The following is a 57,671-nucleotide window of genomic DNA, read 5'->3' on the forward strand; positions in this document are numbered from 1 at the left end:
CCACCTAAGTGACAATTTCGATTAACTCAACACCTGTGAGTGTCCACACAGATTACTTGATAAATTGTTAAAGAGCGTGGTATCAATTTTTCAGACACCGCCGTTAGACGCTAGGTCATTGGCTTAGGGATGCGTATTTTACGCAATTCCCGTTTCGCGTCAAGTCATTTTTAAACTAATTTAAAAACTATTTTCAGCGTCACTTTACAGTGAACTGATTTGGCGTGTAACCCATGCTAGTGCGTGGTTTGCCGTGTCAGTGGATGCGCATTATAGGCAGATTCTGAAACACCGCAAGGGCTTTTTTGAATTAATTTCAATTATTTTAAATCTTTTGATTTAGCCACAAGCTAACCACTTATAATCCACAACGTTATCCACAAAACCAAAGATAATGATTATTTAATGGTCTGATTTATAGGTATAAAAAAAGCAGCTGTTAATAGCTGCTTTTTAAAATACTCTTAAGAAAACCTTATTTAGGTTAACTTACCGTGGCATTGCTTGTACTTTTTACCTGAACCACATGGGCAAGGGTCGTTTCGACCGACTTTTTCCCCATCACGAATAACCGTTCTTGGAATTGCCGCTTCAGCTTCTGTGTTATCCGTTAAAGCTTCTGATGCTGCATGTTGATAGTCACGTTGGATCTTAGCTTCTTCATCACGACGACGCTGTTCCATTTCATCAACATCTGATTGAGCTTGTACTTGTACTTTAGACAGTACGCTAATGACATCAAGCTTCAGTGATTCCAACATTTGCTGGAATAACTCGAATGATTCACGCTTATACTCTTGCTTAGGATTCTTTTGCGCATATCCACGTAAATGAATACCCTGACGTAAATGATCCATTGCTGCGAGATGCTCTTTCCACAAACCATCTAAGGTTTGAAGCATAACCGCTTTTTCAAACTGACGTAGTACTTGTGCACCGACCATTTCTTCTTTAGCTTTGTATGCATCACTCCAACTCGTTACGATTCTTTCACGTAACGTTTCTTCGTGTAAGTCATCTTCTGTATCCAACCACTGTTGAATAGTCAGTTTCAAACCATACTCTTGCTCAAGACGTTGCTCTAAACCTGGTACATCCCATAACTCTTCAACTGATTGTTGTGGGATATATTGGTCAATGACAGTACTAACTACATCTTGTTCGATGTTTGAGATTGTGTCTTCAATACTTTCCGCATCCATCAACTCATTACGTTGTGAGTAAACAACCTGGCGTTGGTCATTAGCTACATCATCATATTCAAGTAATTGCTTACGGATATCGAAGTTACGTGCTTCAACTTTACGTTGTGCATTTTCAATAGCACGAGATACCCAAGGATGTTCGATGGCTTCGCCCTCTTCCATACCCAGTTTTTTCATCATGCCAGTGACTTTATCAGATGCGAAGATGCGCATTAAGCTATCTTCCATTGATAAATAGAAACGTGAAGAACCTGCATCACCTTGTCGACCAGAGCGACCACGTAATTGGTTATCAATACGGCGCGACTCATGGCGCTCTGTACCCAGAATATGTAAACCGCCAGCTGCAATTACTGCGTCATGACGTACTTGCCATTCAGCTTTAATTTTAGCGACTTGATCTTCTGTTGGGTTTTTAAGCGCTTCTACTTCAACTTTCCAGTTACCACCTAACACGATATCGGTACCACGACCGGCCATGTTAGTTGCGATGGTCACTGTGCCTGAGCTACCTGCATCAGCAACAATTTGTGCTTCTTTTTCGTGAAATTTCGCGTTCAATACTGAATGTGGGATCTTAGCTTGCTTTAATAAAGTCGCTAATAATTCAGACTGTTCAATCGATACCGTACCAACAAGTACTGGCTGGCCACGTTCACGACAACCTTTAATATCGGTAATAATCGCGTTGTATTTTTCAGTTGCAGTCAAATACACCAAATCAGCCATGTCATTACGAACCATTGGCTTATTCGTCGGTACTACGACAGTATCAAGTCCATAGATATGCTGGAATTCAAATGCTTCAGTATCTGCTGTACCTGTCATACCTGCTAACTTCTCGTATTGACGGAAGTAGTTCTGGAATGTGATAGACGCTAATGTTTGGTTTTCATTTTGAATATTTACACCTTCTTTAGCTTCTACAGCTTGATGTAAACCTTCAGACCAACGACGACCTGGCATTGTACGGCCAGTATGTTCATCAACAATGATGACTTCGCCATCTTGAACAATATAATCTACATCGCGTTCAAATAATGTATGCGCACGCAGTGCTGCATTCACATGGTGCAATAAAGAGATATTTGCTGCGGAATAAAGTGAGTCGCCTTCATTTAGCACGCCAAGTTCAATAAGCAGTTGTTCTACTTTTTCTTGACCACGTTCAGTGAAGTGAACTTGTTTCGCTTTCTCATCAATACTAAAGTCACCTTCGCCAATCTCATCTTCAGTATCTTCTTTCTCTTGAACGATAAGGTTAGGGATCAGTGTGTTTACTTTAATATATAGTTCTGAACTGTTTTCAGCTGCACCAGAAATAATCAATGGTGTACGTGCTTCATCAATCAAGATTGAATCGACTTCATCGATCAATGCGTAATGAAGAGGACGTTGAACACGTTCTTGAGGAGAAAACGCCATGTTGTCACGAAGGTAATCAAAACCAAACTCGTTGTTAGTACCGTAGGTAATATCAGAGTTATACGCTTCTTTCTTCTCAACTTGACCTAAACCCGCAACGTTAATGCCGACTGTTAAGCCTAGGAATTCAAAAAGAGGACGGTTATTCTCAGCATCACGACCTGCAAGGTAATCATTCACGGTAATAACGTGAACACCTTTGCCAGTTAAACCGTTTAAGTATGCTGGGAGTGTTGCGGTAAGTGTTTTACCTTCACCCGTTCTCATTTCAGCGATACGATTACTATCTAGTACCATACCACCCAATAATTGGACATCGAAATGGCGCATTTCAAAAACACGCTTTGATGCTTCGCGAACTGTAGCAAATGCTTCAGCCATAATCGCTTCTAATGTTTCACCATTTTCAATACGCTGACGAAACTCTTCTGTTTTTACTTTTAGTTCTTCATCAGTCAGCTTTTCATATTCAGCTTCTAACGCATTTATCTTAGTTACAACTTTACCAAGGCCTTTCAAGGTGCGGTCGTTACGACTGCCGAATACTTTTGTCAGTAATTTGCCTAACATCTTAATCACTTATCTCTTGTAGGTTGAGCTCAATTGAGCGACTTAACCGAAAATGTTATTAACTAGCCTTGCGATAGACGAACTTTCGTGGATCGATTTGTTGTCCATTTCGCAATACTTCGTAGTGCACGTGGGGACCGGTGGACCGGCCTGTGCTACCCATACTGGCAATTTTATCGCCTTTGGCAACGACGTCACCTAGGTTTACTGACATAGATTTATTGTGTCCATAACGAGTGCGGTAACCATTTCCATGATCAATTTCCACAAGCCCGCCATAACCAAGCATATTTCCGGACCATGTAACCACTCCTGCAGCAGTTGCAATTACATCGCCGCCTTCCTTACCCGCAAAATCAATGCCTTTGTGCAATGTTCTACGACCATTAAAAGGGTCATTTCGTAAACCGTAGGGCGAAGATAACCAACCTTTAACGATTGGTCGCCCTGATATATAACGTTCTTTATCTATATGGAGATTAGTTGCCACGGTTTCAAGTAGTGACAGCTGAACATTATTATTATCAATTCTGGAGGCCAACTGCGACATGTCATCTAACAGTTGGTTGAGCTCTACACCTGCACCGATTTCACTTAGACCACCGACACCCACTTCGGTAGAAAAATCAAATTGATCTTCAAGTAAATTATTTTCGGCAACTTGCTGGCCTAACGCCTCTAAACGAGTAACGTTAGCTTGCATTCTCGCGACGTGGGCAACTAAGGTGCTTAATTGTGTTTCTGTCGCTTTTTTGAGATTCATGACTTGTTGTTTTTGCTGTTCACGCAACTTTTGATTTTCATCAACTTTAGTTTGTTGCGCAGCAAAACGATCGGCGCTCTGCTGGTAAAGACCAGTTCCTGCCGCCACTAAAAGGATAGGTAGAAGTAACCATCGTTTGCTAGGATGCCAACGTGTTACTCCATTTCGACCTTGAATAAAAACTGTTACACTCATAGCCTAACTCAGCCATCTTATTATCATATGAAAAAGCCCCCTCAAGATCTCAGTAGATTGCTACATCAATCGGGAACATTACCGGAACTCGCTGAGAAAGCAGAATTATTAAATCAACTGAATACTTACGTAAAACAGTGCTTAAATGGTCCTGTTAGTGAACAGCTAAAAGTCGCTAATCTTCGTCAGGGTGTTCTTGTTATTGAAACTACTTCGGCTGCATGGGCTGCTAGAATAAATTTCCAAAAGACCAAACTACTGCAACAACTTCAGGAAGAAACGCTTCCAATGCTTACCGCTATAGAGGTTAAAGTCAACCCAGGGATAGCAATTACGCCAAGTAAAGCACCAAGTAACTATGCAAAAATCAGCCCTGTAGCTGCAGAACACCTGCAGTCATTGGCTGATCACGTAGAAGGTTCACTTGGTGAAAAACTAAAACGGCTGGCTGCATTAGCCAGCCGTAATAGGCAATCTTAATTTTTACGCTAAAGATGTAGCGCCTGGCACCATAAAGCTCAGTGGTACATCAACTTCGTTTTCAAAGCTGACTAACTCCCAAGCTTCTTGTTGTGCAAGTAATGCCCTAACCAATTGGTTATTTAAAGCATGACCTGTTTTATATGCACAGAATTCACCAACAATCGCGTGACCTGCTACATATAAATCACCAAACGCATCAAGAATCTTATGCTTTACAAATTCGTCCTCATATCGCAGACCGTCAGGGTTAAGGACACGATATTCATCAAGCACAACAGCATTTTCCATGCTGCCACCTAGTGCTAAATTATTAGCACGTAAGTATTCGATATCTTGCATGAAGCCGAAAGTTCTAGCTCGGCTAATATCTTTAACAAAAGCAGATGTTGAAAAATCCATCACCATATGTTGTTGGCTGCGAGAAATCTCTGGATGATTAAAGTCAATTTTGAAATCAACTCTAAAACCTTTATAAGGCTTTAACTCAGCCCACTTATCACCGTCTTCAACACGAATGGTTTGATTGATTTTGATATATTTTTTCGCTACCGATTGTTCTTTAATACCTGCGCTTTGCAGTAAGAAAACAAACGGACTTGCACTGCCATCCATAATCGGGATTTCAGGAGCATCAACTTCGATAACAGCGTTATCTATGCCAAGGCCTGCAAGTGCTGCAAATAAATGTTCGATAGTTGAAATGCGAACACCTTCATCATTTACTAATGCCGTACACATAGTTGTTTCACGAACTAGATTCGCTTTTGCAGGAATTTCCACTGCAGGCGTTAAATCTGTACGTCTAAGTACGATACCAGAATTGACAGGTGCGGGCATAATGCACAGAGTTACCTTGTTGCCGGAATGCAATCCGACACCAGTACTCTTCACCATTTTTTGAACAGTTCTTTGAAAAATCATTCAGTTACCCGTTTTAATCACTTTAAAATAAACATTCTTGAGCTATATATACTGAGTTAACCCAGTAAGCTGAGGCGGTATACTAACATAAAATTGTCTTTTCACAAAAAAGTACCCTTTAGAGTCTTTTTATACGCCTCTACTTACATAAGTAACATTCTATCAACATCTTAGCTTTTACAGATTTTCATTTTTACTTTCAGCGACTAATCAGCTTGCTTACGTAAAAATGCTGGGATATCTAAGTAATCACCATCAACACGTGCAGCAGGTTGAGCTGCTGGCTGAGGAGCTGGAACAGCATTTCCTGTCGGTGCTACATAGTTAGTCGTGATAGCTGGTTCTTCAGCTGGCTCAACTTTTGGTTCAATAACTGCAGCAGGTTCAGGGCGTGAAACAGGCTTAGTCACTAATTGGATATCAGGCTTCTTCTCTGCGCCAATACCAGTAGCAACAACCGTTACACGTAGCTCTTCACTCATTTCTGGGTCAATAACTGCGCCAACAACCACGGTAGCATTATCAGATGCGTATGCTTTAACGTGGTTACCCACTGTTTCTAGCTCTTCAATACTGATATCCATACCTGCTGTAATGTTAACTAATACGCCGCGCGCACCAGCTAGATCAATATCTTCAAGTAATGGACTTGCCACTGCAGCTTCTGCCGCTTCTTCTGCGCGATCATCACCCGTTGCAACACCTGTGCCCATCATGGCATTACCCATTTCTGACATAACTGTTTTAACATCGGCGAAATCCACGTTAATTAAACCTGGACGAGTAATTAACTCAGCAATACCCTGCACTGCGCCTAATAACACATTATTAGCAGCAGCAAATGCATCCAACAATGATGTACCACGACCCAATACTTTTAATAGCTTTTCATTTGGGATAGTAATCAATGAGTCAACATGCTTTGCAAGCTCAGCAATACCTTGATCAGCAAAAGTCATACGCTTTTTGCCTTCGAAAGGAAACGGCTTAGTGACGACAGCAACAGTCAAAATACCTTCTTCGCGAGCAATTTCAGCTACAACTGGTGCGGCGCCAGTACCTGTACCGCCACCCATTCCAGCAGCAATAAAGATCATGTCTGACCCTTTGATTGCAGCGCGAATGTTTTCTTTATCTTCTTCAGCAGCTTGGCGACCCACATCAGGGTTTGCTCCAGCACCTAGACCTTTAGTGACATCACGTCCTAATTGAATAGTTGAGCCTGCACCTGATTTGCGTAATGCCTGAGCATCCGTATTCGTTACGATAAACTCAACACCTTCGATGCTGTGTTTAACCATATGTTCGACAGCGTTACCGCCACCACCACCGACGCCGATGACCTTGATCACCGCTTCGTCATTATGTGTGTCCATGATCTCAAACATTGTCTGATCTCCGTTAGTCTGCGTTATTAAAATTCACCCTTAAACCAGCTTTTGACCCGATTCAAAAGACTGGTAACCCCTTGACGTTCAGGGCGTTCGAACTGACGTTCGATTACGCGTCTGGCGCCATAATGAAGCAACCCTATTCCAGTAGAATAAACAGGTTGATCCACGTATTCATTTAACCCTTTTACTGGTAGCGGCGACGCTACCCTAACTGGCATGCCGAAAGTCGCTTCAGCAATATCAACAGCGCCAGTAATTGACGCTGTTCCACCGGTTAATACTATACCTGCGGCTATTTGATCTTCTAAGCCACAGTCAGTTAATTCTTTTAATACCAGTTCAAATAACTCCTGATATCTTGGTTCTACTACTTCCGCCAATGTATGACGTGACATGCTGCGTGAAGGGCGGCCACCGACTGATGGTACTTCGATGCTGTCTTCGCGGCTGACCATTGAACTTCTTGCACTAGCAAATTGCACTTTGATTTGCTCAGCATGTGTCAATGGTGTTCTAAAAATTTTAGCGATATCACTGGTTACCTGATTACCTGCTACTGATATCACAGCACAATGCCTCAGTGCGCCGTTGGTATAAACAGCAATATCTGTTGTGCCGCCACCAATATCAACAATACAAACACCTAAATCTTTTTCATCATTCGTTAACACAGAATCTGCTGACGCAATGCCTGAAAAAACTAAGTCATCAACTGTTAAGCCGCAACGTTCGACGCTTTTGGTGATATTTTTTGCCATGTCGTTGGCGCAGGTCACGATATGTGCTTTCGCTTCCATTCGCATACCCGACATACCGATAGGACTCTTAATACCATCTTGAACGTCAATTGAATATTCTTGCGGTAACACATGAAGGATCCGTCTTTCAGTTGGGATCTTCACTGAGCGCGCTGTATGAATAACGTTATCAACGTCTTCTTGCGTCACTTCTTCATCGTTAATTGACACCATGCCATTTTCGTTCTGACATGCGATGTGCTTACCTGAAATACTTAAATACACAGAAGATACTTGGCAATCAGCCATTAACTCTGCTTGATCAAGTGCGCGCTGCACACTTTTTACGATAGAATCCAAATCATTCACGCCACCTTTATCCATTCCGCGCGAAGGATGATTGCCTAAACCGACCACGCTTATCTCACCGTCAGGTAGCACTTCACCAATGATCACTGCGACCTTGGATGTGCCTATATCTAGGCCTACGATAAGATTTCTTTCCTGATTTTTGGTCATTTAGTGTCGACTCTCTGTTTTAGTATCGTCCCAGCCAACGGCGACTCCGGTGTCATAGCGTAAATCGATCGTTGCTATTGGCTTTTGATTTCGTGTTATTTCAGGGTAAACATTAATAAATCTTTGTATTCTCGACATCTTATCTTCTCGTCCTAATTCGAGAAGAATGCCGTTATCTAATCTTGCATGCCATGCATGTCGTGGACTTAAACTTAAACTTGCCAGCTTAAAACCATTAATACTCAATAAATCAGACAATTGCTGATAACTAGTTAACACTTCAGAAGACATTTCTTCTGGGCCTGAAAGTACCGGCAATGTATTAATACTCGAATGTGATTCAGCTGCAAACACTTCGCCATTCACATTTAGCCAGTCATCTCCATTCCAATGTGCAACAACATGTTGCTCTTGCAAGGTCACTTTTAATTTTGCAGGCCACTCTCGCCTTACAGACGCATGGTAGACCCAAGGTAATGCTTCTAAAGCTTGCTGTACTTCACCAACGTCGGCGCTAAAAAAACTGCGTTCCATTAACGCTTGTAGCGCAGCCTGAATTTCAGCATCCGAGGTATAAATTCGCTCGCCTTTTATCGCGACGGCATCTATCGGTAATGCATCAGCATCATTCAGTAATACATTAAGCTTAAGGCCAGCCCAAACAATGGTGAGTAATACCGTCAGTAAAAACAGTAACCCGGTGTATAAGTACCAATTGACTTCACTCAAATGGCCTTTTAACTGGCGAGCTTTATCACTCCACGCCACAGCTACTGTAACTCCAAACTGTACACTGTCACTTTCATTGGGCAATTCACCATTATATCTAGCATGCTGACTGTATTAAAGTTTATATTTACAAGCAGTTATAGTATAAAAATCAATCAAAACTCACCATTTCCCTGCGACTGACTCAAGCTACTTTTCAAAAACTATTTTTAAAACCTACTTTCTAAAACCAAGATTACTTGATGCCAGCGACTTTGACAGAGCGCCAATATTACCAGCCCCTTGAGTCAGCAATAAATCGCCTTCTTGCAATACATCAGGTAATACATCAGCTAACAACTCTGGTGATGCAACAAAAATAGGGTCCACTTGGCCGCGCAATCTTATGGAGCGGCACAATGAGCGACCATCTGCACCAGGTATCACGCTTTCACCAGCGGCATAAACATCTAACAACAATAAACCGTCTACTTGCGATAAGACTTCAACAAAGTCTTCATACAAATCACGGGTTCTACTATAGCGATGTGGTTGATACGCCATCACTAATCGTTTATCTGGCCAACCCGCTCTTGCAGCTTTAATCGTTGCAAGTACTTCACTTGGATGATGACCATAATCATCAACCAACATCACCTTGCCATTAGCAGTATCAAATTCACCAAGGTGCTGAAAACGTCTACCAATACCTTCAAATTCTGCTAATGCGGCGACAATAGCCTCATCATCAATATCATCCTCACTAGCTACTGCTATCGCAGCTAACGCATTTAGCACGTTATGCTCACCAGGTAGATTTAATACAATATCTAAATCATCACGGTTTTTACGACGAACACTAAACTGGCTCTGGTGTCCGACTTGCTTAAAGTTAAGTGCTTGCACATCAGCAATGTCACTAAAGCCGTAAGTGACCACTTGTCTGCCCACTCTTGGCATAATTTCTTGTATCACTTCATCATCGATACACATTACCGCAACGCCATAAAAAGGCAGGTTATGTAAAAAATCGACGAAGGTGGTCTTCAACTTTTCAAAATCACCACCATAAGTGTCCATGTGGTCAGCTTCGATATTGGTGATCACACTGACCATAGGTTGTAAATGTAAAAAGCTCGCATCACTTTCATCTGCTTCTGCAATCAAATAGCGACTTGTCCCAAGACGAGCATTCGTGCCTGCACTATTAAGTAAACCACCAATAACAAATGTTGGGTCTCGCTCTGCTTGGCCATAAACGCTAGCAATTAAGCTTGTCGTTGTGGTTTTACCATGAGTGCCCGCAATCGCGACCCCATGTCGGTAACGCATAAGCTCTGCTAGCATTTCTGCACGGCGTACAATCGGAATTCGACGCTCTTTTGCAGCTATGATTTCAGGGTTTTCTTGCTCAATTGCTGTCGATACCACCACAACATCTACATCAGCCACGCTTTCAGCCTGATGGCCAATAATAATCTTCGCGCCTAAGCTCGCGAGCCTTTCTGTCACGCTATTAACAGCAATATCTGAACCACTAATTTGATAACCTTCATTTACTAATACTTCGGCTATCCCGCCCATTCCAGCACCACCTATACCGACAAAATGGATTTTCTTAATCCGTCTCATCTCAGGGATCATGCTACGTAATTGGGCGTACTTCTCTGTTTTAGTCATTTCAATCCTTTCGTGCTAATTCAGCACAAATACTCGCTACACGTTGGGTTGCATCTAACACTGCAACACTTCTGGCTTGTTGTGCCATCTCTGAAACAACGTGTCTTTGTTCAGCAAAGAGGGTTAATTTCTCAGCTAAATTATCTGCGTTTAATATGGTCTGCGGTAATAAAAATGCCGCACCGGCTTCTACTAATACTGAAGCATTCTTTGTTTGATGATCGTCAACTGCATGGGGATAAGGCACTAAAATACTGGCTCTTCCCACCGCGGCTAATTCAGAAACCGTTAATGCTCCCGAACGACAAACAACAACATCAGCCCAGCGATAAGCGGCTTCCATGTCATCTATAAATTCTGCCACATTGACACTGGCCGCTTGACCCTTGTCTTGGTAATGGCTTTTTACGGCAGGCTGATTTCCTTTGCCTACCTGATGCCATACAGTAATTGAGTGTTGTTGGCTTAATTGCCCCACAACATCTGGCATAACATCATTAAAAATTTTGGCGCCTAAGCTGCCACCCACCACTAATACTTTAAGTGCTGAGTCATCACACACTTTCGTCGTTTGTCCTAATTCGATTAACTCTTGTCGAATTGGGTTACCGACTACCTCTGCATTCGTTGCAGGTAAAAATGTATTTGGAAATGCACACAACACTTTAGTAGCTATGCGCGATAACAACTTATTGGTCATTCCAGGTATTGCATTTTGCTCATGCAGCACTAACGGTATGCCCGACAACTTTGCCGCTACCCCGCCAGGCCCACTGGCAAATCCACCCATACCAATAATCACATCAGGTTTAAATTCATTAATGAAAGCTTTTGCTTGCATAATTGAACGCAAAATCTTAAAAGGCGCAGCAAGCTTTCTAATAATGCCATTGCCACGAACGCCTTTGATGTCTATAAACTCAATATCAAATCCATGTTGAGGCACTAAGCGTGCTTCCATACGGTCAGCGGTCCCTAACCAACGAACTTGCCAACCTTTTTTAGCCAATGCTTTTGCCACTGCTAACGCCGGGAATACATGTCCACCCGTGCCGCCAGCCATCACCAATAACTTGGGTGCATCTGTTATATTAGGGCTCATTTCTTTATTCTCCCTTGCACCGCCTGCGTCAAACTTAGCCGCCTTTCATAATCTATGCGTATCAATAACATGACTGCAGCCGTCATGACCCACAAACTACTGCCACCATAGCTAATAAAGGGTAATGTCAGACCTTTTGTCGGTAACATACCAATACTCGCGCCTACGTTGACAACGGTTTGGAAGCAAATCCAAATGCCGATGCCGTAAGCTAAGTAACTTTCAAATGGGCGTTGAATACTCAAACACAAGTTGCCCAATCTAATTGCTCTAAAAGACACAAAAAATAATACGGTTAGCACACAAACGATGCCTACAAAACCTAACTCTTCGCCGATCACAGCAAAAATAAAATCAGTGTGAGCCTCAGGCAGGTATGACAGCTTTTGAATACTGTTACCTAAACCTTGGCCAAATATATCACCGCGTCCGTATGCCATTAATGACTGAGTTAATTGATAACCACTACCAAATGGGTCTTCCCATGGGTCTAAAAATGACGTTACACGCCGCATCCGATATGGCTCAAACACCACTAAAAATACAAACATTGCGATACCAAAAAATATCAGTACCAAAAAGTCCATAATTCGCGCACCCGCCAAAAACAATAGGCTTACGGTACATACGAAAAGTACCACCACAGTACCTAAATCCGGTTGGGCAAGAATCAAAAATGCAAACAGTAAAAACACAAAAATTGGCTTATAAAACCCTTTACTGTTCTCTCTCAACTCACCATGTCGGCGCACCAAATATCCCGACATATAAATAATAAAAACAAATTTGGCTATCTCAGCGACTTGGATCCTTACGGGCCCTATCGCCAGCCATCGTGTTGCGCCATTCACCGTGGTGCCTACAACCAGAACTGCCACCAACATCAACAACACTAGAAGTACTAAATAAGCGCTATAGCGCTCCCATAACTTCAATTCTATGTTCAGTACCGCATAAGCGATAACACCACAGCCCATCAAATATGCAACGTGGCGATATATGAAATGAAACGGGTTATCTGTTAGCTTCTGCGCTTCCGGCATAGAGGCTGACATCACCATGACAAAGCCAAATGTAATTAGCCCTAAAACGGCGACAAATAAACTTCTATCATACAGCTGATCACCTGGCGACGTTTCAGACAGAATGTCCGGCCAAGACCTTTTCAGGACTTGTTGGAATAAGCTAAGCTGTTGCTCACCCCTCGCCATCTTCAATCTGCTCCACTAATTGCTTAAAGTGATGACCTCTTTCCATGAAGTTCTTATACATATCGGTGCTAGCACAAGCTGGAGACAATAAAACGATATCCCCTGAAAAAGTGATTTCAACCGCTTTAGCAACCGCTTCTTCTAGGTTTTTAACGATAATACTGTCAGTTTTTAGTGCCGCAATTTTAGATCCGTCTTTACCGAAGGTGATCACTTGGGTCACATTACTCAGTGAAGCTTCAAGTTCTTTAAAATCTGCGCCTTTGCCTTCGCCACCTGCAATCAAAATCAAGTCACCTAAGTGATCACTCAATCCATTTAATGCCGCAACGGTAGCCCCTACATTGGTCGCCTTCGAATCATTGATATAAGTGACACCTTGCTTTAGGCCAACCATTTCACAACGATGCTCTAAACCAGCAAAGTTGGATGCAATCTCAACCATGGTATTCTTATCAATGCCACACGCATCTGTTAATGCCATTGCAGCTAATAAGTTAGCCTGATTATGACTACCGATTAAGCTGACTTCATGCAGGTTCATTATTTCACTTTCGCCGTGCAATATTTTACCATCGGCAATACCCCACTCATCTCCTTCTGGTACCCCTAAACCAAAGGTATTTTGATTTGTTGGCTCGTCAGGAAAAGTCAGTGCATCGTCACGATTGAACATCACAAAACGGCTCTGCTGATATAAACGTAACTTAGCTGCGCGGTACGAATGAATATCGTGATATCTATCCATATGATCTTCACTGATGTTCAAACACGTCGCCGCGATGCAATTTAAGCTGTGAGTTGTTTCTAATTGAAAACTCGACAGTTCTAATACGAAATACTCAGCATCTGTTGCTAATAAATCCAACACTGGAATACCAATATTGCCACCTACCGCAACCTTTTTACCGGCGGCTTTAAGCATGTCGTACACTAATGTCGTTACCGTTGTTTTACCGTTTGAGCCCGTAATAGCAACAACACATGGGCCTCTATCAGCAACGGCTTGAGCAAACAGCTCAACATCGCCAATCACTTCAATGCCCATATCAATTGCAGCGCGAACCTCTGGCGTATCAACCGCAATGCCAGGGCTGACAATAATGTGTTTTGCTTGTACCAAATAACGACATACAAACCCACCTCTCAGTAGCTCAACATCAGGAAATTCCTGCGCTAACGTCTCTCGGCCAGGTGGCGTTCGTCTGCTATCCATCACCAATGGTGTAATACCTTGGGACATCAGATAACGCACAACAGATAAACCTGTTGCACCTAAGCCCAAAACAATATGCGAATAGCTTGATTGCATTACTAACTACCTTAACTTAAGCGTTGCCAGTCCTAGCATCACTAGGAACAACGAAATAATCCAAAAGCGAACAATCACTCTTGGTTCTGGCCAACCTTTCAATTCGTAATGATGGTGAATTGGTGCCATTCTAAAAATACGCTGGCCGCGTAATTTGTATGAACCCACTTGTAAAATCACCGATACGGTTTCCATAACGAAAACGCCGCCCATAATCACTAATAACACTTCTTGGCGCACTAATACTGCAATGGCACCGAGTCCAGCTCCAAGAGCTAACGATCCCACATCGCCCATAAATACTTGCGCAGGGTAAGTGTTAAACCACAAAAAGCCTAAACCCGCACCGACTATTGCAGTACATACAATCACTAGTTCACCTGCATCAGGTAAATGCGGAATATGTAAGTAACTGGCAAACTGTGCATGCCCTGATAAATAGGCAATCAGTGCAAATGCCGCTGCAACCATGACTGTAGGCATGATTGCTAAACCATCAAGACCGTCGGTTAGATTTACCGCATTACTCGCACCCACTATGGTGAAATAAGCCAGTACGATATAAAGCAAACCTAATTGCGGCATGACATCTTTGAAAAACGGCACAACTAACTGTGTCTCACCAGGTAATGTCGCTGAACTGTACAAGTAAAATGCCACAGCCAAAGCGGCAATGGATTGCGATGCATATTTCCAACGCGCAATCAGACCTTTTGAATCTTTCTTAACCACTTTAAGGTAGTCATCAAGAAAACCAATACCGCCAAAGGTACCTAATACAAACAGCATCACAATGACATATCGATTGGATAAATCACCCCACAATAAAACACTGACAAAAATCCCTGCGAGTATCAGCAAACCGCCCATTGTAGGGGTACCGCGTTTACTAAAATGCGATTCTGGTCCATCATTTCTGACGACTTGTCCTATTTGCAATAACTGCAATCGCTCAATCAGTTTTGGACCAAACCATAAACTAAAAATAAGACCTGTCATAAGCCCTAAAATGGCTCTTAAGGTCAGATAAGAAAATACATTAAACCCACTGTAAAACTGGGTTAAATACTCAGCTAAATAAGCCAGCATCTAAACAAACTCCCCGCGCCTATTGGCATTTAATAACTCTTCGACCACAGTTTCCATCGCTGCGCTTCGAGAACCTTTTACTAAAATAGTTACTTGATCCGGCAACTGATTTATCTTTTCCTTTAATGCTTGAGCAAGGGAATCCGAGTCACTAAAGTGCTCAGAACCAAATGCTTTACTTGTCGATTCAGTCAGTTGACCACAACAGAACAGATCGTCAATCCCAGCAAGTTTGGCTTGTTCGCCAACCTCAAAATGCAAAAGGGCGCTATTGTCACCTAATTCGCCCAAATCTCCCAGCACTAAACACTTAAAACCTCGAGTTTGTTTTAACCAGCTAATCGCGGCATCAACAGACGTCGGGTTTGCGTTATAACTATCATCAACCAATAAAATACGACCCATTTTATGCGGCACCATACGACCTTTAACAGGTGTTAACGCACTTAACCCCGTCACAATGTCTGCGACAGGGATATTGAGTGCGATACAAATGGCGCTAGCGGCTAGTGCATTACTTACTTGATGCAAGCCAGCTAATGGAAGTTGTACTGGGTAAGATTGACCTAAAACAACTAATGAAAACTGATAACAGCCGCTATCGTCAGCAACAATATCAACCGCTTTAATATCAGCATTGACGTTTTCAGAAACTGAGAAGCTAAGTTGCTTAAATGCTGCCGCTTTAGTTGCCATAAAATCTGCAAAATCATCGTCAGCATTAATAATGGCTGTACCGTCTGGACTTAGGTGATTAAATATTTCTGATTTAGCTTGGGCTACACCTTCAATTGAACCAAAACCTTCAAGGTGAGCGCGGCCAACATTATTCACTAATGCCACCTGAGGCGTCACTAAAGATGAAGTATAATTAATTTCGCCCTGATGGTTAGCACCCAACTCAAACACACCAAATTCATGCTCTTGCGCTAATCTTAATAAGGTTAACGGCACCCCGATTTCATTATTAAAATTACCAGCAGTAAACAGCACTTTGTGATGCTGAGACAAAATTGTTGCGACGATTTCTTTCACGGTAGTTTTACCGTTAGAACCTGTTAGTGCTATCGAATATGGGTTCACTTGTTGGCGCACATATGCACCGATAGCCCCCATCGCCTTTTGGCTGTTTTTGACAATTAGTTGAGGAATGTCGACATCCAGCTTATGTTCAACCAGTAATGCTTTAGCACCGTTTTCAATCGCTGTTGCAGCAAAACTATGGCCATCAAAGCGTAAACCTTTTAACGCAACAAAAAGGCTATTAGTGTGCATTTTTCGGCTGTCACTGGTGACGTCGTCAATAATAAGGTCAGTACCCACAAGTTGAGCATCAAGCTCATCAGCTAAGGTTGATAATCTAATATCAATCATCAAAGGCCTCCAGTGCTAACAAGAGGTTCATCTGAGGCTTCATTGCCACCTGTTAATTGCATCGCTAAAGCGCGTTCATCGTAATCAATTCTGCTACCAGCAACTTCTTGATATGTTTCATGACCTTTACCCGCTAATAAGACAATGTCGCCAGCTTTAGCTAATTGCGCCACGGATTTAATCGCATTAATTCTATCGACTTCAGTCAATGCTTGCTCTGGATGCGTTAATCCTGCAACCACATCATTGATAATACTCATCGGCTCTTCACTGCGGGCATTATCACTCGTCACCATCACTTTATCAGCAAATTGTTCAGCAGCTTGAGCCATCAAGGGGCGTTTGCCCGTATCGCGATCGCCACCACAACCAAACACGCACCATAAGGTGCCTTGGCAATGGATGCGCAGCGCTTTCAAAGCATGCTCGATGGCATCAGGAGTATGAGCATAGTCAACCACTAAGGTTGGGCCATTAGCTTGATTAAATCGCTCCATGCGTCCAGCTACAGGCGTTAAATGCGGTACTAATGAGAGTAACTCGGCCATCAAACCATCTTGGGTAGCTAAAATGTTGTCAGTACCTTGCAAATACAGTGCGCCCAGCGAAGCAACAAGATTTGATAGATTAAAGTCACCTAAAAGAGGCGAAGACAACTGATCTTTCAACATTGCTGAGCTACTGTCGTGGATATCTGCAGGATAATAAAAATCGCAGGTCACACCCGCATCATTGAAATGCATATTGTCAGTATAAAAACGCGCTAAAGGATGCTTTTTAAGGCTAAAGCCGAATATGTTGGTCGATTGCAGCGCTGTAAACCATTGTTCACCAACGGCATCATCAAGGTTCAGTAACCCATTTTTGATACATGGGAAATTAAACAAGCGTTTTTTAGCAGCGCCATAAGCGTCCATGTCACCATGATAATCAAGGTGATCGCGGCTTAAATTAGTAAATACTGCCGTGTTAAAAGGTACAGCTTCTACACGACCTTGCACTAAACCATGACTAGACACTTCTATCGCGCAGGTGTTGACGGTTTGCTGCTGAAACTCGTGTAGTTGACGCACCAAGGTAATGGCATCTGCTGTAGTATTGCCACTATCAATCAAGCTTCCCCAAACACCATTGCCTAATGTGCCCATAACAGCCGCTTTTTGCTGTTTTAAGGTAACCAATTGCGCAATAAGCTGACTCACTGAAGTCTTACCGTTAGTGCCAGTGACGCCAATAATGGCCATTTCAGCGTTTTGTAACGGATATAGCTGTGCTGCCACTGCAGACAATTGACGGCTCAGTTGAAAAAAGGACACCAATACCGCGCCCGACTCATGGTAATTAACCTGACCATGCTCATCAGGATTGTCAGTATGAATTAATGCACCTAAAGCACCTTGCGCAATTGCTTTATTAATGAACTGGCGACCATCAACTTGATGACCTGGCAATGCCACAAATAAACAACCTTCACTGACGTCTCGGCTATCTAGAGTCATCGTTGAGACCGACTCACGGCCAGCATAATGAAACCAAGGAGCTAATAAATCACTAAGTAGCATTATTCTGCCCTCCTAGCGATTGCAGCCAGTTCAACTTTTTCTTTCTCATTTAATGGCTCAACATTGAGCATTTGTAATGCTCCAGACATAATTTTTGCAAACGCAGGACCAGCAACATCGCCACCATGATAACGATCGCCTTTTGGCTCGTTCACCACAATTGAAATCGCTAAACGCGGGTTATGTACCGGTGCTACACCCGCAAACAATGAAACATAATCATCGCCATAACCACCGGCGATAGACTTACGGCTTGTACCTGTTTTACCTGCTATAGGGTAACCATCGATATGAGCTTGAGTGGCTGTGCCACCTCTTTCGGTGACGCCTAACATCATTTCCATGACATCTTTCGCCGTCTGCTCTGAAATCACTTGTTCACCACGAGGCGCTTGCTTTAGTTTTAAAATCGATACTGGGTACAGAACCCCACCACTGCCTAAGGTTGCATACATTCTTGCTAACTGTAGTGGCGTTGCCGTAAGGCCATAACCATAAGATAAGGTTGCGCGTTCAAAATCAGACCAACGGCGGCGATCATGTATAAGACCAGCACTTTCACCAGCAAGGTTAATACCTGAGTAATTACCTAAGCCCATTGATTGGTAAGTGCCCAATAATTCTTGTACTGGCATTGATAACGAGACTTTACTGATGCCAACGTTACTGGATTTCACGAGGATCTTATCCAGAGTCATATTGCCGTAATTGATCGTATCGCGGACCTGTCGTCCACCTACACGCATCCAACCAGGAGAGGTATTAATTAATTCATCACGTTCAACCGTGCCCGCTTCTAATGCAGCTGCAACCACAAATGGCTTCACAGTCGAACCCGGCTCAAACGTATCGGTTAATGCACGATTACGCATACGATATGACTGTAAATTTTCACGTGAATTAGGGTTGTAAGATGGTGTATTGACCATCGCAAGCACTTCACCAGTAAGCACATCAAGTACCACCACTGAACCAGAGGTGGCTTGGTTAATTTCTGTTGTACGTTTAAGTTCACGATAGGCTAACTGTTGAATACGCTGATCAATGCTGAGCACTAAATCATTTGAACTTTCGCCTTCTTCAACAATATCTAGTCGTTGAACCACTTTACCATCGCGAGATTTACGCACCTTCTGCTTTGACGGTGTGCCTGTTAACCAGCTGTCATACGCATTTTCAATGCCTTCTATTCCCACGTCATCAATGTTAGTCAGGCCGACAAGCTGAGCAGCAGTTTCACCTGCAGGGTAATAACGGCGCGATTCAGACTTTAAATAAATACCGGAAATTTTTAATTGCTTAATGTATTCAGCAACTGCTGGAGTGACCTGGCGCTTCAAGTAGATAAAACGACGCTTGGGATCGCGCTGTACCTTACTCACAATTTTATCGACGGGTTCATGCAACACGTCAGCCAGTGCTTGCCAGCGGCGCATGTCTTTGAACGCATCTTTATCATGGGAGATTTTAGGATCAGCCCAAACGGCACGAACTGGCACGCTTACCGCTAACATTTCGCCATTACGATCAGTAATTAAGCCACGTTGAACCTGGTTACTACTGGTTCTTAAGGTACGCATATCACTTTCGTGACGTAATTTATCAGGTTCAATAATTTGAATATAAGCCGCTCGAGCAATCAACGCCGTAAATAGAAGCAACACAAAGCCAACCACAACGAATAATCGCCATGGAATTAGCTCTGGGTTTAACTTACGTTTGGCTTGTCTGCTCATAGTTATATTCGAGTCACTTACCCAACAATCCTTATTTAATGAAGTCTCTCACTCAATTTACTGCAACCGAATAACCACTTCTTCTTTTGGTAACGGTCGCACCATTTTTAAATCTTTAGTGGCAATCCTCGTCACACGGCTATGTTCTGACTTAGATTGCTCTTCTAACAACAAGTTACGCCATTCAATATCTAACCTATCGCGCTCTTGTAATAGATGGTCCATTTGTGAGGTTAATTTGCGTGTAGCATGGCTGGTATACACCACCCCAACTGCATTACTCAGCACAACTATCGACATTAATAAAATCCACTTATGTCGCCAGATATCGGCAAGCACAATACGTGATAATTTTATCGATGATTGCCCCAAGTTAACCCCATTTTGTTCTTTATATGGCCGAGTTAAACACCGTAAAATAGTGCTTAATGTTCAATTTTAATATTAGTAATCAAGACGCTGCGCAACACGTAACACCGAACTACGTGAACGTGGATTTTGCTCAATTTCAATATCCGAAGGCTTCATGGCCTTACCGATTGCTTTCAGTTTTCTTGATTTATTGATTTCAGCTTCAGTGATAGGCAGGCCATGTGGCACGCTCTCACCTTGGCTATTCTTACGAATGAAACGTTTCACCATTCTGTCTTCTAACGAATGGAAGCTGATCACTGATAAACGTCCTTCTGGCGCTAATACAGAAACAGCACCTTCTAGTGCTTGTTCAATCTGCTCCAGCTCGCTATTGATATAAATACGAATAGCTTGGAACACTCGCGTAGCAGGATGTTTATTACGCTCTTTATTTTTAGTAATTCGCGCAATTAAATCGGCTAAATCTTTAGTTCTTAAAAACGGTGTTTCATCACGATCTGCAGCAATACAACGGGCAATATGGCGAGAGTTTTTCTCTTCACCATAGGTTCTAAAGACCCATGCCATATCTTCAATTTCTGCTTTGGCAATCCACTGCGCTGCCGTTTGACCTTGGCTATTATCCATACGCATATCTAATGGGCCATCACGCAGGAAACTAAAGCCACGCTCAGCATCATCTAATTGAGGTGATGACACACCTAAATCAAGTAACACACCATCAATTTTGCCTTTAAGGCCAAGCTCAGTAACGTAATCCGCTAACTGGCCAAATCCACCATGAACAATTTGAAAACGTGGATCGTCAGCAAACTGTTTCGCAGCTTCAATCGCTTGCGGATCGCGATCAATTGCTATTAAACGACCGTTTTCACCGAGTTGACTCAGCACATGCCTAGAATGACCACCACGTCCAAAAGTGCCATCGATATAGATGCCATCTTCATGGATATTCAAACCATCAACGGTTTCTTTGAGTAGTACAGATAAATGGGCAAATTCTTGGCTCATCAGACTCTTCTTAATTGGTTATTTATAATGAAAAATTCGCTAATCTTTCATGGCTAGCGAGATCTTCAGCTTGGATCAACTCATGGCTTTCATCCATTTGTACCTGCCAAGCTGCTTCATCCCACAATTCAAACTTATTCAATAAGCCCACCAGCATGGTTTTCTTTTGTAACCCTGCATACTGTCTTAAAGCTGGAGGAACGAGCGCACGTCCATTGCCATCTAACTCACATTCATGAGCGTGGCCTAGTAATCTTCGTTTCATGGAACGTTCAACTTTGTCGGTGTCAGATAGTTGCAGTAACTTCGCCTCTATCAACTCCCACTCGTGGATCGGATAGATCAATAAACAATGTGATTGGATATCTACCGTGATAACAACAATGCCTTCGTGCTCGGCGCGCAAGGATTCTCGGTATCGCATTGGAATAGCGATCCGACCTTTTGCATCCATATTTATCGCACTAGCACCCCGAAACACTGCCATCGATTCCTATTAATTGTTATTAAAATTCCCACAAATATCCACAATTCCCCACAACCCTTAAGTTTAGGGATACAACACAAGTATTGTCAAGGGATGAGAACATTAATTAAATCCAGTTCTGAAGCGGGTTAGCAGCAAATTATAATTAGGTTGTTTCAGGTGGAGAAAAGTGGCTTTTAGGCGGGTAAATGAACGAAACCATAGACATAACAGCATTCATATCAGTAATAAATGTGGGGAATATGATCTAAATTGTGACTATTTTCATATAAAAATAACAATAGGGATCGATCTCAGCAGATTTATTTATTAATAAATATCCATCCAATGTGTGATAGGTCACTTTTAACGTATAAATTGTGCCAGTCATTTAAGGTTGATTGCCAAATTGTTATTAACAACTAGACTGTGGCTTTTGTCGGGCTGTTACTAAGCGTACTATACTAAAATAGATTAAATAATAATCAGCAATGGCCGATATAAAGTTAACAGCCAGTCCGTGTCAGTAAAACAACTATCGCAATAAGGAGGTCAACATGAGTTTAGATAGCATATATGCCATTGTCGCTAGGCCACCTAGACAAGTTGACGGTGTGAAAAGAAAGGTAAACAAAGTTGGTAATAGTGACTCTATTGCTGCTGACAGTCATGAAGATCCACAATCACAACTGCCCGCAGATAATCCATCAGTGAAAAAACAGTCCACAAAAGCACAATTAGCTCGAGAGCAATCTATTCAAGAGCACCCTACTCATGCGCAATCTGCTCAAGATGCTGATTCTCCTTATATCAAGCACATTGATATCGAAGTGTAGCCATACTCCCTTAATTGATATCATTAATCTTATGCTGACATGGTTTGTTTCACTGCCTTTTTCCACCCCAAATAAAGTTGCTCTCGGGTAGAGGATGGCATTTGAGCGCTAAATTGTTTATCCGTCACAGCGATATTTTTAAGCTCATCAGTTGATTGCCAAAACCCAACCGCCAAACCCGCTAAAAATGCGGCTCCCATTGCGGTAGTTTCAGTCACTTGGGGACGGATAACATCAACATCACTGATATCAGCCTGAAACTGCATCAAAAAATCATTGGCAACAGCGCCGCCATCGACTCTGATTTGTTTCAGTGCGACACCCGAATCTTGGCTCATCGCTTCAAGTAAATCCTTACTTTGATACGCTATTGCCTCTAATGCCGCACGTATAATATGACTTCGGTTAACGCCTCGGGTTAATCCAACAATGGCCCCTCGGGCATCGGCATCCCAATATGGTGCACCTAGCCCAACAAAAGCGGGCACTAAATACACCCCATTAGTATCCGAGACTTTATTAGCAAAATACTCTGTATCTTGTGCATCTTGAATTAAGCCCATTTCATCCCGCAACCACTGAATAACCGCGCCGCCCATAAAGACAGCACCTTCCAAAGCGTAATTCACCGATAAATCAGCACCAATACCAATCGTAGTTAATAAGCCATGGGTCGACGCAACGGCTTTATCGCCAGTATTCATCAGTAAGAAACAGCCAGTACCATAAGTATTTTTTGCCATACCAGGCTCAAAACACAGCTGTCCAAATAAAGCAGATTGCTGATCGCCTGCCATACCAGCCACGGCAATCTCGCCACCCGCAATACTCGTTGTACCGTAAACCGCACACGATGGTTTCACTTCAGGTAACATTGCACGGGGAATACCAAAGGCATTTAACAGTTTTTCATCCCATTGCTGCTGATGAATATTGAATAGCATGGTACGAGATGCATTTGTTGGCTCAGTGACATGGACTTTTCCTTTGGTGAGTTTCCACACCAACCAAGTATCAATTGTGCCAAACAATAAATCTCCCGCTTCAGCCTGTTCCCGCGCGCCTTCAACATTGTCTAATAGCCACTTAATTTTACTGGCCGAAAAATAAGGATCTAACACTAGGCCTGTTGATGACTTAATATCATCTTCTAAGCCGTCAGCTTTAAATTGCTGACAAATGGCTTGGCTACGACGACATTGCCACACAATGGCATTGTGAATAGGTTTACCCGTGTGCTTGTTCCACACAACTGTCGTTTCGCGCTGATTAGTAATCCCAATAGCTGCAACATCATCACCACTGATCCCCGCCCTTGCGAGTACTTCAATTAATGATGAACTTTGTGAAGACCAGATTTCCATTGGATCATGCTCAACCCAGCCTGCTTGAGGATATATTTGAGTAAACTCACGCTGAGATACTGCCACCATATTGGCTTTATGATCGAAAACAATAGCTCTTGAACTGGTGGTACCTTGATCGAGCGCGATAACATATTTCTTTGAATTCATTTTTTGCCTTTCAATACCTAAGGTGCATTGTAATTAATGCTAGCACCATGTTCACTTCATCATAATAAGTTAAGACGGATATCGACTAATCACAAGTCACTTGTAACAAGGCGATTAATAATGTGATGAATTCAACACTCCATAATAGGTAACTAACCACACAACTCAGCATAGAATGCGGAATCTAGCGCAATAAAAAGCCCCGCAATTGCGAGGCTTTAAATGAATCTAGCGTATTGGGCTAACTCATTACATTTTGTAGCTAAGTTGAATACCCGCTAACCATACGTCAGCTTCAACGTCGCCGCTGTAGTTAACCGACGCTAAACCCAATAAATCTTGTGTTTCATTGATTGGCGCATCACCGATACCTTTAAGGTAAGTCACAGCAAAATCAACGGTTAGGTTTTTAGTCGCTTGGTAGCCTGCACCCGCACTGAACCATAAGCGGTCAGAATCAGGAATCGTTGTCGAACGGTATTCGTCTTGAGCAGCGCCTTTATCTAAAGCCATACCACCACGCACTAACCACTTGTCGTTAAGTTGATAAGTCGTGCCTAAAGCAAAGCGCCAGTTGTCTTTAAAGTTTTCTTCTTTAACTAAATCAGAATCAAGGTCGCCAGTCGGCTTGTTTTCGCCAGGGAAATAAGCCACTAACTCTTCAAAAACGCTCCACTGAGTCCAGTTAACACTGGCGTGCATTGCCCAGTTGTCAGTGAACTGATGATGAGAAGCTAACTCAGCAAAAGCAGGTAGCTCAATCGGTAAGTAACCTTCGATGTAAACGTCTTGGCCGCCATCATAAAGTAAACCTGAAGCCTCGCCATCAAGTTCTAACTCAACACCGCTATGATAAGCAAAACCGACACGGTGAGTTTCGTTAATCTGCCAGCTAGTACCTAATTGCCAGCCAAACGCGATATCATCACCTTCCATGTATTTAAGGCTTGCACCAGCATCAGGCAACATTGGCGCTAAATCTGGCACAGCTTGCTTAACACCATCAATCCAACCTGGCATTGATGCGCCAACATGACCTTCGCCATATACAACACGTAAACCTGCACCAACACTGAATGCTTCGCTGATTTTGTAAGCAATGTTCGGGTTGAATTCAACAGTGGTAATACCGGTTTCTGAACCAAAAATTGCTGCTGCATGGTTAGCATCTAATTCTGTTGCTAATCCATAATTAGAGTTCACAGCTAAACCCCAAGTCCACTGATCATTCAGCTGATTTGAGTAATAAAAATTTGGCACTACAGCGTTACCGGCAATATCGATAGCATCTGCTGGCACCATAACAGGAGCGTCACCTAATAATGGAGAAGAAATACTGACATCACCCATCACATCAACATTTGGCATCACGTAAATCGCACCACCAGAAAGCTGACGACCTTCAAGGTACGTTAGCATTGCAGGGTTTCTTGCTTGAGCCGCAGCATTATCAGCCATAGCCGCTTCACCAGCAAAAGCACGACCTAAACCAGTCGAAGAATATTCAGCTAACTGGAATCCAGCAGCATTCACTTGAGTCGTTGCCCCGAAAAGCATGGCACTAACGGCCACAGTCAATATTGTCTTTTTCATTATTAGTCTCTGTTTATAGCAAATCTTATGTTTGCCTAATCTCTTACATCATTAGAGCAATTGCTCAATTTGAAATCGCGGCAAGTTTACTGATGCAGAATAAATTTACAACCAAAAGCCTTAAAACAGAGTAAATAACTACAATTTGATAGTTAAGAAACATTTTAAGTGACATGTATCACACAATTTTTAATGAAAATGATGCGTTTTCAAAAAATTATTCGCTAAGCTTGGTACGATACAAAAACAAAACAATAGTTAAACTGTTATTTTTCATATGGATATAAAGTTAAAAATGTAAAACACTGGTTCGCTTAAACTGCCAGTGAATTCAGCTAAGCTTTTAACAAAAGACACCAGTACAAATATTAAACGTTTAAATACAGTAAGATAAAGTACAACTATTTTATGATGCCAATAAAAAAGCCTCAACTGATAGCAGTAGAGGCTTTGTCTAATATAATCTTGGTACACGTGTACGCTCAATATTCCATTTTATAATGGAATGACTTTTAAAAGCGTATTTAAGTCATGAAACTAACCACGCCAAGCTGGAATAGCGGCTTCATATTCAGTAATTGCTTGAGCATATTCAAGCGTTAAGCCAATCGCATCTAATCCATTTAATAGTTTATGTCTTGCTGATTCTGCAATAGTGAAACTAAACACACTGCCTGACGGTGAAGTCACAGTGAGTGATTCTAAGTTCACCGTAATTTCCGCACCTTCACTCGCCTCCACTTCAGCCATGAGCTGATTAACTTGCTCATGGGTAAGTTTGACAGGCAACAAACCATTGTTGATTGAATTACCGTAAAAAATATCCGCAAATGTCGGCGCAATAACCACTCGTAAACCGAAATCTGCTAATGCCCATGGCGCATGTTCACGACTCGAGCCACAACCAAAGTTTTCTTGTGCTAAAAGGACTGACGCACCTTTATAGCGAGGTAAATTCAGCGAAAATGTTGGGTTATCTTGCTCACCCGCTTCATCTAAATAACGCCAGTCATGAAATAAATGCACTCCAAAACCGTCGCGAGTCACTTTCGATAAAAACTGCTTAGGAATAATTTGATCGGTATCGATGTTGGCACTATCAATAGCAACCGCTAAGCCTGTGTGTTCTGTAAAAGCTTGCATCTGTTTGTCCTTTTTCTTGACCGTTAGTAAGGCTTACGAATATCAACAAAGTGACCAGCAATAGCAGCTGCGGCTGCCATAGCTGGGCTCACTAAGTGAGTTCGGCTACCACGGCCTTGTCGACCTTCGAAGTTACGATTACTGGTTGATGCGCAGCGATCGCCCGCTTCTAAACGGTCATCATTCATTGCTAAACACATTGAGCAGCCCGGTAAACGCCATTCAAACCCTGCTTCTAGGAACACTTTATCTAAGCCTTCAGCTTCAGCTTGAAGCTTAACTTGACCAGAGCCCGGCACCACAATAGCCACAACGCCATCAGCAACCTTGCGATCTTTTGCATGATAAGCAGCAGCACGTAAATCCTCGATACGGGAGTTAGTACACGATCCGATAAACACCTTATTAATTGGAATATCGACCATTTTAGTCCCTGACGTTAAGCCAATGTACTTTAGTGCTTTTTCCATACTGCCACGTACAGTGGCATTAGATTCTGTGGCTGGGTTTGGCACTTCTGCATCAATAGGCACGACTTGACCAGGGTTAGTACCCCAAGTTAATTGCGGGGCAATATCTGCAGCTTCCAATACAACTTCAGCATCAAACTGAGCACCTGCATCTGTTTTCAGTGCAGTCCAATCTTTTACAGCTTGTTCCCAGTCATCACCTTTAGGCGAAAATTCACGGCCTTCAAGATAATCAAACGTGGTTTGATCAGGTGCAACCATACCCGCTTTAGCGCCCATTTCGATGGCCATGTTACATAAGGTCATGCGGCCTTCCATTGATAAAGCTTCAATGGCTTCACCACAAAACTCGACAACATAGCCTGTGCCGCCATCCATGCCTAAGCGACCAATGATAGCGAGTACGATGTCTTTAGCAGTAATCCCTTCGGTTACATTGCCACGTACTTCCACTTTCATGGTTTTCGCTTTAAGTTGACGCAGGGTTTGCGTGGCTAATACATGTTCAACTTCAGAGGTACCAATACCAAATGCTAATGCCCCAAAAGCACCATGGGTTGCGGTATGAGAATCACCACACACAATGACTGTACCCGGCAAGGTAATCCCAAGTTCTGGGCCCATCACATGGACAATACCTTGGTTTGGATGGTGAATATCGTAAAGCTTGACGCCAAACTCTTTACAGTTTTGCGCTAAGGTTTCCACTTGAATACGCGCCATTGGGCTCATGGCATCTAAACTTGCGCTCAAGGTAGAGATATTATGATCCATAGTGGCAAAGGTTTTTTCTGGCGCACGTAGTTTTCTACCCGCCGTTTTCAACCCACTAAAAGCTTGTGGTGACGTCACCTCATGTACCAAATGACGATCCACATAAATAATCGGCGCTTCTGCTTCTGGCGAAGCTAACACATGAGCATCCCAGACTTTTTCATATAAGGTTTGCGCTGAAACTTGATTGGCCATTAGACACCTTCCTTAACAGCATTTGCGATAAAGTCGCCCATTTCTGAGGTCGATTTCGCATTGTGACGCTCATCGCTACTTAATAACTCACCGGTCAAATACCCTGCCGACAATGCTTTACTCACCGCACGTTCAATTGCACTAGCTGCATCTTCAAGTTTTAAACTGTGACGAAGTAACAATGCCGCCGATAAAATTTGCGCCACAGGGTTTGCAATACCTTGTCCTGCAATATCTGGTGCACTGCCACCAGCAGGCTCATACATACCAAAACCTGAACTGTTTAAGCTGGCTGACGACAATAAGCCCATCGAGCCGGTTAACATGGCAATTTCATCTGAAATGATGTCACCAAATAAGTTTGAACATAACATCACGTCAAATTCATTCGGACGACGTAATAACTGCATCGTCGCGTTATCAATGTAGATATGCTCAAGCTCAACATCAGGAAAATCTTGCGCAACGCCTTCAACCACTTCACGCCATAGCACTGAACACGCAAGCACATTGGCTTTATCTACCGAAGTGACTTTTTTACTGCGACCTTGGGCGGCTTCAAATGCAATACGTGCAATACGTTCGATTTCACGGCGGCTGTAACGCATAGTATCGAAGGCTTCTTCATCAGCGCCTTCACCTTGGCGCCCTTTTGGCTTACCAAAATAAATACCGCCAGTTAATTCACGTACACAAAGCACATCAAACCCGCGAGATGAAATATCGCTGCGCAGCGGAGACATATGCTCAAGGCCTGCATGCAGTTTGGCTGGGCGTAAATTACAGAATAAATCAAAGTGACCACGTAATGGTAAAAGTGCGCCACGTTCAGGCTGATCGTTTGGTGATAAATGCTCCCACTTAGGACCACCGACACTACCAAACAATACTGCGTCAGAAGCTTCACACCCCTTAAGGGTCGAATCAGGCAGCGGACAACCATGGTTATCAATGGCGATACCACCGACATCGTACTCAGCATATTCAATGTCTAGTTCAAATCTGGCTTCAACTTCTTTTAACACCTTACGTGCTTCAGCCATAACTTCTGGACCAATACCATCACCTGCTAATACTGCTACTTGATAACTCATACTCCACCTAACTCCCTATCTTTATGAATCTGTTGTTTATAATTGGCGACCTTATCTGCGCGGTATGTCAAATTCATCACATGCACTAATGCTTGTGCTGAAGACTCAACCACATCTGTCGCTAGACCAACACCGTGGAATGTCTGCTTATTGTACTCAGCAGTTATATCCACTTGACCTAATGCATTTTGGCCTTCGCCTTTTGCACCTAATTTGTAATTAGTAATATTGATGGTGCGGTCAGTAGCGCGAGCTATCGCGTTATACGCCGCATCAACTGGACCGTTACCGGTCGCAGCCTCTGTAATTTCTTTACCATCCACGATGATGCGAACCGTTGCCGTTGCGACACCTTCTGTCGAATCTGAATGCACCATTAGGTGCTCTAATGAATAGTTATCATCGTCTTGAGATTGCGCTTCCATAAACACCAATGCTTCAAGATCGTAATCAAACACTTGGCCTTTTTTATCTGCTAAGTTTAAGAACTGTTCGTACAAGGTATCCATATCGTAATCAGTTGCCTTGTAGCCCATTTCTTCCATACGGTGCTTAATCACGTGACGGCCTGAACGAGAGGTCATGTTTAAGTTATTACGATTTAAACCAATGCTTTCTGGCGTCATAATCTCGTAGGTATTTTTCGCTTTAAGCATGCCATCTTGGTGAATACCTGAAGAATGAGAGAATGCATTGGTGCCCACCACCGCTTTATTAGCTTGGATTGGCATATTACATAACTGACTTACAAGCGATGAGGTGCGGTGGATTTCTTTTGCATTGATATTGCTTTCAAGCCCTAGCAAATTCTTGCGCGTAGCAAGGATCATCGCGATTTCTTCTAATGAACAGTTACCTGCACGCTCACCAATACCGTTAACTGTACATTCAATTTGACGTGCGCCGTGTTCAACGGCAGTAATCGAGTTAGCAACCGATAAACCTAAGTCATCATGACAATGCACTGAGATAACCGCTTGGTCGATATTTGGGACACGGTTGAATAAAGTTTGAATGATGCCACCAAACTCACTTGGTACTGTGTAGCCCACAGTGTCAGGAATATTAATCGTGCGCGCGCCTGCTTTAATTGCTTGCTCAACCATGCGGCACAAGTTATCAATTGGTGTACGTCCAGCATCTTCACAAGAGAACTCAACATCATCAGTAAAACGACGTGCGTACTTCACTGCGCTCACGGCCATTTCTAGCACATCATCAAAAGAGCGCTTTAATTTGCTCTCTACGTGAATCGTTGAAGTTGAAATAAAGGTGTGAATACGGAACTGATCTGCAACAGACATTGCTTGCGCTGCAGCATCGATATCTTTTTCTAATGCACGGGACAAAGCACACACGCGGCTATTTTTGATTGTCTTCGCAATAGTTTGTACCGACTGAAAATCACCAGGTGATGAAACAGGAAAACCGACTTCCATAACATCAACACCTAAACGTTCAAGCGCCAGTGCGATTTGCAGTTTTTCTTTGACCGTTAAACTCGCTGCTAACGCCTGTTCGCCGTCTCTCAATGTAGTATCAAATATTATGACTCTATTGGACATCAGTTTTCTCCATCGAACCTATTGTTCAAGTAAAAGTTTGTTCGCTTAGCTAACGATTTAATCCCATCTTTCTGGTCGTGCTTAATTCCAATTCGTTAGCTGTATTTGTTCGTTCAATTTGTTGCTTTAATTGGTCTGTTTTTAAAATCAATCGGTTCTAGAAACAAAAAACCCCGCGGCTGTTAGCGCGGGGTTTGTGAATGCCAGTAAACTTATTTAGCAAGTAACACAAAGGACTCCGCGCAAATATTGCGTAAGAGAAGAAGGAGACCTAGGAGAATGTTACCACTATAAATATTCATTAAAGTTAACTAATTATTCTTAAATTAAATTTTTCTATACCCACTTTTTAACGTGACCAGCCTGCTGTGTCAACCCCAATTTATTCATCTTTTTACCATTGGTTAAGAGAATACCTTAGGTTTGCTTAGCATAAATGGAGTAAAACCAATCTTTTTGAACACAACAACTAAGCGTAAAGCTTGATATACAGTGATTTAAGCATTTATTTTTACTCAGTTTTACATTGAAAAACAACCAAGTTAGCAACGGATAAAATTTGCATAAAAAAATTGAACAAGCATCCATCATTTTGATTATATAAAATATGAAATAAACTTAATCTGATTGCTATTACTGTAAGTCACAAGAAAGAATTTTTAGAAGTGAGTATCGTTCGAGAATTAAAACATTGGTTCAGGAGTGACAACGCAGCCTTTAGTGTTCATTAAAGGGTTCATTTTATGGAAGGACATTAGCAAAGGCACCATAAAAGGCGAAAGGACTAGTTCTCAATCAGGTATTGACTGATTTCATCTAAAAACGCATTACCGAAACGGCTTAATTTACGTTCACCGACACCATTGACCGCCAACATCTCGCCAGCACTGGTCGGCACCATGGCCGACATTTCGGCTAAGGTTGCGTCATTAAATACCAAGTAAGGTGGCACATCATGTTCTTCAGCTAACTCACGACGCAGTAACTTAAGACGAGCAAACAATTTGCGATCATATTGTTGTGGTGCACGTGATGAACTCGAACGGCGCTTGGTGGTCACTAACTGAATACGTGGCTCAGCTAGCTGCAAAGTCACATCCCCTCTTAATACTGGTCTTGCTGACTCGTTTAACTTAACCGATGAACCTCGAGTGATATCTTGGCTAGCCAGTCCACGATGAATGAGCTGACGAGTAACCGATAACCAATATTCATGACTATGCTCTTTGCCAATGCCCCAAGTCGATAACTTATTATGACCTCGGTCCATCACATTCGCGGCTTTTGAGCCGCGCAGTACATCAATCACCTGATTAACACCAAAGTGTTGATTAAGTCTAAAGATACAAGAAAGGACTTTCTTTGCATCTTCAGTACCGTCATAGCGCTTTGGCGGATCAATACAAACGTCACAGTTACCGCAAGGCTTATCTGCGCTTTCGTCAAAGTAATGCAATAACACTTGGCGACGACAAGTTTGCGCTTCAGCAAAAGCCGCCATGGTATTCATTTTATGAAACTCAACATCTTGCTGTGGCCCTGGCTCTGATTGCTCAATCAGATGTTTTACTCGGCCAATATCTGCCGGGTCAAACAACATATACGCTTCGGCATCTAAGCCATCACGCCCAGCACGGCCGGTTTCTTGATAGTAAGATTCGACACTTTTGGGAATATCGTAATGCACCACAAAGCGAACATTGGACTTGTTAATCCCCATACCAAACGCAACCGTTGCGACCACAATGTCAATTTTGTCTTTTAAAAACTTATCCTGAATATCAATGCGCTCTTCTTGAGTCATGCCCGCATGATATGCCGCAGCACTAAAACCTTGCAGTTTTAGCCTGTCAGCGACTTCGTCGACTCGGCGACGACTACTGCAGTAAATGATGCCATTACTGCCTTTTTGCAATTGTAAAAATTGCTTAAGTTGATTGGCAGCATTGAGTTTTTCAACCACGGTATATCGAATATTCGGTCTATCAAAGCTCGATAAAAGACAAAACGGCTGAATTTGCAGGCGCTGACAAATGCTGTCTCGGGTCGCTTGATCTGCGGTGGCCGTTAGTGCCATCAAAGGAATATAAGGAAATATCTGTTTTAACTGCCCAAGTGCGGCGTACTCAGGTCTAAAGTCATGTCCCCACTGGCTGATACAATGCGCTTCATCAATAGCAAATAATGACACATTGAGTTCATGTAAGCGCTCGATAAAGTCAGGTCTTAATAAACGCTCTGGAGAGACATAGAGTAATTTAATTTCGCCTTGATGCAGCCGACGTAAAATAGCCACGGTTTCATCGCGCGGAAGAGAAGAGTTCAAATAAGCGGCTGCAACGCCCGATTGCGTTAAGCTATCAACTTGATCTTTCATCAAGGAAATCAAAGGAGAAACAACAACAGTTAAACCCGGAAGAATTAATGCTGGCAGCTGGTAGCACATACTCTTGCCGCCACCCGTAGGCATAATCACCAAGGTGTCTTGCCCACTTAATGTCTGCTCAATAATCTCCCGTTGCCCTTCGCGAAAATCACGGTAACCAAAAATTTGTTGTAAGTGATGCCCAAGCACATCCTGCGACTCATGTTGAGAATCAGCGGGGGCAATGTCGATTTGATCTATCGCTTGGCTTGAGCTTGAACTGGAAATAGGGCTATCCATCTATTGGGCTGCAGATAAGAAGCATCATTTTAAAGCACTGCAGTGCAGATGTCTCGACTCAATATGATTAAGCCAGCTTTAACTGCTCAAATATGCATCATTGATTTTATAAAGCTAATTAAGTTAGATTAAATACTCTAGGGTCTATTGATCTTTCAAGGTTGTTTTTGCAGCGAGTTGTTGGCCATTCTATGCATCAAGGTCGCAAGGCAGAGACTTTGTAGTGTAGTTATTCTACATAATAAGTCGATACCGCAGTAAAAATAACCAACAAACGCTGCCCGAAGGGTTCGACTAAAAGCGTTTTACTCTTTGTTGGATAAATTTTGCTTAGATGACTAGGCATCAATTCATCCGCCTCGATTAAAACGCTTTTATTTCGAACAAAATTCAACCAGAAAAGTTCAATAGACCCTAGCTAATTAAAAGCATGTTTTTACAGATAAAATAACAATAAAAAGGCTAACTATGACCACGGAAGTTCAATTAAATGCCCTAAAACAAGTGGCTGAAATTTTTGATAAGCATGTGCCATTTCATAATCTTTTAGGATTAGATATTAAACGCTACGACACTGAAGGTGTTGAGGTTGTCATTCGAATGAAGCCTGAACTCATCGGCAATATACATCAAAATATTCTCCATGGCGGTGTCACAGCCACCTTGCTCGATGTGGTTGGCGGGTTAACCGCATTTGCTGGGTTAGTTTCAAGTCGAGAAGATTGGACAATAGAGCAATTAGAAAAACGCTTAACCACCTTAGGTACCATCGACATGCGTGTAGACTTTTTACGCCCTGGTCGCGGTGAAGTATTCACAGGCACAGGTTGTGTTATTCGCTCAGGAAACCGCGTTTCAGTATGCCGTATGGAACTGCATAACGAAGAAGGCACCCATTTAGCATTTGGCACGGGCACTTATATGGTCGGCTAATGTGATGGTTTAATATAAGGAACTAGGCGCTAATATGATGAACTTGGGTAATATTGCACTAGTTCATCACGTACCTGAGAGACATCATGAAATAAATGATTACGCTAATAACTTGAGTGATCATCCCGAGCAACCTACAATCGCCCTTTCTTTATTTCCGCGCAGTTGGTTTCCATGCAAGATCTTGAACACCGTAAAGGCATTGCCCTTGCCATTTGTGCCTATTTCCTTTGGGGAATTGCGCCGCTTTATTTTAAATTATTAAGCGATGTGTCTGCATTTGAAACTTTGGCTCACCGTGTTGTGTGGTCATTTTTCTTTATCATTATCTTAATGCAGTTTATCGGTGGATTTTCGCGCCTGAAACTCGTTCTGAAACAGCCCAAACAACTGCTGGTGTTAACCGTAACCTCGGTACTGATTGCTGTTAACTGGCTGATTTTTATTTGGGCGATTAATAATGACCACATGCTAGATGCAAGCTTAGGCTATTTTATTAATCCATTATTCAATGTGTTACTTGGCATGGTGTTCTTATCTGAGCGACTTAGAAAACTGCAATGGGTGGCAGTGGCGCTTGCCAGTATTGGAGTGCTGATCCAACTTATCTCGTTTGGTTCAATTCCACTGGTATCGCTGGCTTTAGCCTGTTCTTTTGGTTTTTATGGCTTATTGCGTAAAAAGGTCAACATTGATGCAAAAACCGGTTTGCTGGTTGAAACTGCGATTTTGTTGCCGGTGGCGTTAGGCTATTTAATGCTGACATTAGATACGGCAACAGCAAACATCTTTACCAATGATCTGACGATGAACTTAACCCTTATCGCTGCCGGTATTGTCACTACAGTGCCACTCCTGTGTTTTGCAGGGGCTGCGATGCGTATTCCATTATCCATGCTGGGCTTCTTCCAATATATCGGCCCAAGTATCATGTTTGTGCTGGCGATATTTTTATACAACGAACCCTTTGATATTGAAAAAGGCATTACCTTCGGCTTTATTTGGAGTGCACTGCTGATCTTTACCACTGACATGGCACTGCAACGCAGACGACGTTTAAAGCAGACTTAATCTTAATCTAGCAACGCAGTGATGCTAGCCATTGCTGCTTGCGGATTTTCCACTGACAATAATAGCGAATACCCTTTGTCAGTTGGCACAAGCAGCACACCTTCATTAGTTGTTACCGATACTAAGGCTTTATCGCCGTTTTTAAGCGTAAACCAACCTAAAGAGTATCCAGTCAGACCCAATCCATTAGTTCGTCTACTAGGGGTGAATTGAGGCGCTTGTGATAGGTTTATTAACTGCGCTTGCTGCAAATCCACCTCGCCCGCCTCAAAGTGTTGACCATATAATGGAATATTCACCTCAACAGCACCCGACTGACTTACCGATACCCTTGCCTGGCTCGATTGATACATGGTGACCGAAAACAAAGCGAAAACTGCAATAATAATCCCTAAGCTTGAATAAAACGCCGCACTCGGCAATTTTTTTACTTTGAGCAGTATCGTTAACAGCACTAGGCCAATTAACAAGCCAATAAAATTCGCCATGGCATTACTAGAGAGTCCTGCAAGTTCAATATTCATCATTTTTCCAAAGGCTTATAAGTGCTAATAGCGAGCTGATAGTTTTGTCGAGCATAACAAAAATGCCACCCATGTATGACCATGAAGTGGCATTTATTACGTCAAATTTGTTAGGTTTATAAATCTAACGCTAAAATTTTAGACTTACGCTGAAAGTTATAAAGTTGTTTTTTCACATTCGGCAAAGCATCAACTTCAACGATATTAAAGCCATGTTCTAAGAACCAATGAATACTACGCGTGGTTAATGCAAATAAGCGTGAATAACCGCGCACTCTCGCCTGACCAATAATGTTATTCAATAACACGCTGCCACGATCCGCATCACGATAATCAGGATGCACCACTAAACATGCAAACTCACCAGCATTGTCTTCTTCAAAAGGATACAAAGCCGCACAACCAATCACTAAACTGTCACGCTCAATCAGCATGAACTGTTCAATTTCCATTTCAAGTTGCTCACGTGACCGACGCACCAAAATACCTTGCTCTTCTAATGGGCGGATTAAATCCAATACCCCACCGATATCGCCAATGTTAGCCCGCCTTAAACGTTCAGCACTTTCAGTAACAATCTGGGTGCCAATACCTTCACGAGAGAACAGCTCTTGCAGCAAAGTACCATCTTCTAAAAAACTAACTAAGTGGCAACGTGGCACCCCGTTTCTACAAGCATCAATACTGGCCTTTAAGAACGCCATTGTGCCCACACAAGCTTGCCCTGCTTGGTTCATTTCATCCCAAATAGTTTGCGCACCATTTGGCATCAGCTCAGCAATCACTTCACCTGCTTGATCTAAAATACCGTGGGTGCTACTAAAGCCGATAATCTTGTCTGCTTTCAGTTTTATCGCAACTTTGGTGGCAACCTCTTCCGCTGTTAAGTTAAAGCACTCACCAGTCACTGAGACCGCCATAGGGCCCATCAACACAATACAGTTGTTATTCAACTGACGCTCAAGCCCTTGGGTATCAATACGGCGCACTTTACCCGTTAGGCAAAAATCTACACCATCATCGATACCTAGAGGCTGTGCGATAACAAAGTTGCCACTGACTAAGTTGATTTGCGCATTTTGCATCGGCGTATTACCAAGGCTCATTGATAACCGAGCGGTAATATCAAACTGCACTGCACCCGCGACTTGTTTAATGACCTTTAGCGAGTCTTCATCAGTAATACGAACGCCGTTGTGATAACTCGGTTCAATGTTTGCGTCATGAAGCGCTGCATCAATCTGCGGCCTAGCGCCATACACCAGTACCACTTTAATGCCTAATGAATGCAGCAGCGCAACATCGTTTAAAATACTGCGGAACTGGTTATGTAATAGCGCTTCACCGCCTAACATGACAACAAAGGTTTTACCCCTATGTACGTTGACATACGGCGCAGAATGACGGAAGCCATCAACAAGTTCTGTGGTTCTCAAAGGCACATTAACCCCTAACAAGTAAACTAATCGGTTTCATTAGCGAATTCGCCAACAATATAATTAATCAATAATATTGCATTTAAATTCACTTTAAAAGCATTATATTGGTCTAGTTAAGACTTTTTATTCTTTTATGAGTGAATACTTATTGATTACGGCTAACAATTTACTGCTCAATCATCTCCACTCTATTCAAACAAGTCGCATTTGCTTTGTTTAAACACATCAACAATAGCAACAGAATAAGGCGACCATTCGTCAGTGTTAACACATTTTTGCACACACTATTCAAACGAAGGGCACACCGTATGATTTATGACTCTAGTCAACCTGTGCGCTGCTAGGTCATTTTAATCAGGCTATTGTGGTGAAACAGAAGACATCAGCCACTTAATCGGCAGCCTAGTCCCATAAGATGACAGAATGACTACCAAACTTGGATTAGTAAATTCAACGGCTGTAAAGATATCTTGCTAGTTTTAAAGGTGAGTTTCAGTGACGCTGACTAAAGTTTTGATAAAGCGAGAGCGTACTTATACAAATAAAAGCTAGGGCTGGTTAACTGAAAAAAGGCCAAAAAAAAGCCCCAATAAAGGGGCTTTTTAAAAGATGCGAATCAATTACTTGATTTTAGCTTCTTTGTACATAACGTGCTGACGAATAACTGGATCAAATTTCTTGATTTCCATTTTTTCAGGCATGTTACGCTTATTTTTTTCAGTAGTGTAGAAGTGACCAGTTTTAGCACTAGATACTAATTTGATCTTCTCACGATTACCTTTAGATTTAGCCATTTTCTATTATACCTTCTCGCCGCGGGCACGAAGTTCTTTAACTACAACTTCAATACCTTTTTTGTCGATGATACGGATACCTTTAGTAGATACACGTAGTTGCACGAAGCGTTTTTCTTCTTCTAACCAAAAACGGTGGTTTTGTAGGTTAGGTAAAAAACGACGACGAGTCGAATTTTTAGCGTGCGAACGGTTGTTACCAACCATAGGCTTCTTGCCAGTAACTTGGCATACTCTTGACATGTCAATCTTCTCCAAAAACAATTTTAAAACGCTCGAGCATTTATGTGCCTCGTGTGGCCGTCGCCCGAGGCACAAAGAGGGCGCATTTTATACACGATAACAAAACTAAGATCAAGCATTGTTTATAATATCCACCCGCGTTCAGCGAAGGATACTATCTCTTGATCGCCTACAACCATATGATCTAATAGAGAAACATCGATAGTTGAGAGGGCTTTTTTTAATCTGTCAGTAATTTGCCGATCTGCCTGACTTGGCTCTGCAATGCCAGACGGGTGATTGTGACACACTATGACTGCCGCAGCCTTTTTCTCCAGCACTAAGCTCACCACTTCACGTGGATAAACTGATGCCGAATTAATCGTTCCGCGGAATAATTCTACGAACTGAATCACTCTATGTTGGCTATCCAACAATAATAATGCGAACACTTCATAGGATCGGTCTGCTAATTGTCTCATTAAATAGTCCCGAGTTAAATCAGGATTTATTAAAATTTGCCCTCGATGCATATTTTCTTCAAAAATTCGCTTCGAAATCTCGGATGCAGCCTGTAATTGAGCATATTTTACTGGCCCAATACCCGCCAATTTGCACACTTGTGATTTTGGCGCTGCAAATAATGGCCTTAATCCACCAAACTGGCTGATCATCCCTCGGGCCAAATCAACCGCATTATGTCCCGCTAAACCATTACGCAGTAATACCGCCAATAACTCTGCATCAGATAAATGCCCTGCACCGTGCTTTAATAGTTTATCTCTCGGTCCTTCTCCCTCTGGCCAATCTTTAATTGCCATAAACACTCCCTTGTTTATTGCTTCTATAATCTAGGTTAACGAGTTAACTCTTTTCTTTACGACCTTTTATGGCCACTTGCGACTAAAGAGTATGGTCTAAATTTTTAAATTCGGATCATCCCCCATTAATCGGATTGTGATATCGTAGCGGCAATAAAGTGAATAGCAGGATTAAGCACAACATGCTGACAAATAAAAATGTCCTATTAGGAATTGGTGGCGGTATTGCAGCGTACAAAAGCGCTGATTTAATTCGTCGCCTTAAAGAGCGCGGCGCTGATGTCCGTGTGGTCATGAGCCAAAGCGCAATGGAGTTTATTACTCCACTGACGATTCAAGCCTTGTCAGGCCATCCTGTAGCCTCTGATTTACTTGATCCAGCAGCTGAAGCAGCAATGGGGCACATTGAGCTAGCACGTTGGGCTGACGTCGTAATTGTCGCACCAGCAACCGCAAACCTCATTGCCCGCATTAATGCAGGCATGGCAGATGAGCTGTTAACCACAACCTGCTTAGCCACTGAAGCACCTGTAATTGTATGCCCTGCGATGAATCAACAGATGTATCGCAATCAAGCCACTCAAGAAAACCTTGCTAATGTCGCTCGCAAAGGCATCACAGTTTGGGGCCCTGCAAGTGGCGATCAAGCTTGTGGTGAAGTCGGCCCTGGCCGTATGCAAGAACCACTAGCGATTGCCGAACAATTAGTGCAGTTCTTTGGCCCTAAACCGTTAACCGGACATAAACTCTTGTTAACAGCTGGCCCAACCCGCGAGCCTATTGACCCTGTGCGTTATATTTCAAACCATAGCTCTGGCAAAATGGGCTTCGCATTAGCCACTGCAGCCACCCAAATGGGCGCAGAAGTCACCTTAGTGACAGGGCCAGTTAACTTAGCCACCCCGCTAGGTGTGACAAGAATTAATGTTGAATCAGCACAAGATATGCTTGATGCCGTGATGGATAATGTCGATAACCAAGATATTTTTATCGGTTGCGCTGCAGTCGCAGATTATCGAATCGCAGAAGTGGCCGAGTCAAAAATTAAAAAGTCATCAGAGAATATGCAGCTTGCGCTTGTGCGCAACCCTGATATCTTAGCCAGCGTTTCCGCGCTGACTAAACGACCTTTTACTGTAGGTTTTGCTGCTGAGACCGATAACGTAGAAGAATATGCACGCGGAAAGCTTGAACGTAAAAAGTTGGACTTAATTGCCGCTAACGACGTATCAATAGCAGGTCTTGGATTTAATGCCGACGCCAATGCATTACATGTTTTTTGGCAAGACGGTAGTCAACAACTGCCTGCAACCGATAAACTGACGTTGGCAAAACAATTACTTACTCTGATAGCGACAAAAATAAAAACATCATGAAAACACCTGTAGAACTCAAATTACTCGACTCACGCATCGGCAGTGAGTTTCCATTACCAAGCTATGCCACACCTGGCAGCGCTGGCATGGACCTACGCGCCATGATTGATACCACCATGGTGATAGAGCCTGGTAAGACAGTATTAATCCCTACAGGGATTGCAGTGCATGTGGCAGATCCAAGCTTAGCGGCTGTCATTTTACCGCGCTCAGGGTTAGGCCATAAGCACGGCATCGTGTTAGGTAACTTAGTCGGCTTAATTGATTCAGATTACCAAGGTCCATTAATGGTTTCTTGCTGGAACCGCAGTGATAAGCCATTTACCTTAGAAATTGGAGATCGATTAGCACAGCTCGTTTTTGTCCCCGTAGTACAAGCACAATTTACCTTAGTCGATGAGTTTGATACCTCAGATCGTGGTGAAGGCGGATTTGGTCACTCAGGTACCAAGTAACCTTTACAAGTAGTCACAAGCCTAGGAATAACAAATGGCGGCTAGCCCAAAAATAAATCGTCGTGAGCACATTTTACAATGTCTTGCGCACATGCTGGAAACCAGCCCTGGCCAACGGATAACCACAGCTAAATTAGCCGCGGAAGTTGGTGTTTCTGAAGCGGCGCTTTATCGCCACTTTCCAAGTAAAGCAAGAATGTTTGAAGGTCTAATAGAATTCATCGAAGATGCAATTTTGTCTCGACTTAATATCATCATGGATGAAGAAAAGGACACCATGAAACGCTGTGAGTTAGTCTTGCAGTTACTGTTGGTTTTTTCAGAACGTAACCCGGGTATTTCACGGGTACTGAATGGCGATGCGCTATTAGGTGAAAATGAACGTTTACGTAGCCGTGTCAGCGGGTTATTTGCCAAAATTGAAACACAAATCAAGCAAATATTACGTGAGAAAACACTACGTGAAGGCCATGGTTTTAACTTAGACGAAGCCATTTTAGCCAATCTGCTTTTAGCTATCGCAGAAGGCAGAATAGCTCAGTTCGTGCGCAGTGAGTTTAAGCAAAAGCCGACAGAACACTTCGATGAACAGTGGCAGTTTGTGCAGCAACAATTATTACGTAGCTAAGCTAACAAGTGACTGAAAACCACCAATCAAACGCACTCAACTGAGTGCGTTTTTTATTCTAAATAGCTACCGCTCAACAAATTGGCTCTGTAAAAAATCATCAAACACCAAGTACTTGACTAAAAAGGTCGGCTTTTTTTATTTCAATAATATTAATTTGACTCAAATCACGTTATTATCCCCGTCCCTTATGCTTACTGGGCTATTTGCTCTAACTCAGCACTAAGACGATTTATAACATACACTCAGTAATAAGTTTGACCATTGTGGTTGGAGGATAAGATGGCATTAAGTGACGCAGCAATAAAAGTTAAAGCAGCACTAACTGAGCAAGGGCTTGAAACCCCGATGCTGCCGCAAACTCATACTCCTGAAGTGCGTAAAGAGAAAATTGAGCATCACATGAAAGAAGTGCTAACCCTAATGGCGTTAGACTTATCAGATGACAGCTTAATGGACACACCACGTCGAATCGCAAAGATGTATGTTGATGAGATATTCTCTGGTCTTGATTATCAAAACTTCCCTAAAATCACCGTCATCGATAACAAGATGGGCGTTGATGAAATGGTGCGAGTACAAGATATTAGCCTCACCAGCACCTGTGAACACCATTTAGTAACCATTGATGGTTACGCTACTGTCGCTTATTTGCCACGTACCAAAATTATTGGCCTGTCGAAGATTAACCGCATTGTGCGTTTCTTTGCCCAGCGCCCACAAGTACAAGAAAGGCTGACTCAGCAAGTGCTGGTTGCCCTGCAAACCTTGCTTGAAACCAAAGATGTGGCGGTAAAAATGGATGCTGTACATTACTGCGTTAAATCTCGCGGCGTGATGGACTCAACTAGCTCAACCACCACCACTGCATTAGGCGGGATTTTTAAATCAAACCCTGCTACCCGCGCTGAGTTTTTACACCAATCTAAGTGCTAATTTGCTCGGTATAAATGGGCAGCATTGCCAAACGACAGAATCAAAAAAGCCAGTCATATGACTGGCTTTTGCTTTTAGCTTATAGTGAAGACGGATTAAATACCGTATTGCTCGCGGTAAGCACTCACTGACGCTAGCTCTTTTTCCATACCTGGTTTTTCAGATAAGTAGCTAATCAAGTCAGACAGCTTAACGATAGATACGATGTCACAGCCAAAGTCGCGCTCAACTTCTTGAATCGCTGACAACTCGCCTTTACCTTTTTCTTGTCTATCAAGTGCAATTAACACACCCGCTAAGCTTGCATCCTGTGCAGCAATGATTTCCATAGACTCACGAATCGCTGTACCTGCGGTGATCACATCATCCACTAACATGATTTTACCCGCTAGCTCGCTACCCACTAATGAGCCGCCTTCGCCATGGGTTTTCGCTTCTTTACGGTTAAAGCAGTAAGGCACATCCACATCGTGATGATCACATAAAGCCACAACGGTAGTTGTCGCAATCGGGATACCTTTATAAGCAGGACCAAACACTAAATCGTAGTCGATACCAGAATCAACCAATGCAGCAGCATAAAAACGACCTAAACGCGCTAAATCACGACCCGTGTTAAATAAACCAGCATTGAAAAAGTAAGGGCTAGTACGGCCTGATTTTAAGGTGAACTCACCAAAGCGTAATACCTGACGCTCAAGAGCGAATTCAATAAACTCACGTTGATATGCTTTCACATTATCTCCTTAACACTGTTATCTATTTTTTTATTTAATGATGACTAAGTCTAAATAAAGCTTAAAAAAAGGGGCTCTTATTAACAGAGCCCCTTAATCAAATACGTTTTAGCTTAATGCCGCTTTTTGCGTATCGACAATTTCGCGAATGCCGTGCTTCGCAAGCTCAAGTAAGCTTAATAACTCTTCGTGGCTGAATGGCTCACCTTCGGCAGTGCCTTGGATTTCAATCATCTTGCCAGTTTCAGTCATCACAACGTTCATGTCAGTTTCAGCAGCGCTATCTTCGATGTATTCTAAATCGCAGATTGGCTCACCTTTGTAAATACCCACACTTACAGCAGCAATTAAGAACTTAAGCGGGTTAGTTTTTAAAATGCCTTTACCACGCGCCCAGTTTAATGCATCTACTAATGCAACACAGGCACCAGTAATCGCAGCAGTACGAGTACCGCCATCAGCTTGAATCACATCACAATCGATAACGATAGTGTTTTCACCTAAGGCTTTCATGTCTACAGCAGCACGTAATGAACGGCCGATTAAGCGTTGGATTTCTTGAGTACGACCAGACTGTTTGCCACGAGCCGCCTCACGTTGCATACGACTATGAGTAGAACGAGGAAGCATACCATACTCAGCAGTCACCCAACCTTGACCTTGGCCTTTAAGAAAACGCGGTACGCCTTCTTCAAAGCTTGCAGTACATAACACTTTAGTGTCACCAAACTCGACCAACACCGAACCTTCAGCGTGAGCTGTAAATTGACGAGTAATCGTAACTGGACGAGATTGTGCAGGTGTTCTGTCGCTTGGACGCATATGCATTTCCTATTGTGTGGGATCAGTGACTAAATTGGGTTTTAAGCTGAAATTGGCTGTAAATTATCGTTCAATCGACGTCTCAATCAAAACAAAACCAGCAATCAACGCTCATAATTGAACAGCATTATAGTGACTTGTTAGCCTTGATGCCACGTCAAACAAAACCCTTATTGGATTTTTATTAACAAAACGGCACACTGGTAGGCGGAATGTGACTCATGCTTTAAGGGAAATGATGAAAATAGCCATCTTTGGTGCAGGTTCAACAGGATGTTACTTAGCCGGCGAATTACTCATGGCTAAACTCGATGTCAGCTTAATTTGTCGCGAGCGGATTAAACGCAGCATTGCCGACAATCAAGGCATCACGCTCACAAGCTACCAAGGCTTACATCAAAAAGTCATGCCGAACGCACTGTTTACCGAAGTTGAAGCAGACACACCCAAATTCGATTTGATTTTTGTCACCTTAAAATGTCATCAAGTTCGCGAGATTAGTGAGCAACTACTGCTGTTATCCCACCAGCAAAGCACCATAGTATTAATGCAAAACGGCTTAGGCAGTTTAGATGAAGTTAAGCAAGCACTCGCTAACATCTCATCGCAGCCAAGACTGCTGATACAAGGCATAATCCCGTTTAATGTCCTGCAAAAAGAGCATGCGACATTTCATAAAGGCACCGAAGGTGAATTCACTTTTGCCAATTCGCCCCATACGCAAGCTATTCAACAAGCAATGCTTTCTGTGGGCTTAAGTTGCACCTTGGCAGAGGACATGGCGCCGATCATTTACGGCAAACTGCTGCTTAACCTCAATAATGCGCTCAATGCCATCACTGATGTACCCATTAAGCAGCAACTGAGTCAAAAACAAACTCGTAAACTATTAAGCCTTGCGATGAAAGAATGGCTAAGCGTGTGCAAAAAAGCCCAGCTCCCTTTAGCGCAATTTACCAAAGTAAAACCCCAATGGTTGCCACTGATATTATCGCTGCCTGATGGTTTATTTACTTTACTGGCAAAGCAGATGCTCGATATCGATCCTCAGGCGCGTTCATCTATGTGGGAAGATATTCAAGCCAAACGTAAAACCGAAATAGACTACCTCAACCAAGCAGTTGTTGAATTAGGTAAGCAATATCAAGTCAACACGCCTATTAACGCCGCTATTTGTGCCAGTATCAAAAAGTTAGAACAAGGTATACCTGTCGATATCGCAGAGCTTTTATAACACCCCTATAGCGAGCTTTTTTAATGAGCTTTCTCTGAAAGCATTTATAAAAAGCTATTTGATGAACCCTCAGCATCAAAACTTAGTAGCAGAATAATAAAAAGGCCGATACTCACTAAGAGCATCGGCCTTTTTATCTATTAGCCCAATAAAGCGCTAACTCAAACTAATTAGCATTTACTTGTTCTTTTTAAGCATAGGTAAAATAAGCAAAGCCACACCCACAAGTAAAAACGGAATACTCAGTAACTGACCAGCACTCATGGTCCACTCAGTGGCATAAGCCGCTTGCTTCACTTTGACCATTTCAATGGCCCAACGCGCACTAAATACACTACATAAGAACAAGCCGAAAATAACCCCGTGCTTTTCTTTTAAGTTAGTAAACTTGTAAACAGCATAAAGCGAGATAAAGATAATTAAGTAGCTAATCGCTTCATATAACTGCGCAGGATGGCGCGGTAATAAATCCACTCGCTCAAAAATAATGCCCCAAGGTTTAGTGGTAGGCAGACCTAAAATCTCAGAGTTGGCAAAGTTAGCCATACGCACAAAGAAGCCAAATATCGCCGTCGCAATCGCCAATCTATCCAATAAGAATAAAAACGGCATATCGGTTTTACGCTTGTAGTAATACAGCGCTAATATCGCCCCTAACCCGCCGCCATGACTGGCTAATCCGCCTTCCCAAATCGCTAAAATCTTCATCGGATTGGCAAAGTAATAACTAGGATCGTAAAAGAAACAATGGGCTAAACGCGCACCAACAATAATCCCCACCACACAATACATGAGTAGGTTATCTAACGACTCAACATCCAAGCCTTCTTTTTTGTACATGCGCTTCATTACCTGAAAACCACTGGCAATTGCCAACGCAAATAACGCACCATACCAATGCACTTTTAGACCCATAAAAGAAATCAATACTGGGTCGAGGTTCCACACAAAATGGTCCACTTGCCTACTCCAAAATTTGAAAACATCTAAACCACAAGGTCTAAACGTGAATGTGCCATACTATAAACAATTCATCAGCTTAATTCGATGACAAAGCCTTGATAAGCGAAATTAACCCGCAACATCTCACGACACCCCACTATAGTCATCACTCACCAACACTAAACTAGTACTAAAAAGCAAACGGTTAAAACGGCGCGATTAAACAAAAACAAACAGCTTAAAGATAACGCCCTAAGCTCAGACTCAGTTAACCCCTTTTAGTTTCATGCCGCACAGCACAATTAGCTAAGTACGATTAGCGAAGTACAATCAATAAACCCTAAAAGCGCATAAGCCTGTAAACAACCGCCCTCAACTCACACATAAGTTTTTGTAAGCTTTGACCTTAGCCCTCAGCAGACTATAATCGACACACTATATTGCTGCTAACTAATCAGGGTTCAACCATGATCCAAAGTATGACCGCCTACGCTCGCATTGAGCACAAAGCCGAATGGGGCACCGCCTCTTGGGAACTTCGCTCAGTCAATCAACGCTACTTAGAAACTTACCTGCGTTTACCAGAGCAAATGCGCAGCCTTGAGCCAGTATTACGTGATCGCCTACGTAAACGCTTAAATCGCGGTAAAGTTGAGGTCAACTTACGTTACGAACTCTCTGATTCAGGCAGCAGTGAAATGCGCCTAAACCAAGATTTAGCCAAGCAATTACTCAATGCCGCTGAATGGTTAAAAAAAGAAGCCAATCAAGGCGAGCTTAACTTAGTCGATATCCTGCGCTGGCCTGGTGTGATGGCGGGTGAAGAAAAAGACATGGGCGCAATCAACAAAGAATTATTGGTTGCATTTGACGGTGCTGTTGAGCAATTCATCGAAGCTCGTGGCCGTGAAGGCGAAGCGATTAACGTTATGCTTCAAACCCGTTTAGACCAAATCGTTGAGCAAGTAGCGATTGTACGTGGGCACATGCCTGCAGTAATGCAATGGCAACGTGACAAGCTCACTAACCGTTTAGCCGAAATCACCGGCGAACTTGATCCAGCACGTATGGAACAAGAAATGGTATTGCTTGCACAAAAAATGGATGTTGCAGAAGAAATGGACCGCCTTGATGCACACGTTGCTGAAACGCGTTTAATCCTTAAAAAAGGTGGCGCACAAGGCCGCCGTTTAGACTTCATGATGCAAGAATTTAACCGCGAATCTAACACCCTAGCGTCTAAATCAATCAGCGCAGAAGTTACCGCAGCAGCGGTAGAACTGAAAGTATTGATTGAGCAAATGAGAGAACAAATTCAGAACGTTGAATAAGCTTTCTACGGACGCTTTATAAAACTAAGCCCAGCGAATGCTGGGCTTTTTGTTTGCATTAATGTCATTGAAAACTCTATATAAAAATAAGCGAATCTCGGACCATTAGCATTCAAGATCTGCCCCCTAACAACAAAGTAATGACTGACGGCTCTACCAATAGGTGTACCTTGTTACTCTTTTAAAGCACATAACGGTACACATCCACTAAAAGTGTACAATAATACACCTTTTGCTAATAACAACTTTCAATCAGTCAAATAGTGTAGCTTGTTACACCTTTAGCTTGATAAGTTATATTCAAAGCACTAAAGTAACCGTACGTACACTTTTTAGGATAATGAAATGGCCTCTCAACTCGATCCCAGCAGTTTAGGCGAACTCATCAAAGACTGCCGAAAAGCCTCAGGAATGAATCAGGAAATCGCAGCCTCATTCTGTGGTGTGACTAAAAAAACCTTAATTAGAGTCGAGAAAGGCGATGATGTGTACTTTTCAACAATAATCAAAATTCTCAATGGACTTGGCATCAAACTAACCGTTAATACGCCTAATAACAAAGTTGGTGGCAGCAATGAATGGTTCTAATGTTCACACTCTAGAAATGCATTTTAGAGATAGGGTAATTGGTGCGATAAATTTTGATATAAACACTGAACAATTTTCTATCGAATACACTCAAGCTTGGCAAGAAGATGGGTTTCCAATTTCACCCAAACTACTGCTTGATGGGCAAGCTAGCAGTTCTCAAATTTCCATTTACTTAACTAATCTATTACCTGAAAATAAAGGACTTGATCACCTAATTGAAGCTCTCGGCATTGCCAGGAGTAATACATTTGCTCTGATCAAGGGTATTGGATTCGACACCTCAGGGGCAATATTGTATCTCCCAGTAGGCACTAAAGCACCAGCGACGTCTTTTACCCCAATTAGCAAAGCAGATCTTATCAAGCGCATCGAAGACCCTGAATATTGGCCAATGGAAGTCTGGGATGGAAAACCACGCCTTTCAGTAGCAGGGGTTCAATCAAAGTTAAACCTATTCCACATCGATACAGAATACGGTTTTGGCGAAGGAGATCTCTGTTCAACGCATATTATTAAATTTGAAAAGAACAGCCAGCAGCATCTAGTACTCAACGAATTTATGACCATGACACTGGCTAAACTTATAGGCATGCAGGTAGCCGAAGTTGAGATAATGCCAATAGGGAAGTACAAAGCATTATCTGTCACCCGCTTCGATCGCCTTTATGACGCTAAGCGTCACAGAGTAATGCGTCGCCATCAAATCGATGCGTGTCAGGCTTTAGGCTATTCTGTCGCAAGAAAATATGAACGACATCTGGGTAGTGGGCGTGACGTGCGAGATATTCGTGAAGGAGTGAGCCTTAAAAAACTATTTAGCATCGCTGAGCACTGCGCTAATCCAGCACAAGCCAAGTTTGACATGCTACGGTGGACAATCTTTAACTTGCTCGTATGCAATGCGGACTCACATGGTAAAAACTATTCATTCTATGTTACCCCTATAGGCCTTGAAGCGACGCCATGGTATGACCTTGTTAACGTGCAAATGTACCCAGACTTTGATCAAGAACTAGCAATGGCCATTGGTGATGAATTTGAAGCCAATAAGATCCACGCCTATCAATTAATGACATTTGCAGAAGAATGTGGAATTAAGCAAGCCATACTCGAATTAACCCTCAAGCAACTAGCAAAAGCAATCATCGATAACCTGCATAACCTGGCAAAACAAGCTGGGGAGCTTACGGAAGCAGAATCTGAGTATGCAGCTGCATATAAGCAGTCCATTAAAGCTCGATGTGAGTACTACCTAACTCAAGCTGAAGAAATGAAACATATTGAGCTGTAATAACTTGATCCAGCCCGTATGGAACAAGAAATGGTATTGCTTGCACAAAAAATGGATGTCGCCGAAGAAATGGATCGCCTTGATGCACACGTTGCTGAAACGCGCTTAACCCTTAAAAAAGGTGGCGCACAAGGCCGCCGTCTAGACTTCATGATGCAAGAATTTAACCGTGAATCTAACACCCTAGCGTCTAAATCAATCAGCGCAGAAGTTACTGCAGCAGCGGTAGAACTTAAAGTATTGATTGAGCAGATGAGAGAGCAAATTCAGAACGTTGAATAAGGTTTTTACAGTCACTCCATTAAACTAAACATATGATAACAGACACTTATTATCATTAAATGTCGAATTTAAAAACATGCTTCATCAATGGCTGTATTGCTACTTTATCTAACATCTTAAGCTCATTAGCATGCCTCTTCGGTGTAAGAGTCACAAAGCCCCAGAATTCTAAAAAGCGTTTAATAAAACGCGATTCAACCATTACACCTAGTAGCTGACTCGGAGATGAATACCCGTCTTCAGGGAATCTCAGCAGTAAGTCAGGGAATGCGGTGATCACCTCTTCCATCAGCTGCTCAGTATTGCCATGACTTTGCAAGCGCCACAGCAAAAACAACCAAATAGCCCTTAGATCAACCTCTTGTTCCCAACCATCTAAGTAGCCCCAATTATACTGAGAGGTTGCAGCTTCGAGCATTGGAATGAAGAACGATTGAATACCGTGGGCTAGGTACTTCTTTTGAGCCGCTTTTTTAATATGATAACGCCCACTGCGACGATAAATAACACCTGCAATTTCTGCCAGCACTCGACTGTAATGCAATGCATTAAATTTATCTTCGTTACTGCCTGCATATTCACTGATGCTGATATGTCGTTCAAATTCAGAGACGGCGAACTCTGGTAGTAACTCACTGGCCTGTTTAACGATTTTGGCTGGCAAGTTACCTTTGCTAGTGGCCTTAAACGAACCATCGCTTTGCATGGCTTCATCTAATATCAATGCTAAGTAACGCATCACTGGGCTGGTTATTAGGTCATCTGATGCGTGTATTGCTACCCCTTCCAACTCACTGAAAGGCGCATATAACCAATTGCTCATTTGTGTTGGCGAAAGGCCACAAAAATCAGGATGAGGCCGCTCATTAGCCGCCTTCATTTTTTGCTCAGCAACGATATTGAGTTCTTCTAAAGACAAGTTAGGGTTCATTGCTGCAACTTGCTCAATATCATCCAACATAGATGCGTGTTGTTTAGAGATACTGTTCATGCAGCAACGTTTGTACTTTTTACCGCTGCCACAAGGGCAAGGTTCATTTCGACCGGGTTTCATGCTTTATCTACTCGCCTTATTCATCTCATTGCTACGCCATCTAAAGTGCAAAAGTCATACACACGGCGCAGCCTAACAGGATACTATAGTGTCCATTATGGTTCTATTAAGCAAAGAATAGACACTGTTATATCCATTACATTCATAAAGATGAATCGGTCACCAATAAATGCGATAAGCCTAAGGTTGTTACCACCAATATCAATCACCCACCACTTATCAACATTTTTAAAATTGTCTAATTACAGAAAGACTTTTTGTAACTCATCAGGGCTTTTGGCTTTACTCTCTTTTAACTCCTTATACGTCGCATCTAGAGCATCGGTCATTTGGAGATAATCGTTCCCTAAATTTCAATGTCGCGTAACTGAAGCAGGACGAGCTTCAGTTAAGCTAAATTAGCTCAACAAAGCCGCATTCCAGCAAGTACTTATAAGTATCTGAATAATAACTCGCTTTACGAGTCGTGTCGGTATCACTGCCTTCGGGTACATATATGACCATACCTTGACGTGCTCTAGTCAATAACACTCTATAGGCATTTTCCAAATATCGCTTATCTTCAGTTTTTTTACGTTGTTGCCAACGCGTTCCTTTGAATTTCCAATGCTCAAAAGTAGAACCATTGTATCGAAAGTCTGCATCCCACCCCACTATGCACCAGTCAAGTTCTAATCCTTGAATATCAAACTCAGTTGCAGTGTCTTCTAAAAAATTACAAGACCGAATATCATCTTGAGGATTTAAAAACCACGCTACTGGGTCAAATCGGTTCTTAACAAAAATGCCATCAGGTTTTAAACGAATACCATTAGATGATGCAAGCATACCCTGGCTTTCCAAACCTCTAGATTTACCTTTTAACCATCTCTTAGCCAGTGCCAGATCCCGCGTAACAAAAAGAGGATAGCGCTCAAATAGTGACTTAGATATAGCATCCGCTTTATCAGCTTCACCACCGACGACAAAATGCACAAAACTGGATAATGTTTCAGCACGAAATGAGCGCATAGAGGTAGCTAGGTGCAGGCCGGGGAGTTGCTGAACAGACTCTAAGCTATCCCGTGAAACGCCATTAGATATATATTCGCCTGATAACAACTGCTCTGAGCAATACGCGTTCCAATGGCAAAATCGATTTTTTAAAGCATCAAGCCAACCCGCAAGGCCAGCTTCTCCAGTATTGATTTCTTGTCCTCCGCCGACCAAAGCAATGATGACAGCCCAATCATCATGTCGATCCATAACTTCAATAAGAAATTCTGGTTCAGATTTATTAAACTCATCAATCTTACGTTTTGACTTCATAAACTTAGATGCTTGCTCAGCATTCCAAGCTCTTTGTGCTTCATCAAAAATAACGACTTGCTCAGGCGGTTTACTACCATCAAGAGATTCATCTCTAAACCGGTGTATATTCTGTATAAACTGCGAGGTTTGCCTGCGGGCACTGGCTTTCGTTTCGCTGGTTGTATTAGCTCTGTCTATAGCTAATGCTTCTTGTAGAACAGTAACCAATGGTCCATTACCGCTTAGGAAAACTGCATATTCATTATCACTAGGTTGAGAATGTTTGTTTGCGATATTTAAGCCAACCAAGGTTTTACCCGCACCTGGAACACCTGTCACAAAGCAGATCACTTTTTGCTTATTGAGCCTGGCCTTACGAATAATCTCTAGTAACCTTTCGCTTGTCACTCCAAGATTAGTTTCATCAGCCTCGGTTTTCGCGATATCTTCAACCGCATGTTGGGCATATAATGCCTGTGCAGCTTCTACAATGGTTGGGGTAGGCAAATAACCACTCTCAGCCCATTCTATTGCATTAAAAGCGGCTACTTTGCATTGGCGTGCGATGTCACCCACTAAAGCACCAATACCAACACCATTAGTTAAAATTGGTTTAGCGACAAGATCGTCCGCGAGAGTTAACTGGTTTGAACTATTGTCTGATTGCGTAGAGACAAGGATTGGGATGATTGGCTTGCTATGACTGCCGCGATGAAAATTCTTCAGATCAAGTGCATAGCTATGTGCTTGTCGTATATCAGCCTGCTGATATTGCGTTGCACCAACCTTAAACTCTATTACGAAAACAATTCCTAAGTAACACAATACGACATCTGCACGCCGACCCATTCTAGGAATCATGAATTCAAAGAATATTTGCCCATCACTTTTAGTTAGTGTCTTGAATTCTTGTTGTAACAGCTCAATTTGAGACAGCCACGCCCCTGTTTGTAGGTGCTCCAATTGTTGCGTATGGTTTTTACTTAGCTCGCCAACAATGCTGCTTTTGTCTGCAGATAGAAAAACCTCTAGCTCCGCACTATAAAATGCGCGATGACTAAGCATTGCTAATTTCTATTTCAAAGGTTAGTAATGATGCTGGCGTCACCTTAAGTGCTGCGGCCAACTTGAATATATTGAGTAAACTAAGGTTGCGAACACCGCGCTCAATTCCGCTGATGTAAGTACGATCTAAACCGCTGATAGCAGCCAGTTCTTCCTGGCTAATATCTAAGCTTTGACGGATTTGGCGGACATGTGCACCAAAAGAAGTAAGGACAGCTGTGTTCACGCTTAAAGCTCATTCAATTAGACAGAGTAGTATAATCTATAGCTGTAGCTTTTCCGTCTACGGACTATGAGTCACATGAAGTAGTATTTCGAAGGTTGCCTACGTCTTTGTTGACTGGCGAGTAAATAGAATTAAACTTATCTTCGTTACTACCTGCATACTCATTAATGATGCTATCTAGTTCAAATTAATAAACAACAGATTCTGGTAAAAACTCACTTGGCTGGTTCTTAGGTCATCTGGCGTGCGTATAGTTACTCCTTCCAGTTCCTTGAAAGGCGCATATAACCAATTGATCATTTGTACTAGCGAAAGGCCACAAAAGTAAGAATTAGGCCTCTCATTGGCAGGCGTCATTTTTTATATGCAATGACATTAAGCTATTCTAAAGACAAGTTAGGATTCATTGCGGCAACTTGTTCAATATCATCCAACATAGATGCGTGTTGTTTAGAGATACTGTTCATGCGGCAACGTTTGTACTTATTACCGCAGTTACAAGAGCAAGGTTCATTTCGACCTTGCTTCATGTTTATAAACTCACCTTATTCATCTTAGCTACATCATTTTATACAAGCATCACGGCTATTGGCGTAAACTGATCAATTGCCTCAACCACTTCTAAAATGCTTTGCTGCGCTTCTTTCTAAGTAGCAAAGTGAGTTCGCCTGATTACTGATAACCCGACTATATTTATCTTTATATCCGTCGGAAATTGATCCTACTGAAGACGCTCCTTCATTAACAGCCTTTTAGCTCTTTCACTTAATCCATTTAAAATTGAATCCCTGATATGCTCAGGAAAATCATCTGGTAACTGGACTGTGACTCGATGAATCACACTCTCCACAGACTCTGCGACCTCTTGTAAAATTTCAGCCATGATTATTGGATCAAACCCAACCGCTTTAGCAGTTTGGATGAAGTGTCTTGGAAATATTTTATCCACCGCATATTTTTTACCTTTGGTCGCTTTAAGCCCCATGGCTAATTTGGCATCGCGAATATTTAGCCCTTGCCCACCCATTGCTGGATACATGGATAAAATATCGTAAAAAGGGGTTAGCCTGTAACCGCCGCCAGCGTCTATGAACAGTGAAAAGTTTTTAGCATGGCCGTCTGTTGCAGCGAGCAGCCAAAACAGCACTTGGGACTTCATAAAATCGCGTCTATCTTGTGCGGCATTGGTTGAGCCCAATAAGTAACCCATGATTTGCTCAATACCTGGTCCACCATGGCTTTCGTATTTTTTGGCAGAGGGGATATTCAAGGTTTGGCAAAAATCCTCCTGAGGTAAGCGCATAATCCATTGCTTATCTGATGATAGTTTGCGGTCAAAACGTTCAACGGCCAGTGCTTTCATATTGCCAACGTTTAGTATTGAGCATTGCGGAACCGCTAAGCCAAACTCCCTGACTATCATCATGCTCAGGTATTCATTTTCGACACTGTTTGTCATATCAATTGTGTGGGAATGACTTTGTATTTTGCCAATCGGCAACTTAATAATATGCGTTGTTGGTGTGGCTTTAATGGGGAGGCGCCAAGCATTTATTTGAGTATTCTTTAAGTTCAGCAGCGCTGTTTTTTCTTGTGCACCTGCAATGGATATTCGAAAGTCGTCTTCACCTGTGAGCATGCCTAACGGAATATTTGAAAGATAGCCTTGCAAGACTTTTTCCAACGCAATGTTGGATAACGACTTAGATTCAATGCTCTTAACGTCTAAAGGGGGCAGTGCATGAGGCACAAATTGTAACGCGCCAACACTGTCCTGCCCCACTTTGGCTAATAAATCGAATGCTTGGGTCGATTGCGCATTATGCCGAGCAACAATTCTGTTTCTGACTTCAATATTATCTGGCAGCAGGTTGTCGAAAAAATTATACACTTCATCTCCCTTATAACTTTGTACTCGCAGCGGCATAGACAAAGAGATAGGGCGACAGCCAGGTGTATTTAGCCATTGTGCAGCATACTTAAAGACATGCGAACCGGTAGAGGATTTAGTAAATTCGCCAACCAAATAGCCATTCATGTAAACATCAAGCGTGGCCATTACCATTCCTCTTTCCACTGTGTTTCAGTAGCCTTGACGTCATCATCCATTCGCTGACTTTCCGGTTCAGTTCCCCTCACCTTAATATCGAGTTCGAGGTTTAATGCCGATAAGATTTTAAATAGGGTGTCTACTTTTGTTGAATCAGGATTTTTCTCAAAGCTTGAAACAGTATCCTGACGAATACCCACGCTACTTGCCACTTTAGCTTGGGGCAGTTTCATATTCAGCCGTGTATCTTTGAGAAACGCGCTGAGTTGCTTTGAGTTTGTTACCTTCATACTTTTCTACCTATAAACATGCATACAACTCACTTTACACGCTACAGCAGGTAAATCAAGTTTCACACGCTATAACCGTTAAAGATCTATTTACACGGTACAACCGTTAAGATTAATTTCACACGCTATAACCGTTAAAAACAGTTTCACACGCTGTAGCAGATATAAGCTGTAATTGCTTATTTTACTCTTTCAAATTGATGAGTTAACTTACCTAGCAATGAGGCTAAACGACTCATTACAAATACGAACTAAAAAATACAAAACACCATTAATCGGAAAGGATTTCCTGTGAACACATCTCTTAGCCGCATTGCGGTTTTCAGTGCTTTTTCAGCACTGGCTTTTATGCCAATCACGTCTCAAGCAACTGAACAAGACAAGCAAGCTTTATTACTTGAGTGGATGCAAGGCCACTTTGATAGCGAGCAGCAATCTATTAGTGATAAAGACTTTTTTAATATCCACCTCAATATGGTGCAAATTTGGCCCGAGGATAAATCCACTTGGCTGTATGTTGAACAAGCTGCTGCAACACATTTAGATAAACCGTACAGACAGCGTGTATATGAGGTCACTGCACTATCTGCTACTGAGTTTGCTAGTAAAGTGTATACCTTTGAAAATGATAAAAGCTTCGCTGGCGCTTATAAAGATGATGCACCTCTGAGCGAGCTAACGCCTAAAGACTTAACTGAAAAGTCAGGCTGCACTGTGTTGTTAACTTGGTCTGATAAGTCGCAATCTTTTGCAGGCTCTACTGATGAGAAAAGCTGTTTAAGCAAGCTACGCGGCGCAAGTTACGCCACTTCTGAAGTCACGGTTACCAAAGACAGTATTGTCAGTTGGGATCGCGGTTATGACAGTAACGATAAACAAGTGTGGGGCGCTGAAAAAGCAGGCTATATTTTCTTGAAAGATTAACAGCCTGCATAAAATTAAGTTGAAGCCGCGCACCTTATCAGTTTGCGTGGTTTCAACTTTTAAGCTACAAAACCTTTCCCAACCCAACCCAACCCCAATTGACTCTTTTAAAATAAAAAAACACTGGTCAAAGCTGACTTAGTCTATAGCTATGATAAAGTGAGTTATCTAACTGGTTTTGTCGTTAAGTTGCCGTTTTTTAAGAGGGTGTTGTGGAAGAACTGAATATCGTCATCGACTTTTTAGCAACCTATAAGTTGTTTGTAACCGTATTAATCATCCTATTACTGTCGATGCTTAAACGCTTTGTGGTGTCTAAAATTCGCGGTGATATTGCGTTTGTCAGTGAAGGCCAACGTAAATGGATGTCACGAACGAAAAATGGCACTTTTATCTTAATTGTCATGATCCTGTTTTTATTGTGGCAAACCGAAATCAATAAATTTGCCCTGTCAGTGACTGCTATTGCGATTGCCTTTGTGGTGGCATCTAAAGAAATTATCTTATGTTTTACTGGCTCGATTCAGCGGGCGAGTTCGCGCTCATTTGTGATTGGTGATTGGATTGAAGTGGGCAAACTTTGTGGTGAGGTCATTGAGCACAACTTAATGGCAACGGTGATCCAAGAAATCGATTTACACCATGGCCAGTATCAC

General features: G+C 42.4%; 52 protein-coding genes and 1 pseudogene (1 of these 53 running past the window's edge). 15 read left to right on the top strand and 38 right to left on the bottom strand.

Going from position 1 to position 57,671, the window contains the following annotated elements; all coding sequences use genetic code 11:
* Positions 1–479 precede the first annotated feature (479 nt).
* Positions 480–3,200: a preprotein translocase subunit SecA gene (secA, locus tag Q4600_RS16280; RefSeq protein ID WP_303517244.1), complete on the bottom strand. Its 2,721-nt coding sequence runs from the start codon at positions 3,198–3,200 to the stop codon at positions 480–482.
* Between the two features lie 58 nt (positions 3,201–3,258).
* Positions 3,259–4,158 carry a M23 family metallopeptidase gene (locus Q4600_RS16285; protein ID WP_102526858.1) on the bottom strand — a complete coding sequence of 300 codons (900 nt, stop codon included), beginning with the start codon at positions 4,156–4,158 and terminating at the stop codon, positions 3,259–3,261.
* A 27-nt stretch (positions 4,159–4,185) separates the two neighbouring features.
* On the opposite strand from Q4600_RS16285, the gene Q4600_RS16290 reads away from it, so the two are divergent.
* The gene (locus tag Q4600_RS16290) at positions 4,186–4,638 is read left to right on the top strand and encodes a DUF721 domain-containing protein (protein ID WP_229370494.1); all 453 of its coding nucleotides are present in this window, start codon (positions 4,186–4,188) and stop codon (positions 4,636–4,638) included.
* 3 nt (positions 4,639–4,641) lie between these two features.
* Here the strand turns inward: Q4600_RS16290 and lpxC are convergent, their stop codons facing one another.
* The 15 genes from lpxC to mraZ all read right to left on the bottom strand — a co-directional run bounded on the left by lpxC (position 4,642) and on the right by mraZ (position 21,853).
* Positions 4,642–5,562 (bottom strand): UDP-3-O-acyl-N-acetylglucosamine deacetylase, encoded by a 921-nt coding sequence (lpxC, locus tag Q4600_RS16295; protein ID WP_102526857.1) that lies wholly within the window; start codon positions 5,560–5,562, stop codon positions 4,642–4,644.
* A gap of 206 nt (positions 5,563–5,768) precedes the next feature.
* Complete coding sequence (gene ftsZ / locus Q4600_RS16300) at positions 5,769–6,950, bottom strand: cell division protein FtsZ (RefSeq protein ID WP_229370493.1); 1,182 nt, start codon at positions 6,948–6,950, stop codon at positions 5,769–5,771.
* 26 nt (positions 6,951–6,976) lie between these two features.
* Positions 6,977–8,212: a cell division protein FtsA gene (gene ftsA, locus Q4600_RS16305; protein WP_102526855.1), complete on the bottom strand. Its 1,236-nt coding sequence runs from the start codon at positions 8,210–8,212 to the stop codon at positions 6,977–6,979.
* Complete coding sequence (locus Q4600_RS16310) at positions 8,213–8,941, bottom strand: cell division protein FtsQ/DivIB (RefSeq protein ID WP_229370504.1); 729 nt, start codon at positions 8,939–8,941, stop codon at positions 8,213–8,215. It lies immediately after the preceding gene.
* A 216-nt stretch (positions 8,942–9,157) separates the two neighbouring features.
* Complete coding sequence (gene murC, locus Q4600_RS16315) at positions 9,158–10,600, bottom strand: UDP-N-acetylmuramate--L-alanine ligase (RefSeq protein ID WP_303517241.1); 1,443 nt, start codon at positions 10,598–10,600, stop codon at positions 9,158–9,160.
* Between the two features lies 1 nt (position 10,601).
* Positions 10,602–11,690, bottom strand: coding sequence for an undecaprenyldiphospho-muramoylpentapeptide beta-N-acetylglucosaminyltransferase (murG, locus tag Q4600_RS16320; protein ID WP_229370503.1), 1,089 nt, complete (start codon positions 11,688–11,690; stop codon positions 10,602–10,604).
* A gap of 8 nt (positions 11,691–11,698) precedes the next feature.
* Positions 11,699–12,913, bottom strand: coding sequence for a cell division protein FtsW (gene ftsW, locus Q4600_RS16325; RefSeq protein WP_102526852.1), 1,215 nt, complete (start codon positions 12,911–12,913; stop codon positions 11,699–11,701).
* The gene (gene murD, locus Q4600_RS16330) at positions 12,900–14,225 is read right to left on the bottom strand and encodes a UDP-N-acetylmuramoyl-L-alanine--D-glutamate ligase (protein WP_303517240.1); all 1,326 of its coding nucleotides are present in this window, start codon (positions 14,223–14,225) and stop codon (positions 12,900–12,902) included. Before murD ends, ftsW begins: the two co-directional genes overlap by 14 nt.
* A 6-nt stretch (positions 14,226–14,231) precedes the next feature.
* Positions 14,232–15,314, bottom strand: a complete 1,083-nt coding sequence (gene mraY / locus Q4600_RS16335) for a phospho-N-acetylmuramoyl-pentapeptide-transferase (protein ID WP_102526850.1) — start codon at positions 15,312–15,314, stop codon at positions 14,232–14,234.
* A complete protein-coding gene (murF, locus tag Q4600_RS16340; RefSeq protein WP_303517239.1) occupies positions 15,315–16,688 on the bottom strand; it encodes a UDP-N-acetylmuramoyl-tripeptide--D-alanyl-D-alanine ligase in 1,374 nt (457 codons plus the stop codon). It lies immediately after the preceding gene.
* On the bottom strand, positions 16,688–18,253 hold the full coding sequence (gene murE / locus Q4600_RS16345; RefSeq protein ID WP_248956830.1) for a UDP-N-acetylmuramoyl-L-alanyl-D-glutamate--2,6-diaminopimelate ligase: 1,566 nt from the start codon (positions 18,251–18,253) through the stop codon (positions 16,688–16,690). Before murE ends, murF begins: the two co-directional genes overlap by 1 nt.
* Positions 18,250–19,986, bottom strand: coding sequence for a penicillin-binding protein 2 (locus tag Q4600_RS16350; protein ID WP_102526847.1), 1,737 nt, complete (start codon positions 19,984–19,986; stop codon positions 18,250–18,252). Before Q4600_RS16350 ends, murE begins: the two co-directional genes overlap by 4 nt.
* Positions 19,987–20,043: 57 nt before the next feature.
* Positions 20,044–20,358, bottom strand: coding sequence for a cell division protein FtsL (gene ftsL / locus Q4600_RS16355; protein WP_102526846.1), 315 nt, complete (start codon positions 20,356–20,358; stop codon positions 20,044–20,046).
* A 72-nt stretch (positions 20,359–20,430) separates the two neighbouring features.
* Positions 20,431–21,372, bottom strand: a complete 942-nt coding sequence (rsmH, locus tag Q4600_RS16360; RefSeq protein WP_102526845.1) for a 16S rRNA (cytosine(1402)-N(4))-methyltransferase RsmH — start codon at positions 21,370–21,372, stop codon at positions 20,431–20,433.
* A 22-nt stretch (positions 21,373–21,394) separates the two neighbouring features.
* Positions 21,395–21,853 (bottom strand): division/cell wall cluster transcriptional repressor MraZ, encoded by a 459-nt coding sequence (gene mraZ, locus Q4600_RS16365; protein ID WP_102526873.1) that lies wholly within the window; start codon positions 21,851–21,853, stop codon positions 21,395–21,397.
* A 542-nt stretch (positions 21,854–22,395) separates the two neighbouring features.
* Between mraZ and Q4600_RS16370 the strand changes: the two genes are divergently transcribed.
* Entirely contained in the window at positions 22,396–22,674 is a 279-nt protein-coding gene (locus Q4600_RS16370; RefSeq protein ID WP_303517238.1) for a hypothetical protein, read from the top strand.
* Between the two features lie 29 nt (positions 22,675–22,703).
* Here the strand turns inward: Q4600_RS16370 and glpK are convergent, their stop codons facing one another.
* The 7 genes from glpK to recQ all read right to left on the bottom strand — a co-directional run bounded on the left by glpK (position 22,704) and on the right by recQ (position 33,687).
* The gene (glpK, locus tag Q4600_RS16375) at positions 22,704–24,188 is read right to left on the bottom strand and encodes a glycerol kinase GlpK (RefSeq protein ID WP_229370488.1); all 1,485 of its coding nucleotides are present in this window, start codon (positions 24,186–24,188) and stop codon (positions 22,704–22,706) included.
* A gap of 249 nt (positions 24,189–24,437) precedes the next feature.
* The gene (locus Q4600_RS16380; RefSeq protein WP_303517237.1) at positions 24,438–25,781 is read right to left on the bottom strand and encodes an outer membrane protein transport protein; all 1,344 of its coding nucleotides are present in this window, start codon (positions 25,779–25,781) and stop codon (positions 24,438–24,440) included.
* A 537-nt stretch (positions 25,782–26,318) separates the two neighbouring features.
* Positions 26,319–26,924 (bottom strand): 3-isopropylmalate dehydratase small subunit, encoded by a 606-nt coding sequence (gene leuD / locus Q4600_RS16385; RefSeq protein WP_102526841.1) that lies wholly within the window; start codon positions 26,922–26,924, stop codon positions 26,319–26,321.
* 23 nt (positions 26,925–26,947) lie between these two features.
* Positions 26,948–28,363 carry a 3-isopropylmalate dehydratase large subunit gene (gene leuC, locus Q4600_RS16390; RefSeq protein WP_102526840.1) on the bottom strand — a complete coding sequence of 472 codons (1,416 nt, stop codon included), beginning with the start codon at positions 28,361–28,363 and terminating at the stop codon, positions 26,948–26,950.
* Entirely contained in the window at positions 28,363–29,457 is a 1,095-nt protein-coding gene (leuB, locus tag Q4600_RS16395; RefSeq protein ID WP_303517236.1) for a 3-isopropylmalate dehydrogenase, read from the bottom strand. The genes leuC and leuB overlap by 1 nt, the downstream gene beginning before the upstream one ends.
* Entirely contained in the window at positions 29,454–31,022 is a 1,569-nt protein-coding gene (gene leuA, locus Q4600_RS16400) for a 2-isopropylmalate synthase (RefSeq protein ID WP_303517235.1), read from the bottom strand. Before leuA ends, leuB begins: the two co-directional genes overlap by 4 nt.
* 784 nt (positions 31,023–31,806) lie before the next feature.
* Positions 31,807–33,687, bottom strand: a complete 1,881-nt coding sequence (recQ, locus tag Q4600_RS16405; protein WP_303517234.1) for a DNA helicase RecQ — start codon at positions 33,685–33,687, stop codon at positions 31,807–31,809.
* A gap of 468 nt (positions 33,688–34,155) precedes the next feature.
* On the opposite strand from recQ, the gene Q4600_RS16415 reads away from it, so the two are divergent.
* Together Q4600_RS16415 and rarD are read left to right on the top strand one after the other, a co-directional pair.
* Positions 34,156–34,620 (top strand): thioesterase family protein, encoded by a 465-nt coding sequence (locus tag Q4600_RS16415; RefSeq protein ID WP_102526836.1) that lies wholly within the window; start codon positions 34,156–34,158, stop codon positions 34,618–34,620.
* 174 nt (positions 34,621–34,794) lie between these two features.
* Positions 34,795–35,691: an EamA family transporter RarD gene (gene rarD, locus Q4600_RS16420; protein ID WP_102526835.1), complete on the top strand. Its 897-nt coding sequence runs from the start codon at positions 34,795–34,797 to the stop codon at positions 35,689–35,691.
* 2 nt (positions 35,692–35,693) lie between these two features.
* Here the strand turns inward: rarD and Q4600_RS16425 are convergent, their stop codons facing one another.
* The 5 genes from Q4600_RS16425 to radC form a co-directional block, all read right to left on the bottom strand.
* On the bottom strand, positions 35,694–36,215 hold the full coding sequence (locus Q4600_RS16425; protein ID WP_303517233.1) for a PH domain-containing protein: 522 nt from the start codon (positions 36,213–36,215) through the stop codon (positions 35,694–35,696).
* A 116-nt stretch (positions 36,216–36,331) separates the two neighbouring features.
* Positions 36,332–37,651, bottom strand: a complete 1,320-nt coding sequence (argA, locus tag Q4600_RS16430; protein ID WP_303517243.1) for an amino-acid N-acetyltransferase — start codon at positions 37,649–37,651, stop codon at positions 36,332–36,334.
* Between the two features lie 623 nt (positions 37,652–38,274).
* Entirely contained in the window at positions 38,275–38,448 is a 174-nt protein-coding gene (gene rpmG / locus Q4600_RS16435; protein ID WP_011494790.1) for a 50S ribosomal protein L33, read from the bottom strand.
* 6 nt (positions 38,449–38,454) lie between these two features.
* Positions 38,455–38,691, bottom strand: coding sequence for a 50S ribosomal protein L28 (gene rpmB / locus Q4600_RS16440; protein WP_055025225.1), 237 nt, complete (start codon positions 38,689–38,691; stop codon positions 38,455–38,457).
* Between the two features lie 122 nt (positions 38,692–38,813).
* Positions 38,814–39,491: a DNA repair protein RadC gene (radC, locus tag Q4600_RS16445; RefSeq protein ID WP_248956815.1), complete on the bottom strand. Its 678-nt coding sequence runs from the start codon at positions 39,489–39,491 to the stop codon at positions 38,814–38,816.
* Positions 39,492–39,673: 182 nt separating this feature from the next.
* On the opposite strand from radC, the gene coaBC reads away from it, so the two are divergent.
* The 4 genes from coaBC (at position 39,674) to folE (ending at position 42,886) form a co-directional block, all read left to right on the top strand.
* Positions 39,674–40,867: a bifunctional phosphopantothenoylcysteine decarboxylase/phosphopantothenate--cysteine ligase CoaBC gene (coaBC, locus tag Q4600_RS16450; protein ID WP_229370480.1), complete on the top strand. Its 1,194-nt coding sequence runs from the start codon at positions 39,674–39,676 to the stop codon at positions 40,865–40,867.
* A complete protein-coding gene (gene dut / locus Q4600_RS16455) occupies positions 40,864–41,322 on the top strand; it encodes a dUTP diphosphatase (RefSeq protein WP_229370478.1) in 459 nt (152 codons plus the stop codon). Before coaBC ends, dut begins: the two co-directional genes overlap by 4 nt.
* Before the next feature lie 34 nt (positions 41,323–41,356).
* The gene (slmA, locus tag Q4600_RS16460) at positions 41,357–41,950 is read left to right on the top strand and encodes a nucleoid occlusion factor SlmA (protein WP_102526830.1); all 594 of its coding nucleotides are present in this window, start codon (positions 41,357–41,359) and stop codon (positions 41,948–41,950) included.
* Between the two features lie 282 nt (positions 41,951–42,232).
* Positions 42,233–42,886: a GTP cyclohydrolase I FolE gene (gene folE / locus Q4600_RS16465; RefSeq protein WP_102526827.1), complete on the top strand. Its 654-nt coding sequence runs from the start codon at positions 42,233–42,235 to the stop codon at positions 42,884–42,886.
* Positions 42,887–42,981: 95 nt separating this feature from the next.
* Here the strand turns inward: folE and pyrE are convergent, their stop codons facing one another.
* Both pyrE and rph read right to left on the bottom strand, forming a co-directional pair.
* Positions 42,982–43,623, bottom strand: coding sequence for an orotate phosphoribosyltransferase (gene pyrE / locus Q4600_RS16470; RefSeq protein ID WP_303517232.1), 642 nt, complete (start codon positions 43,621–43,623; stop codon positions 42,982–42,984).
* A gap of 108 nt (positions 43,624–43,731) precedes the next feature.
* Positions 43,732–44,445, bottom strand: coding sequence for a ribonuclease PH (gene rph / locus Q4600_RS16475; protein ID WP_055025233.1), 714 nt, complete (start codon positions 44,443–44,445; stop codon positions 43,732–43,734).
* A 238-nt stretch (positions 44,446–44,683) separates the two neighbouring features.
* On the opposite strand from rph, the gene Q4600_RS16480 reads away from it, so the two are divergent.
* Positions 44,684–45,679 (top strand): 2-dehydropantoate 2-reductase, encoded by a 996-nt coding sequence (locus Q4600_RS16480; RefSeq protein WP_303517231.1) that lies wholly within the window; start codon positions 44,684–44,686, stop codon positions 45,677–45,679.
* Between the two features lie 177 nt (positions 45,680–45,856).
* On the opposite strand, the gene lgt is transcribed toward Q4600_RS16480, so the two are convergent.
* Entirely contained in the window at positions 45,857–46,639 is a 783-nt protein-coding gene (gene lgt / locus Q4600_RS16485) for a prolipoprotein diacylglyceryl transferase (RefSeq protein ID WP_303517230.1), read from the bottom strand.
* Between the two features lie 449 nt (positions 46,640–47,088).
* Between lgt and Q4600_RS16490 the strand changes: the two genes are divergently transcribed.
* The 4 genes and pseudogenes from Q4600_RS16490 to Q4600_RS16505 form a co-directional block, all read left to right on the top strand.
* Positions 47,089–47,952, top strand: a complete 864-nt coding sequence (locus tag Q4600_RS16490) for a YicC/YloC family endoribonuclease (RefSeq protein WP_303517229.1) — start codon at positions 47,089–47,091, stop codon at positions 47,950–47,952.
* Between the two features lie 345 nt (positions 47,953–48,297).
* Positions 48,298–48,540 (top strand): helix-turn-helix domain-containing protein, encoded by a 243-nt coding sequence (locus tag Q4600_RS16495; protein ID WP_102526821.1) that lies wholly within the window; start codon positions 48,298–48,300, stop codon positions 48,538–48,540.
* On the top strand, positions 48,527–49,834 hold the full coding sequence (locus tag Q4600_RS16500; protein WP_303517228.1) for a HipA domain-containing protein: 1,308 nt from the start codon (positions 48,527–48,529) through the stop codon (positions 49,832–49,834). Before Q4600_RS16495 ends, Q4600_RS16500 begins: the two co-directional genes overlap by 14 nt.
* 3 nt (positions 49,835–49,837) lie before the next feature.
* Positions 49,838–50,116 (top strand): annotated as a pseudogene (locus Q4600_RS16505) (DUF1732 domain-containing protein); the annotation flags it as partial.
* 55 nt (positions 50,117–50,171) lie between these two features.
* Here Q4600_RS16505 and Q4600_RS16510 read toward each other — a convergent pair.
* From Q4600_RS16510 to Q4600_RS16540, 6 genes are all read right to left on the bottom strand, one after another.
* Positions 50,172–51,170 carry an SEC-C domain-containing protein gene (locus Q4600_RS16510; protein WP_303517227.1) on the bottom strand — a complete coding sequence of 333 codons (999 nt, stop codon included), beginning with the start codon at positions 51,168–51,170 and terminating at the stop codon, positions 50,172–50,174.
* Positions 51,171–51,563: 393 nt separating this feature from the next.
* A complete protein-coding gene (locus Q4600_RS16520; RefSeq protein ID WP_303517226.1) occupies positions 51,564–53,525 on the bottom strand; it encodes a DUF2075 domain-containing protein in 1,962 nt (653 codons plus the stop codon).
* Entirely contained in the window at positions 53,518–53,751 is a 234-nt protein-coding gene (locus tag Q4600_RS16525) for a helix-turn-helix domain-containing protein (protein ID WP_303517225.1), read from the bottom strand. Before Q4600_RS16525 ends, Q4600_RS16520 begins: the two co-directional genes overlap by 8 nt.
* Positions 53,752–54,131: 380 nt before the next feature.
* Entirely contained in the window at positions 54,132–54,281 is a 150-nt protein-coding gene (locus Q4600_RS16530) for a hypothetical protein (protein WP_303517224.1), read from the bottom strand.
* Between the two features lie 191 nt (positions 54,282–54,472).
* Positions 54,473–55,810 (bottom strand): type II toxin-antitoxin system HipA family toxin, encoded by a 1,338-nt coding sequence (locus Q4600_RS16535; protein ID WP_303517223.1) that lies wholly within the window; start codon positions 55,808–55,810, stop codon positions 54,473–54,475.
* Positions 55,810–56,091 (bottom strand): helix-turn-helix domain-containing protein, encoded by a 282-nt coding sequence (locus Q4600_RS16540; RefSeq protein ID WP_303517222.1) that lies wholly within the window; start codon positions 56,089–56,091, stop codon positions 55,810–55,812. Before Q4600_RS16540 ends, Q4600_RS16535 begins: the two co-directional genes overlap by 1 nt.
* 291 nt (positions 56,092–56,382) lie before the next feature.
* Between Q4600_RS16540 and Q4600_RS16545 the strand changes: the two genes are divergently transcribed.
* Complete coding sequence (locus tag Q4600_RS16545) at positions 56,383–57,015, top strand: chromophore lyase CpcT/CpeT (protein WP_303517221.1); 633 nt, start codon at positions 56,383–56,385, stop codon at positions 57,013–57,015.
* A gap of 212 nt (positions 57,016–57,227) precedes the next feature.
* A protein-coding gene (locus tag Q4600_RS16550; RefSeq protein WP_303517220.1) for a mechanosensitive ion channel family protein crosses the window boundary here: on the top strand, positions 57,228–57,671 show its 5' portion. Its footprint extends 417 nt past the window's final position; the window shows 444 of its 861 coding nt (coding positions 1–444); it begins with the start codon at positions 57,228–57,230; the stop codon falls past the right edge of the window.

The organism is Shewanella sp. 2_MG-2023, assembly GCF_030548905.1.
GTDB classification, from domain to species: domain Bacteria; phylum Pseudomonadota; class Gammaproteobacteria; order Enterobacterales; family Shewanellaceae; genus Shewanella; species Shewanella electrodiphila.

What these genes read in the sequence shown, in the direction of transcription:
- secA (WP_303517244.1), bottom strand. Translation starts at nt 3,200, where the DNA reads ATGTTAGGCAAATTACTGACAAAAGTATTCGGCAGTCGTAACGACCGC.
- Q4600_RS16285 (WP_102526858.1), bottom strand. Translation starts at nt 4,158, where the DNA reads ATGAGTGTAACAGTTTTTATTCAAGGTCGAAATGGAGTAACACGTTGG.
- Q4600_RS16290 (WP_229370494.1), top strand. Translation starts at nt 4,186, where the DNA reads ATGAAAAAGCCCCCTCAAGATCTCAGTAGATTGCTACATCAATCGGGA.
- lpxC (WP_102526857.1), bottom strand. Translation starts at nt 5,562, where the DNA reads ATGATTTTTCAAAGAACTGTTCAAAAAATGGTGAAGAGTACTGGTGTC.
- ftsZ (WP_229370493.1), bottom strand. Translation starts at nt 6,950, where the DNA reads ATGTTTGAGATCATGGACACACATAATGACGAAGCGGTGATCAAGGTC.
- ftsA (WP_102526855.1), bottom strand. Translation starts at nt 8,212, where the DNA reads ATGACCAAAAATCAGGAAAGAAATCTTATCGTAGGCCTAGATATAGGC.
- murC (WP_303517241.1), bottom strand. Translation starts at nt 10,600, where the DNA reads ATGACTAAAACAGAGAAGTACGCCCAATTACGTAGCATGATCCCTGAG.
- ftsW (WP_102526852.1), bottom strand. Translation starts at nt 12,913, where the DNA reads ATGGCGAGGGGTGAGCAACAGCTTAGCTTATTCCAACAAGTCCTGAAA.
- murD (WP_303517240.1), bottom strand. Translation starts at nt 14,225, where the DNA reads ATGCAATCAAGCTATTCGCATATTGTTTTGGGCTTAGGTGCAACAGGT.
- mraY (WP_102526850.1), bottom strand. Translation starts at nt 15,314, where the DNA reads ATGCTGGCTTATTTAGCTGAGTATTTAACCCAGTTTTACAGTGGGTTT.
- murF (WP_303517239.1), bottom strand. Translation starts at nt 16,688, where the DNA reads ATGATTGATATTAGATTATCAACCTTAGCTGATGAGCTTGATGCTCAA.
- Q4600_RS16350 (WP_102526847.1), bottom strand. Translation starts at nt 19,986, where the DNA reads ATGAGCAGACAAGCCAAACGTAAGTTAAACCCAGAGCTAATTCCATGG.
- rsmH (WP_102526845.1), bottom strand. Translation starts at nt 21,372, where the DNA reads ATGAGCCAAGAATTTGCCCATTTATCTGTACTACTCAAAGAAACCGTT.
- Q4600_RS16370 (WP_303517238.1), top strand. Translation starts at nt 22,396, where the DNA reads ATGAGTTTAGATAGCATATATGCCATTGTCGCTAGGCCACCTAGACAA.
- glpK (WP_229370488.1), bottom strand. Translation starts at nt 24,188, where the DNA reads ATGAATTCAAAGAAATATGTTATCGCGCTCGATCAAGGTACCACCAGT.
- Q4600_RS16380 (WP_303517237.1), bottom strand. Translation starts at nt 25,781, where the DNA reads ATGAAAAAGACAATATTGACTGTGGCCGTTAGTGCCATGCTTTTCGGG.
- leuD (WP_102526841.1), bottom strand. Translation starts at nt 26,924, where the DNA reads ATGCAAGCTTTTACAGAACACACAGGCTTAGCGGTTGCTATTGATAGT.
- leuC (WP_102526840.1), bottom strand. Translation starts at nt 28,363, where the DNA reads ATGGCCAATCAAGTTTCAGCGCAAACCTTATATGAAAAAGTCTGGGAT.
- leuB (WP_303517236.1), bottom strand. Translation starts at nt 29,457, where the DNA reads ATGAGTTATCAAGTAGCAGTATTAGCAGGTGATGGTATTGGTCCAGAA.
- leuA (WP_303517235.1), bottom strand. Translation starts at nt 31,022, where the DNA reads ATGTCCAATAGAGTCATAATATTTGATACTACATTGAGAGACGGCGAA.
- recQ (WP_303517234.1), bottom strand. Translation starts at nt 33,687, where the DNA reads ATGGATAGCCCTATTTCCAGTTCAAGCTCAAGCCAAGCGATAGATCAA.
- Q4600_RS16415 (WP_102526836.1), top strand. Translation starts at nt 34,156, where the DNA reads ATGACCACGGAAGTTCAATTAAATGCCCTAAAACAAGTGGCTGAAATT.
- rarD (WP_102526835.1), top strand. Translation starts at nt 34,795, where the DNA reads ATGCAAGATCTTGAACACCGTAAAGGCATTGCCCTTGCCATTTGTGCC.
- Q4600_RS16425 (WP_303517233.1), bottom strand. Translation starts at nt 36,215, where the DNA reads ATGAATATTGAACTTGCAGGACTCTCTAGTAATGCCATGGCGAATTTT.
- rpmG (WP_011494790.1), bottom strand. Translation starts at nt 38,448, where the DNA reads ATGGCTAAATCTAAAGGTAATCGTGAGAAGATCAAATTAGTATCTAGT.
- rpmB (WP_055025225.1), bottom strand. Translation starts at nt 38,691, where the DNA reads ATGTCAAGAGTATGCCAAGTTACTGGCAAGAAGCCTATGGTTGGTAAC.
- radC (WP_248956815.1), bottom strand. Translation starts at nt 39,491, where the DNA reads ATGGCAATTAAAGATTGGCCAGAGGGAGAAGGACCGAGAGATAAACTA.
- coaBC (WP_229370480.1), top strand. Translation starts at nt 39,674, where the DNA reads ATGCTGACAAATAAAAATGTCCTATTAGGAATTGGTGGCGGTATTGCA.
- dut (WP_229370478.1), top strand. Translation starts at nt 40,864, where the DNA reads ATGAAAACACCTGTAGAACTCAAATTACTCGACTCACGCATCGGCAGT.
- slmA (WP_102526830.1), top strand. Translation starts at nt 41,357, where the DNA reads ATGGCGGCTAGCCCAAAAATAAATCGTCGTGAGCACATTTTACAATGT.
- folE (WP_102526827.1), top strand. Translation starts at nt 42,233, where the DNA reads ATGGCATTAAGTGACGCAGCAATAAAAGTTAAAGCAGCACTAACTGAG.
- rph (WP_055025233.1), bottom strand. Translation starts at nt 44,445, where the DNA reads ATGCGTCCAAGCGACAGAACACCTGCACAATCTCGTCCAGTTACGATT.
- Q4600_RS16480 (WP_303517231.1), top strand. Translation starts at nt 44,684, where the DNA reads ATGAAAATAGCCATCTTTGGTGCAGGTTCAACAGGATGTTACTTAGCC.
- Q4600_RS16490 (WP_303517229.1), top strand. Translation starts at nt 47,089, where the DNA reads ATGATCCAAAGTATGACCGCCTACGCTCGCATTGAGCACAAAGCCGAA.
- Q4600_RS16495 (WP_102526821.1), top strand. Translation starts at nt 48,298, where the DNA reads ATGGCCTCTCAACTCGATCCCAGCAGTTTAGGCGAACTCATCAAAGAC.
- Q4600_RS16500 (WP_303517228.1), top strand. Translation starts at nt 48,527, where the DNA reads ATGAATGGTTCTAATGTTCACACTCTAGAAATGCATTTTAGAGATAGG.
- Q4600_RS16510 (WP_303517227.1), bottom strand. Translation starts at nt 51,170, where the DNA reads ATGAAACCCGGTCGAAATGAACCTTGCCCTTGTGGCAGCGGTAAAAAG.
- Q4600_RS16520 (WP_303517226.1), bottom strand. Translation starts at nt 53,525, where the DNA reads ATGCTTAGTCATCGCGCATTTTATAGTGCGGAGCTAGAGGTTTTTCTA.
- Q4600_RS16530 (WP_303517224.1), bottom strand. Translation starts at nt 54,281, where the DNA reads ATGAAGCAAGGTCGAAATGAACCTTGCTCTTGTAACTGCGGTAATAAG.
- Q4600_RS16535 (WP_303517223.1), bottom strand. Translation starts at nt 55,810, where the DNA reads ATGGCCACGCTTGATGTTTACATGAATGGCTATTTGGTTGGCGAATTT.
- Q4600_RS16540 (WP_303517222.1), bottom strand. Translation starts at nt 56,091, where the DNA reads ATGAAGGTAACAAACTCAAAGCAACTCAGCGCGTTTCTCAAAGATACA.